Genomic DNA, 57,671 nt, shown 5'->3' with positions numbered 1-57,671 from the left:
TCGCCTCGATATCGGGCGTGATGCGGTCGACCACCGGAATGAATTTGGCCTGAGGGTCACGCGCCGGCGGCGCCGTATAGAGGCCATCGATGTCGGAGAGCAGCACCAAAAGATCAGCACCCATCATGGTGGCGACGCGAGCCGCCAGCCGGTCATTGTCGCCATAGCGGATTTCGGACGTCGCCACCGTGTCGTTTTCGTTGATGACCGGCACCGCCTTCATCTTGAGCAGCGTCGAGATCGTTGCCCGCGCATTGAGATAGCGGCGGCGCTCCTCGGTGTCGCCGAGCGTCAGCAGGACCTGGCCCGATTTCAGGCTGCCCTTGCCGAGCGCATCCGACCACGCGCCGGCCAATGCGATCTGCCCGACGGCTGCCGCGGCCTGGCTCTCTTCGAGCTTCAAGGCGCGCTTGCCGAGACCAAGGATCGTGCGGCCAAGCGCGATGGCGCCGGACGAGACGACAAGGATTTCAGCGCCGCCCTTGGCCAGCGCCGCAATGTCGTCGGCGAGCGAGGCCAGCCAGTCGCGCTTCAGGCCTGTCGCGCGGTCGACGAGCAGCGCCGAGCCGATCTTGACGGTGATGCGCCGATATTTTCCCAGCGACTGCATCGTCCTACTTTTCCCAGCGCGTCTCGACTGGCGCAGCGATCTGCGCACGCGCCTCGGCCACCACCGACATCAGCGCCCGCAGCACCGCCTCGACACCTTCGCCGGTGACGGCCGACAACAGCATCGGTGCGCGGCCGGCGGCACGCTTCAGCGAGGCGACTTTCTTCTTGCGCGCATCGGCGTCGAGCGTGTCGACCTGGGAAAGTGCCACAATCTCGACCTTGTCGGTCAGGCCGTTGCCATAGGCCTCGAGCTCCGCGCGGACGGTCTTGTAGGCTTTGCCCGGATTTTCCTCCTGCGCCGAAACCAGATGCAACAGCACACGCGTGCGCTCGACATGGCCAAGGAAGCGGTCCCCGATGCCGACGCCCTCATGCGCGCCTTCGATGAGGCCCGGAATATCGGCGATGACGAATTCGCGCGCGTCGATGCGGGCAACGCCGAGGCCGGGATGCAGCGTCGTGAACGGATAGTCGGCGATCTTCGGCTTGGCTGCGGTGACCGCCGCCAGGAATGTCGACTTGCCGGCATTGGGCAGCCCGACCAGCCCGGCATCGGCGATCAGCTTCAGCCGCAGCCAGATGTTGAGCTCCTGCCCCGGCAGGCCGGGATTGGCGCGGCGCGGCGCCTGGTTGGTCGATGTCTTGAAATGCTGGTTGCCGAAACCGCCATTTCCGCCCTTGGCCAGCAGAAAGCGCTGGCCGACCACGGTCAGATCGCAGATCAGCGTCTCGTTGTCCTCTTCGAACACCTGCGTTCCTGCCGGCACCTTCAGCGTGACATCGGCGCCCTTGGCACCGGTCATGTTGCGGCCCATGCCGTGGACGCCGGTCTTGGCCTTGAAATGCTGCTGGTAGCGGTAGTCTATCAGCGTGTTCAGCCCGTCGACGGCCTCCAGCCAGACATCGCCGCCACGGCCGCCATCACCGCCGTCCGGCCCGCCGAACTCGATGAACTTTTCGCGCCGGAACGACACCGAACCAGCGCCACCGTCACCGGAGCGGATGTAGACCTTGGCTTGATCGAGAAATTTCATGGGATTGTACAGTTTCTACTAGTGGCCTTGCGGCATTGCTCTAAACCTTGGCCCTTGCTCTAAACCAAGGCGCGGCGAAGGGCGAGGCCGTTTTGTGACAATGGCCGCGCGGGATCGGCCGGAGAGATGCCGGAATGAAGCTTGTAACCTACAACATCCAGTACGGCATCGGCCTCGACGGGCAGTACGATGTCGGACGCATCGCTGATGCCGTGCGCGGCGCCGATGTGATCGCTCTGCAGGAGGTGACCCGCAACAATCCCCGGAATGGCGGCCGCGACATGGTCGCCGAGATCGGCGAGGCGCTGCCCGACTATTTCGCCGTCTATGGCAGCAATTTCGAGGCCAATATCGGTTCGCACATCGACAACGGCCGTGCCGTCACGAAAACCTTCCAGCTCGGCAACATGGTGCTGTCGAAAACACCTATTCATCTGTCGCGCAACCTGCTTTTGCCGCGCAGCCGCAGCTTCGAGATGATGAACTTCCAGCGTGGCGCGCTGGAAGCGCTGATCGAGACGCCGCTTGGTTTCATCCGCTTCTATTCCATCCATCTCGATCACCGCAGCCCCGTCGAACGCGCCAGCCAGATCCAGTTCCTGCGCCAACGCATGCTGAACTACGCGCTCGAAGGTGGCGCGCTGTCCGGCGTCGCCGAGATCGGCCTGCCGGAATTGCCGCATCCCGAAGCCTTTGTCGGTATGGGCGATTTCAACATGTTGGCCGGCTCACCCGAATATGTCGAACTCGCCGGCCGGCCGGATCATGAATTCGGCATGCCGCTGACCGCCGACTTCGCCGTTGATGCCGCCTTGCGCCTGAACGCCACCGGCGACGATCTCATCAGCTGGGTCGATCCCAAGCAACCCACCGATCCCAGCCGCCACAAGCGCATCGACTACATCTTCACCAGCGCGTCGCTCGCCAAATCCCTGCAGCGCCTGTGGGTTGACCGGAAAGCGGACGGTTCGGACCATCTGCCGGTCTGGGTCGAACTGGGCTGATCCAGGTTTGCCTCCCATTGGTTTCGCGCCGTACCCGATGTGAGTCGAGATTCAGGTCAGGCCGAGCCGAGAATAGTGGCTTCCGAGAACCGGAGCGGAGCGTACTTTTCGTACGCGAGCACCGGAAGCGCAGGAAACCGCCATTCGCAGGCCGGCCTCACCTGAATACGGCACACATCAAAAGTGGACCCAGTTCCGCAGGCTCGTCCAGGTCTTGCGATCGAGCCGGTAGCGCTCGACCGGAACCTGGCCGGCGACAATCGAATTCAGCATGCCCTGGCCGGCATATTGGAACCCGCATTTGTGGATGACGCGGCGCGAGGCCGGATTGATGACCCGGGTCGAGGCATGCAGAACCTGGATCGACGTCCTCTGGAAGGCGAGATCGACCAGCGCATGTGCCGCCTCGGTCGCATAGCCCTTCTTCCAGTGCGGCTCGCCGATCCAGTAACCGAGCTCCAGCCCGCGATCGGTGGTGTTGAGACCGGCGCAGCCGACGAAAGTGTCGGTGCCGGCCAGCGTCAGGGCATAAGCGATACCGGCCCGGCGCGACTTGGTCATGGCCAGGAAAGAGCGCGCCTCGGGCTCGCCATAGGGGTGCGGCATGCGGGCCAGCATTTCGGCGACATGGCGGTTGTCGGCAAGTTCGACCAGTTGCGCGACATCGCCCTCGTGTGGCGCCCGCATCACCAGCCGCTCGGTGACCAGCACCGGACAATCTATCGCGTAACTTTCGTCTTCTGAGTCTTCCGCTTCGGCAACCATTTGAAAGTCCTCCAGGCACAAGAAAAAGGGGAGATGGAAACCCATCTCCCCTGATCCTTTTCCTGGCTTTGCCAGACACCGGTCCCGAGATGGGCGCCGGTGTTCTAGTGCGGAACCGGCTACTCCGCGGCTTTGGCAATCGGGTTGACCGATACGTAGGTTCGGCCGTTGGCTTTTTTGTTGAACGTCACGGCGCCGGTCTCGAGCGCAAAAAGCGTATGGTCCGTGCCCATGCCGACATTGACGCCGGGATGCCACGTGGTGCCGCGTTGACGAATGATGATGTTGCCCGGGATGACGGCTTCGCCGCCGAACTTCTTCACGCCCAGACGCTTGGAATGCGAGTCGCGACCGTTGCGCGACGAGCCGCCAGCTTTCTTGTGTGCCATCTAACTAACTCCGTTGCGCCGCAAGGCGCCTAAAAGGCCTTATGAACGCGTTCGCGTTCCGTTTCAAGTCCGATCCGGCGACCAGGTCGCCAGAAAATTACTTCGCAGCCAATTCCTTGGCCTGCTCGCGCCAGTCCTTGATCTGGTCGGCGCTGAAGGACATGTGCTCGTCGATCTTGGCAACATCCTTGTCGGTCAGCTTGGCGAGCTGCGCGAAGGTGATGATGCCCTGCTCGTTGAGATCCTTGGCTGCGACCGGGCCGATGCCCTTGATCACGGTCAGATCGTCCGGCTCACCCTTCGGCGCCTTGAACAGCGGCCCTGCCGCGGTCTCGGCTGCCTTTGTCTCGGCTGCCTTCGCCTTGGGCTCCTTCTTCGGCGCAGCTTCCGCCTGCATCTCGGTGGCGGCCTCGGCCTTCACCTTCTTCGGCGCCTTGACCGATGCCGTCTTCGTCGGCTTGGCGCCACCCAGCAGGATCTCGGAGATCCGCACGGTGGTCAAAAGCTGGCGATGGCCGATCTTGCGGCGCGAATTCTGCCGGCGGCGCTTCTTGAAGGCGATGACGGTGCGGTTCTTGCCCTGTTCGACGACTTCGGCGGTGACCACCGCGCCGTCGACGAACGGCGCGCCGAACGTGACATTCTCGCCTTCGCCATGTGCAAGGACGTGGCCGATCTCGACCATATCGCCGACAGCGGCTTCGACTTTTTCGATCTTCAGGAGATCGTTGGCGGCAACGCGATACTGCTTGCCACCCGTTTTAATGACTGCGAACATTTTTTGCCTTTCGCTGTTCGGTCGGCCTTGATGAACCGCCTGAGGCAGTTCAGCCGTCTTTTTGTCAGTCTGCGGGTTCAAAAAACAAGCGGCGCGGAAAAACCCTCCACGCCGATTGCGCGCTGTCCCTAACCGAAGGTTGGGGGCGAGTCAAGGCAAACCAGCCGCGCCGTTTCCGAGACCGTCATTGGCGGGCACGGACCGGCTGTGCCGACATGCCCACGGCGTTGCCCCGCCTGGGCTGAGGATGGGTGACTGGTCGGCAATCTGCCTCGGGTCTCGCTGTACCCCAGCAGCCCGTGAATCCGCCGCTTGCCAAGCAAGCCAAATAACTGACGGATTGGCCTTGTAACCTGCCCGTTCAGCCGTTATCTAGTGCGCCGCGCCGGCAACGGCCGACCATGACCGCGGAGAGGTGGCAGAGTGGTCGAATGCACCGCACTCGAAATGCGGCATGGGTGCAAGCCCATCGGGGGTTCGAATCCCTCCCTCTCCGCCATTTAGCTTCCATAATAATCGTTTCCTTTCAAAAGCTTCCTTGTTGCGCTTGACCAGCGCGAAGCGAAACTTATCTTAGACTGTGTAACAAACTGTGTAACATTAGAGAAAGATAATGCGACGTTCCGCAGCGCCAAAGCCGCATAAACGTGAAGGCATCTGGTATCTCGTCCGCAGGGTGCCGAAGGAATTCGCGGCGTTTGATCGCCGCTGCCTAGTACGCATTTCCACGGGCGTCGCCGTGGCTGACGATCCCCGCGGTGTACGGGCGCGAGATGCAGTGCAAAGCCTCGGCGCGGGGCTGGAGGCGTATTGGCGTAGACTGCGGGAAGGCCAATCCGCCGAGGCGGGGCTGCGTTTCGAAGCCGCGAGGAAGCGCGCGCGGTCATTTGGATTGGCCTATCGCTCTAACGAGGAACTAGCAGCGGGGCCGCTCGACGAACTCATGGCCCGTATCAAGCTGCTCCTCGACAAAAAATCGATCGAGGACGCGCAGGACGTCTCGGCCGTCATGGGTGGGGAGAAGCGGCCAGCGGTCCGCCTGAGCGGTCTTATCAAGGAATTCGAGACGATCGAGCAACAGAACTTGCTGACCATGTCGCCTAACCAAATCAAGAAATGGCGTAACCCCAAAAAGCGCGCAGTTGCCAATCTGGTTGGAGTCATTGGCGACAAGGAGATCGCAAGCCTCACTCGGGACGACGCAATCGCGTTCCGCGAGTGGTGGCAAAAGCGGATCGTTGAGGATGGACTTGATATCGGTACGGCCAACAAGGACATCGGCCATGTTTCGAAAATGCTGCGCGTCGTCGATCTGACTCACCAGCTCAAGCTGGAGCCGGTTTTTCGAAACCTGCGTCTTTCCGGCGCCGTCCCCGGGCAACGCGCTGCGTTCACAGCGGAGTTCATTCAGGAGAAGATACTCGCTGAAGGCGCGCTCGACGGACTCAATGACGAAGCCCGCCATCTAATCTATGTGATTGCCGATACCGGACTCAGGCTTTCTGAAGCGGCAAACCTCACCACCGAAACAATCCACCTCGATCAAGAAATCCCGCATGTGCGGGTGCGCCCCAATGGCCGTCGCTTGAAGACCGGTCATTCAGCCCGTGACATTCCCTTGGTTGGCGGCGCACTTGCAGCCATCAAGCTCCATCCGGACGGCTTTCCTCGTTATCGCGACAAGGCCGCGTCACTTTCAGCGCTCGTCAACAAGGTGCTCGCCAGCAAGGAACTTCTGCCGACTTCCGAGCATAGTCTTTATAGCCTGCGACACACTTTCGAGGACCGGCTGACGGCAGTTGAGGCGCCGGAGAAGGTAATTGCTTCTCTGATGGGCCACAAATGGATCCGGCCCAAATACGGCGCGGGACCTTCGTTAGCGCAAAAGCGCGAGTGGCTTCAAAAAATCGCTTTTACCCCGCCCGGGCGAATGTGATTGCGGCGCCATCCAGGCCTTGAGAACCAACCTCACGGCTCCAGCTGTCCGAGCCATTTAGGTTGAGCGTGGCCAGCACGCGCTGCGCTCGCTCGCGATTTCCGAGCTTCCGCCGCATTTGTTCGACCTCGTATTCCAGCCTTTCGAAGGTCGGTATATAGGCATCTCCATGCCGGATGACCAAGTAGGCGGCAACAGCTAGACAGCATTCTAGCTCCGTGGCCGATGGATCGGAAAAAGGGGCGACGCCATACCAAGACGAGCAACGCCTCTCGAGGGCTTCCGAACTAGGCAAACGGCCAGCATGTGGCATGGGATAGAAACCTATGCCTGATCGACGAACCTAAAGTGCTCACGAAGCTTGACCGGTACGCGGGCCATCGGAGGGTTCTGCCTAAAACCGCCAAAAATTTTGAAACACCCATTCATCCGGCTCGAATTCAAAGGGATCGGCGATTTTTGGGTTATGGCTTGCAAGCATAGTTCAGCCCAGACAAGAACGCCTGATATCTTGTCGTTCACTGTCACCCTGCCAAATATGGTGCCGGTGACAACGGCAGTTTGGCGAGCAGAAGAATTCCCGAGACTGAGACGTTCTACGGCTTGGCCCATGTTCGCGCTCCTCCTCGATTGGAGACAGGATGGGCCATATGGAAGCGAATAAAAGGAGGTTGGTGACGAGTCTCGGTAGTGGAGTAGAAACGGGTGGAAAAGCTTGCGCTATTCGCCGTCGGCGCCGCTAAGCGCATTTGAGAGAAGGGGCAACGATCGCCAAGAGATGACGTCCGATCGCAAGCCGGCTAGAAATGCGACAGTGACGCGCCTTTTTTGGCACGACCTTAGCACCCGATCGGGCCTCAGCTGGTCGTCGTTGCGCAGCCGATCGGGTGCGATTTTTATAAAGCTCTCTTGGCTTTAGCTTTGAGAGCCCGTCATCGAGACAAATGCAAGGGAACGGTCCCGCCCCCTGGGGACATTCGACATGCCGTGGCAGCTTCCTATGGTGAGCCAGCGCATTCCGATACACGTTTTCCGCGCTCTACCGTTGCTCCAGCACCTGTGCTGAGGCTGAGCGCTTGATCAGGACCCGACCGCTGCTGTTGCGGGATGGTGACTGGGTTGAGGTCGCGAAAACCTTGACCGCGGGTACGTTGTTCATCCGGATGAGCGCTGAGCCGAGAAGCAGCCAAGAACGCTTCCCGTAATCGAATCCTACGGGAACCGCGAAACCAGCGTCCAAGGGACGCAATTCTCCGACGTCGTTCACTCAAGCTCATCTCGCAACTTGAACGCTTGCATGAAGCCGCTGCATGTGCGCCGGTGGACCGGATTGCTGCTATCCAAACCACGTGCTCAGTTTCGCCCCCGTAATAACTCTACCGTCCGAAACGGCTTTCGCGCGTCAGGTCCACCCCACATGAAAGTTCCGCGAGCAGCACGGACGGAGAGGCCGGTCACAACTCCTTCGCGTGCTCTTTTACTACCGAATCAAGTGCCAAATGGAGAGGCACTGCCTTAGAGAACAGGAAGCCCTGCGCGGTTCTGCAGCCAAGCTTGTACAGAGTTTGCCGATCTGCCTCTGTTTCAACGCCCTCGGCCATGACCTCGATCCCGAGCGTCCTACCAAGATCAATCACCGCTTTGACAAGCAGCCGATTCTCCCGGGACTTGGCTAAGCCGCGAATGAAGCCCTGATCTATTTTCACTTTCCTGATCCGACTGTCCTTGAGCGATGCCAACGTCGAAAAACCGGTGCCGAAGTCCTCGAGCGCGATAGAAATGCCAGCATGTGAAAGCTGGCCGAGCTTTTCATCCACTCTGTCCGGATCCACTGGGGCTTCTTCGGTAATCTCGATGTCGAACATCGTTGCAGGGAGGTCTTTTGCCGCCAGACCATTAAGAATCATCTCGTCAATATCGCCAGCTTCCAACTCGCGCGGTGAAACATTCATCGCCACACGAACATCACGACGGTCAGCTTTGACCAAGCCCTCGATAAGAGCGCAACAGTCGGCGAATACCGTTTGAGTTAGCAGCTGAAGCATTCCAGTTTCGCGTGCCGCTGTCATGATCTCGGGCGGAGAAATGGGACCGTGAAGCGGGTGAGACCATCTTAGCAAGGCTTCAAAACCGACGACGGCTTCAGTTTCGAGTCTTACGATTGGCTGAAACCAAGCGACCAAGCTTCTCATCGTTATCGCCGAATGAAGATCGCGTTCGATTGACTGGCGGCGTTGCAGTTCCCGGGCTAGCTCGGCACCGAACAGACAAAATTCATTCCTGCCGCGGCGCTTAGCTGTGTAAAGGGCGATGTCGGCCCGCAACAACATTTCCGTCAGTCCGGGGTTTTCAGCCAAGTAGATTCCTATAGACGCTCCAATGCGGACGGATGCGATCCCAGGATAGGGGCGAGCAAGCTTGGCTATGAGATTGGACGCGAGATTGGTGGGAGAAGGAGAATTCTTTCGCGAAGAAAAAACCAGCACGAATTCATCCCCACCGATGCGGGCGAGCGTTGAGCCCTCCGGTGCTTCTTCCTCTATTCGGCGGGCGATCCTGGCAAGCAGCTCGTCACCCGTTCTGTGACCGTAGGTACCGTTGACAGATTTGAACCCGTCCAGATCAATCAGCATGGCCACAAAGGGTCCATCGGTGTTCTCAAACTGATCGATTGCATGTTCGAGGCCCCGCCTGTTGAGGAGCGCGGTAAGATGGTCCTCCCTGGAATTGCGCTCCATTTCCGCGGCAAGCCGCTCGGCTTGATGTCTCAGGCGGCTCGCGTCACGGAAGCGCGCTTGTCCAACGAACGAGGATCGAACCAGGCCGCCCTCGAAAAGCAGGACGGCAAAAGCCCGAATGTAGTTTTCCGGGGCTCCCTTCGTCAGCAAACATGCGGCGGCAATGAGGAGTGGCGGTGTGATGAAGCATATCGCTGCCGCAGCATATGAGCTGCCGTACGTGACCGCGCCAGCTGAAATGCCCGCCAGAATTATTAGATGCAGCGATGCTTGAGACGTCGTGTATCCAGCCGTTAGGATGGCAAGGAATGACCAGGTGAATCCCGCCAGAAGAGCAAGCCTGCCAAACCAGCGAAGCCGCAGCCAAACCCGTGTCAGATCATCCTGGACTCCGGGTTCCTTCAGCTGATGACGGGCGAGTGCAAGGCGGGCGGCATTTATCGCATTAACGACCGAAAACCAGGCCGCGCCAGCAAGACCGTTCCCGGAAAGGGCCTGCACGGTCAAAATCAGCCCGGACAGCACAATGCTTATCGGCATTGAGACGAAAAGGCCTGCCCTCAGATCAGCGAGCTGGTCCTGAAGGATTCTCGCCTCCAGCGGATCTTCTTTTCCAAGGCTGGACGGGTCAGCTTGCTTACTCCTGCTTGTCCGCAGCCTATGCAGCCCCCCTGAAGGACGGGTTAATTCTTCAATCGGAGATCAGCGTCGGGGAGCAGGATTACTCCGGTGCATCATGCACTCTCTCCCATCGCTCGCCCAGCACGCGCAAAAATGCGACTGCTGGTGCAGTATCACCGCTGGAGCTCCGCCGATATCCCATGCCGGACAAGGGGAACATGTTGGGCAAAGCGAAGCCCCAGATGCCTTGCAAGCCGTGCCGCCAGGTGGTCTCTGGAGTAGAGTCCAATCAATATGTTCGTTGCATGGTAGAGCGGCGCCGCCGACAGGCGCAGCCGCCTTTCGTATATATGCAGCATGTCGGGGTCGCCAACATTGCGGCCGTCGCGGCACGCAGTCATGATTCCACGGGCGAGTTGCTTCTGGCTGCTGAGACCGATGTTGAATCCGTGAGCGGTCACCGGGTGCATGCCGATGGCAGCGTCGCCGATGAGTGCGGCGCTCGGCGCCCGGAATTTGTGCGCCCAGGTCGTGACCAGCGGATAGGTGTGGCGCTTGCTTGCCAAGGTCATTTTTCCAAGGCGCCCTCGACACCGTTTCGTCAACTCCGACAGGAACAAATCATCATCGAAGGCAAGCAGTCTATAGGCCTCGTTTGAGCGCAATGTGAGCAGCAGCGACGACATGCCCTCCGCGAGGGGCAACATCGCTATCGTCTGATGGTGATCGAACCATTCGATGGCGATCTGGTGGTGGGCGCGCTCGTGCCTCACTCGGCAAATCAGCATCGAGTGGCCAAGCCGGTTGATATCGGCGCCGATGCCTAGCAGATCACGCGTGGCGGACAAACGCGAATCCGCGGCAACAACCAGCCGAGCAGTTAAACGCGCGCCATTAGAGAGCGTTACGACTGCTCCTTCTTGGCTGTTTGTTGCATCGACGACCGAGTGGCCGCACAACAGCCGGGCGCGATCCTGCAAGCGGACGATTTTGAACAGCGCCTCGCGGATCCGGCAATTTGGAACCAAAACCCCCAGCGGTTCTCCAGAGTTGCTGGGAGGATCGAAACGAAGAGCGAATGCGCTCGAGCCGTTGAGCACGCGCGCGCCTTGAAGTGCTGATTTGTCCGAAGCCGGGATGACATCCCAGGCGCCGAGCTCGCGAAGGGTTCTGATCGAAGCGTTGGTCAGCGCGATTTCGCGACCATCGAAAGCCGGATTCGCCAGACTATCGAATGTGTTCTGTTCAACAACTGCCACCTTGAGTTCGCTTTGGGCAAGCGACGCAGCGAACGAAAGGCCGACCGGGCCGGCTCCAACGACAACGATGTCAAAATTATCGTCAGAGCCCATCAGCGTGCCGCCATCCGGTCGCCTATCCTCGTGTAACGGTGGAACTGAGCCGAGTGACATGAGCTCCGTGGCCGCCGCATTGCCTAAAGGCGCTGGGCCGGGAGATTCGCATCGATCGGCAACGAAGCACTCAAAGCGCTCAGAGGTGGATGCGGCTAACCGATCCCGCCCTTTGGCCGCGCAGCCGCGCAGATCGCCGCCAGCAAGCGAGACACTCGCGACGCTGGTCAGCCACGGCCGCGCCGCATCGATCGCCACATTCCACCTGGAACCCTTGCGCATACTACTCACGCTCCACGACGTCGAAGCGGGCTCTCTTGCGAGGGTATCGAACGTAGCGCTCTCTCTCGTCATCCCAGCCAAGGTAGCGGAAACTTTTATCCACGACCGCGCATATCTCATCAAGAACCTGCTGCATGGCTTCGATGTCGATGTCCTTGCAATTTAGTCGCCGATAGAGCAAAGCCCACGCGGCGACATAGTCGTCGAAATAGCGCGCGTCACTCGAACCAATGATCAACTTCGGACGGTTGATCGATCTCGAAAACGCACGTCCCAACCCCGATGATGCTCCGCAGCACGTTGACATCACGAGGATCTTCGGCGCTGGATGCGAGCCCTGGAACATTTCTACGAAGTCAGCCCAAAGAAGGCCACTTCGCCCACTGGACGAAGCGATCCCGTCACCATTGCCGTGCCCGGCGATGTGAAGCACGTCGCACTCCGCCTCCATCGCTCGTACTACAGCCTCACCAAATTTCGTTCGGTTCAACGCCATGTGGAGCTCCGCGCGGATGTTGACAGCCTTTAACAAGTGCTGCACGATCGGTCCCTCTTGCCTGTCGGCGAAGTAGTCATTTGCATTGTGGCAGTCGATGATGTGTACGGTGTTCATGGTACTCCAGCCGCTTGTTCGTTCATCGTCGTGACGAGCGGACACCACGCGCGCGGAACCGCGTGACGTGCGCTGGGTTCCGGTACCGTCGCATAGCCTCAAGGCGCGGGCCGGGAATCGGGATGGATCGGCAACGACGCACACAACCCATCAAAGGCGAAAGCTGTTGATCGGCCCCCGTGTCCGCGCAGCCACGCGGATGGTCAGCCAGCAAGCGAGATACACACGACGCCGGTCAGCTAATGGCTGCGCCGTAAGCACAAGGCATGGCCGACCACACGACAGAAAACCCAGAACCGTGAAGGTGCTGATAATGACGACCAATCTTTCCGTAAGTCATGCATTTCTCCGTCGAAGACTGGTCAATAGAACACACCGATGAGTATGACCCTGATCTGGATCAGCCAGACATGACCAATCGGCACTGGCGGTTCACGGTCAGGTGATCGACCGTGACGTTCCACTTTGGAACCCGTGCGCACATGGCCAAGCTCTCGTCCGGCCACGCGAGGTACTCTCGTGGCATCAGCCGCCTCATACTGGGTGCAATGGGAGGCAGTCCTTCGCACGACAGAGGCTTTTCACAAATGTAGTGTGCAGCTTAGGTCAAGATGGTCATGGAGCATGGAGCATGGACAGCTTGTTCCCGACCGAGCCGGCTCGACTGACGAGCGCGATCCGCGCATCTTATGCACAGCGGATTGAAATCAGCGTTCCGGTTTGTCGTCCCGATCAATTAGTATCCGCTCGGCGGCTCCGTCGAGATCTTCGTATTGACCGCTTCGCAATGCCCAGACGAAGCCGGACACACCCAGTGCACCCAGAAAAAGGGCCACTGGTATGAGATAGAGCAACGTCGTCACGAGGATTATGCCGAATAGCTGACTGCGGAGCGTCCGACTTTTTGAATAACTTGCAGCGTCGCATTCGCCCCGAAGCCGTGCAAGCGCAATGCGTTTCCAATAACAAGCACCGATGAGGCAGACATGGCAATCGCCGCTAACAAAGGCGTGGCGTGCCCGAGGATGGCGATTGGTACTGCCACCGCATTGTAGACGATCGCAATCGCGATGTTCTGGCGGATCAGGTGTCCCGCCTTGCGCGAGACGTCCAGCGCGAGAGGCACTGCCAGAAGGCTTTCGCGCAGGAATACGAAGTCGGCGGCATTGCGGCCAATGTCGGCGGCGGTAGCTGGAGCGATCGAGACATGCGCCGCGCTGAGCGCCGGCGTGTCGTTGAGGCCGTCGCCAACCATCAGAACCTTGTGTCCGTCTTTCGCCAGGGTCTCGATGCGCTCGACCTTGCCGGATGGCAGCAGGCACGGAACGAAGTCCTTGACACCCAGCATTTCTGCGACTTCACCGCAGGCACCCGCAGTATCGCCCGACAGCATTTCCACTGACACCCCGGCATGGCTCAATTGCCCGATCGCCGCCTTGGCGTCTGCGCGCAGCGCGTCCTCAAAATCGAAGGTCGCGACAATGAACCCGTCTTTTGTCAGCACGGTTCCGCCATGTTTGCCTTCACCACCGGTCCGGGCTCTCCATCCAGCCCATCCGCGTCGGCCTAGCCGCCAGGTGCTTCCGGCTCCAGTGGCTTCGATTCCAAACCCTGGATGCTCGGTGACGGCATCAAATTTGTACTGCCCGCCGGGATGGGCAAAACCGGCTATGGCCTTTGAAAAAGGATGGCGGGAATGCGTAGCCATGTCTCCCGCGACTGCCAGCATGGCCGGATCGATCGACGATGCATTGACCAGCCGGGGCTGGCCGAGCGTGAGCGTTCCGGTCTTGTCGAACACCGCTGTATCAATCGTCGCCAGGCGCTCCATGGCAGAACCGTCCTTTACCATGATGCCGTTCTCAAACAGGCGCCGCGCGGCGACCACCTGAACGATCGGTACGGCGAGGCCGAGCGCGCACGGGCAGGTGATGATCAGAACGGCAATGGCGATGGTTATCGCCCGGTGCCAGTCGCCGGTCACCGCCATCCAGCCAAGGAACGTCGCGAAGGCTGTGAGATGAACCACCGGGGCATAGAGCGCTGAAACGCGATCGGCGATCCGGCGATAATGCGCGCGGCCGCCCTCTGCGGCTTCCATAAGACGAACCATTTCCGCCAGAAACGAATCCTTCGCGGCGGCTGTCGCCTCAATCGTCAGCGGGCCGGTAAGATTGAGCACGCCGGCCTGAACTGCTTCGCCCGGCGCCACGTTTTTCGGCGTGCTTTCGCCTGAGGCCAGCGAGCAGTCGAGATCCGACGTTCCCTGGATGATCTTGCCGTCGACGGGGATCCTCTCACCGGCTGCGATCAACAACCGCATGCCTGGTTCGATCTCGCCGACCGGCAAATAGTCGCGCGCGCCGTCGCTGCGCAGCACCATGGCGCCATGTGCGGCCAACTGGGACAGGCCTTTCACAGCGGTCCGGGCACGTTCGCGCATCACGTGATCCAACGTGCGGCCGATCAACAGGAAGAACAGCAGCGATACCGACGCGTCAAAATAGGCGTGATCGCCATGGTTGATCGTCTCGTAGAGGCTCATGGCGTAGGCGAGCGAAACACCGACCGCGATCGGCACGTCCATATTCATGCGGCCATGGCGCAAAGCATTCCAGGCCGAACGGAAGAAGATGCCGCCGGCGAAGGCGAGGGCAGGAATGGCGATCAGCGCCGAGACCCAGTGAAACAGGTCGCGGGTAGCACCTTCGGCGCCGGACCAGACCGAGACCGAAAGCAGCATGATGTTGCCCGCCGCAAAGCCGGCAACCGCGACCGCGCGGATCAAATCCGATAACGTCCTGTCCTTGTCGCCGACCTCGGAAGGGAAGAGATGCGCCTGGTAGCCTAGCCGCCCAAGCGCGACGACGAACGGTGGGACCTCGTCACCACGCCACCGGACAGAGACCCGTTTCGTCGACAGGTTGACGCGGGCGCTCTCGACGCGATCGAGCTTTCCCAGCGCCGTCTCGATCGTCTGGATGCAGCCTGCGCAATGAACCGTCGGTACTGAAAGATCGGTCTGGTGAAGATCATCGCCAAGCGATCGGCTCGCCAGCCTGATCTCCTGGCTGGACGGCAGGACCGATCCGGTGTTGACCAGATCAAGCGCCATTTCGGCGCCCGGTGCACAACAACTCATTGCAGCGCTCCATTGGAAATCATGATCCGGCGGACGTCGCGATACGGTTTGTCCAGACCGGCGTCGGCGTCGACTTCGACAATCCAGACGCCGTCCTTCGGCATGTGCTGGGCTGCGAATTCCTGGCCCGAGGCGGGTGCGAGGGTGACCGACTTGTCCTCCTTCTCGTACGCGGGATGGCGAAACAGCACCTTGACGCCGTGCAAGGGAACCGGCTTGCCGGCGACGTCGGCGAGGCCATAGCGAACTTCGCCCCATGCGATGGTCAGCTTGCCGGTCCAGCCAAGTGCTGCCTGCGCCCGTCCTTCCTCGGCCTTCTTGTTGAATTGCTGGCTCGCCACATAGGTGTTTTCGACGACGAGGCCAGTCCAGCTTGTGCTGGCGAGCGTTGCCATGGTCAGATTGACTGCGATGACCACGCCGAAAAAGGCCAGGATGATGACCAGCATGTGCCTGCCGGTGAATTCACGAGGCTTTTGTACATTGGCAGTCATCTGAGGGGCTCCGGCGCGTTGAAGGTGGCGGTGTACTCGTTCGACTCAAAGCTGGCTCTGTCCTCGACGCGGAACTTGAAGGTCTGTGCCGGAGCGCGGATCTGGTCCGCCGGCTGGCGAACGAAGACCCTCAGCATTTTCAGGCGGTCGGGTTCGACCGGAATGGCGAAGGAACGGCCTGCGGGGATGTCGTCGCCGACGACGACCATGTCAGCGCCTTCAAGGCCCTGCATGGTTACGACGATCGTCCTCGGCTCGGGGATCATGTTGAGCAGCTTGACGGTATAGCCATTGCGGATGGATCCGTCGGTCAGCGTGACGAACTGGGGATTGCGATCATGCAATACGTTCAGTTCGAGCCGATCGCGCGTCAGCAGCGAATAGAGCAGGCCGAGGCCGATCAGCGACCACAAGCCCATGTAGACGTAGGTGCGCGGCCGAAAGATCTTGCGGATGTGAAAATGCGCCACCTTGTCGGAGAACAGGCCATCAGCGGTCCTGATCAGCGATGGATTGACTGAGCTGGACCCGCCTGCAGTCGCCAGCATCATGTTGGCGTTGTAGTCGGAGAGCGTCGCATAGGCGATCAGCCCACGCTCCTTGCCGAGCTTGTCCATGACGCCGTCACAGGCGTCGATGCAGAGCGCGCAAGTGATGCATTCGAGCTGCTGGCCGTCGCGAATGTCTATCCCCATCGGGCAGACCGCGACACAGGCATTGCAGTCGACGCAGTCGCCCACGGGCTGGCCTGCGGCCAGCACCTTCTTGGCGTGGCGCGAACGCGGTTCGCCGCGCCAGTCATTGTAGGTGACAGTGAGGGAATTTTCATCGAGCATGGCCGCCTGGATGCGGGGCCACGGGCACATATAGGTGCAGACCTGTTCGCGCATCAGACCGCCGAACGTGTAGGTGGTAGCCGTCAGGACGGCGACAGTGATGTAGGCGACGGGCGCCGCAGTGCCGATGAAGAGCTCGCCGAGCAGCGTCGGTGCATCGGCAAAGTAGAAGATCCAGGCGCCGCCAGTCGCCGCCCCTATGACCAGCCAGATGGTGTGCTTGGACACACGCAGCATGAGCTTGCGCGCGGTCCAGGGACCTGCGTCAAGTTTCATGCGGGCGTTGCGGTCCCCCTCGATCGCACGTTCGACGACGAGGAACAGATCGACCCACACCGTCTGAGGGCATGCATAGCCGCACCAGGCACGGCCGACAGTCGAGGTGATCAGGAAAAGACCGACGCCCGCCATGACCAGGAGGCCGGCCACATAGAAGAATTCCTGGGGCCATATCTCGATGAAGAAGAAGTAGAAGCGCCGGTTCGCGAGATCGAGCAGGACTGCCTGGTCCGGGGCAAATGGACCGCGAGCCCAAGGCAGCCACGCAGCCAGGTAGTAGATGCCAAGTGTGATCGTCATCACCAGCCATTTGAAGCGACGAAAGTTGCCCGAGGCGCGCTTCGGAAAGATCTTTTGACGCGCGGCATAAAGCGGCTTGCGGGTTTTGGCGGAATTGACAGTTTCTGTTTCGAGCCGTGTCAACTGCGTCTTATCACGCATGTGCAACTCCACTTTCCCAGCCAATGTCAGGGGCACCTGTCGTAAAGCCTCGCGGTAGGATAGCCTTGCCGGGTTGTGCAGATCGCATTAGGGATGGTGTCGAGGCCCGGCTCACGCCGGGCCTCGTCCGCTTGGCAGGGGGGACCGAAGAATAGGACTTCCATTCCTATTCTCCGCCGCCAAGCGAATGGACATAAACTGCAAGTTCCTTGACCTTGATCTCGCCGAGACGGCCAACCCAGGCCGGCATGACGCCCTGTTTTGGCGCACGGACCTGTGCGGCGATGGCTGTCTCACCGGATCCATAGAGCCAGATCGCATCGGTCAGGTCGGGGGCGCCGAATTCCCTGTTGCCTTTTGCATTGTCGCCGTGACAGGCGACGCAGTTCTCGGCAAAGACCTTGGCGCCGGGTTGGATCAGACTTGCATCGCGGACCTTGCCGGAAAGGCTGGCCACGTAGGCGCTGACTTGTGCGATCTGGTCGGCGGTAATGATGTCGCCGAAGGCCGGCATTTCCGACAGGCGCGTGTCCGGATCGGATGCGAAGCGGATGCCGTGCGTAATCGTCTGCTGGATCTGCTCGGCCTTGCCGCCCCATAGCCAGTCGTCGTCGTTGAGATTGGGAAAGCCCTTGGAACCTTGGGCGCCGGAGCCGTGACATTGTACGCAATTGACCTTGAAAGCGGCGCCACCGGCGGCGATTGCGAATTCGCGCAGGCCGTCGTCCGCGGAGATCTCCGAGACGCTCTTGGACTCCACCGCCGAGATATATTTGCCCTTGGCGGCCTCAGCCGCAGTCAGCTCGTTCCTGACCTCGTTGCGGCTGGAATAGCCGAGCACACCCTTCGTCGCCGAGTGCAACAGAGGCCATGCTGGATAGGCGATGGTGTAGCCTATCGCCCAGACAATGGTGACGTAAAAGGTGATAACCCACCATCTGGGAAGCGGGTTGTTCAGCTCCCGGATGCCATCCCATTCGTGGCCGGTGGTCGAGACGCCAGAGATTTCATCGATATGCTCGTCGCTCATGATCACTCGTCCTCGAGCGGAATGCGGGCCGCTTCGTCGGCCAGCCTTCGGCTGCCGGGGCGTAGGGCAAAGGCGATGCACCCCACGAAGAACAGCGCCATCGCAACCAGGCCCCAGCTGTCGGCAAACGCCCGCATCAAATTGTAGGTCATCAGCGTTCTCCTCAGCGGTAGCCGGCGGCTTCGTCGTAATTTTTGAAGTCGACCAGTGTGCCAAGCATCTGCAGGTAGGCGAGCAGGGCATCCATTTCGGTGACCTGTTGCGGGTTGCCGTCGAAGTCGCCGATCTTGGCTTTTGGGTAACGCGCCTCAAGGCCTGATGTGTCGGCATTGGGATCGGCCTGCGCCGCCAGATCCGCATTGGCGTGGACGATCATGTCATCGGTGTAAGGGACGGCTACAAGCCTGTTGGCGACCAGATGCGTTGAGAAATCCTTCACGTCGATCGGCGTGTCTTTCAGGAACCCATAGCTCGGCATGATCGATTCCGGCACCACCGAGCGCGGGTCGGTAAGATGCGCGACATGCCATGCATTCGAGTAGCGGTCGCCAACTCTGGCGAGATCCGGCCCGGTGCGCTTCGATCCCCACTGGAAGGGGTGATCGTACATGGACTCGGCAGCTAGGCTGTAGTGGCCATAGCGCTCAACTTCGTCGCGGAACGGCCTGATCATCTGGCTATGACAGAGGTAGCAGCCCTCGCGCATATAGATGTTGCGCCCGACAAGTTCGAGCGGCGAATAGGGGCGCATGCCTTCCACCTTCTCGATCGTATTGTCGAGATAGAAGAGAGGCGCGATCTCGACGATGCCGCCGACCGTCACCACGAGCAGCGAGCCAACGAGAAGAAGCGTGGCGTTCTTCTCGATGATTGCGTGTTTGTCCATCAAGCCCATTACCTGGCTCCTGATCGCGCAGGTCGGATGGCGACGGGGCTCGGCATCGGCTCCTCCTCGCGCTGGTGGCCGAGGATGGTCCTGGTGATGTTCCAGGCCATGATCAGCGCGCCGGAGAGGTACATGGCCCCACCGATGGCGCGCATGACATAGTAGGGGTGCATGGCGGCGACGGTCTCGGCGAAGGAGTAGACCAGGAAGCCCTGCTCGTCGTATTCGCGCCACATCAGGCCCTGCATGACGCCGGATACCCACATCACCGCGGCGTAGACAACGATACCAAGTGTCGCCAGCCAGAAATGCCAGGTGACCAGCCGCAACGAGTAGAGCCGTTGCCGGTTCCAGAGCTTCGGCACCATGTAGTAGATTGCGCCGAACGAGATCATGCCAACCCAGCCGAGCGCGCCCGAATGGACGTGGCCGATGGTCCAGTCGGTATAATGCGACAGCGAATTGACCGCCCGGATCGCCATGATGGGGCCTTCGAAGGTCGACATGCCATAGAAGGCGACGGCCATCACCATCATGCGTATGATCGGATCGGTGCGCAGCTTGTCCCAGGCGCCGGAGAGCGTCATCAGGCCGTTGATCATGCCGCCCCAGGACGGCATCCACAGCATGATCGAGAACACCATGCCGAGCGTCTGCGCCCAATCGGGCAAGGCGGTGTAGTGCAGGTGATGCGGCCCGGCCCAGATGTAGAGAAAGATGATCGCCCAGAAATGGACGATCGACAGCCGGTACGAATAGACTGGCCGGTTCGCCTGCTTGGGCACGAAATAATACATCATGCCGAGGAAGCCGGCGGTGAGAAAGAAGCCGACCGCGTTGTGGCCGTACCACCATTGCGTCAAGGCGTCCTGGACCCCTGAAAAGGCGGAGTAGCTCTTGGAGCCCAGGAACGAGACTGGTATGGACAGGTTGTTGACCACATGCAGCATCGCGATGGTGACGATGAACGACAGGTAGAACCAGTTGGCCACGTAGATATGCGGTTCCTTGCGCTTCAGGATCGTGCCAAGGAACAGAATGAGGTAGGCGACCCAGACGATGGTCAGCCAGACATCCACATACCATTCGGGTTCGGCGTACTCGCGGCCCTCGGTGATGCCGAGCAGGTAGCCGGTCGCGGCCATGACGATGAACAGCTGGTAGCCCCAGAAGACGAACCAGGCCAGATCACGGCCGAAGAGGCGGGCGCGGCAGGTGCGCTGCACGACATACAGAGACGTGCAAAGCAGCGCGTTGCCGCCGAAGGCGAAGACGACACCGGATGTGTGCAACGGCCGCAAACGACCGAAATTGAACCAGGGCTGGATGTTGAGATCGGGGTAGGCGAGCTGCAGCGCGATCACCACGCCGACCAGCATGCCGACGACACCCCAGAACACGGTGGCGATCGCGCCGTAGCGGATCGGACCATCCATGTAAGCGGATGGGTCAATCGGAGCTGCTGGCTTGAACTCCGTGTTGCGCAACAGGATCGCAGTGAAACCAGCCACTGCGAAGAACAACACCCACATGTGTCGGCGGAAAGGTTCATCCACGCCGAAGCCGGCGGCCACCAGGGCCGCAAAAGCGAACACGCTTAGAAGGACGATCTCTGTGCCGAATTTCATTGCAGATCCCGATCTCGAATCTGGTGGATGCCAAATCCGCAGCGCACTAATCGCGCAGCCGCCGCCCCCTCGCCCTGATCTATGTCAGGCCGCAAGATTTTGTGTCGGCGGCGCAATCAGCAGGTGGCGAATGAACGAGGAACGCAGCGCGGGCTCACCCCCCTCATGGAAGGCGTTCCCTGGGTTGGGCGGGCGCAGACGCGATCGCTGAGGCGAAAGCTGAGGCCCTGCGCGCGTTGGATGCTATTGCCGATGCCCTGCCAAACGTTGTTCGGATCCCATTGGAAACGAACGCGATCGTTCCGCCGAGCCGTGGCAGATTAAGGACCATGCTTCGCCGGTATGTGCCGAAACACACCTGGCGATTGGTCACGTTCCTATCAAAGCCCGAAAGCTGTTTGTCTCGACCGTGACGCCGCTTCGTCGAAGGCGCGGCAACATCGCATTAAAAGGCAAACACGGCCCGCCCCGGAGTCATGCGACATGGCCTCGCCGCTTAGGGCCGCTCGCGTCCGCCGCCACAGCGCTTCTCCAGACGGCTTATGCTGTCCACCGTCACATGGCGTGCGTTCTCAATCCGAATCACCCCGTCAGCCCGCAATCGCGTCAGTTGGCGGCTCACGGTCTCGTTGGTGATTCCAAGGAAATCAGACATTTCGACACGCGTCAGCGGCAGATCGAAGGACGCCGACCCGGAAGCCGCATCGAGACTGGAATCGATATTCCGGGCCATCATGAGGAGAAAAGTCGCCACCTTTTCCGGAGCTGTCTTGCGCCCCAGCGTCACCATCCACTCGCGCGCCTCATCGAGTTCATTCAGCGTCTGTTTGAGCAGGCGATGCTCGAATTCCCGTGACGCCTTCATCATCCGTTCGACGGCCGCTCGCGGAAACGAACACAGCGTGACTGCTGTTGCCGCTTCCGCATTGATCGAGCTTTCCACCTTGAAAGGACGTCCCAGAAAATCCGGTGCAAACTGGAGACCGACGATCTGCTGGCGCCCATCCGACAGGCTCTTTGATAGCTTTACAACGCCTGAAAGCACGTTGGAGTAGCTGTCGACGTTCTGTGCCTCGCCGGTCAACTCCATTCCTGACTCGATCCGGCGACGCGAGCAAGTCTTGGCGAGCCCAACCAAATTGTCTGGATCGAGCGCACCGCAGACACCGCGACGCCGTGCCTCGCAAGGGAAGCAAAGAACAGGAATGCCGGAACTATGAATGTCTTGCCGAAAGGTCATGCGTTCGCCTTACCCGATCCTAACTGCCGGCAGGATACCCATCCAGGGTAGAGAAATCCTGCGGCGGTTTGTCCATGAGCGCGGCTGATCGAGATCAGGGTCTGCTTCAGCGATGCGTGCAGTGTTCCGGCGGGCAACACGGTGAACGCGAGATGCAATCGGAAATAGCTGTCAAACTCAGCGAGAACGTCCCACGCTACACCAGCTATCCGACGGCGCCGCATTTCCATTCGGGGATCGATGCTGCCATTTACCGTGGCTGGTTGGAGACGCTGGAAAGCGGCGACGAAATCTCGCTGTACCTGCACATTCCTTACTGCGACAAGCTCTGCTGGTTCTGCGCCTGCCACACCAAGCAGACGCACCAATATGAGCCGGTGGCCGCTTATCTGCGCTCGCTGAATGCCGAAATCGTCACGATTGCCGGTCTGCTGAGCGGCAAGGCACATGTCCGTGCAATCCACTTCGGTGGCGGTTCGCCAACTATTCTGAGGCCCGATGATATGGTTGCTCTTGGAGCGGCCTTGCGGGACAGCTTCGACTTTCTCCCGGATGCTACGGTCAGCATCGAAATCGAAACCAACGACATGGACAAGGCGCGCCTTGATGCACTTGCTCAAATCGGCGTAACCCGGGCGAGCCTCGGCGTGCAGGATTTCGATCCGCAAGTGCAAAAAGCAATTAATCGTGAGCAGAGTTTTTTGCAGACCAAGGCAGTCGTCGACGGGGTTCGTTCGCGGGGCGTCGAATCGGTCAATCTGGACCTGCTCTACGGGCTCCCGAATCAGACACGCGAGACGATCTGTTCCACGGTGGCGCAGGCACTGACCTTGGAGCCAGACCGGATGGCCCTGTTCGGCTACGCACATGTGCCCTGGTTCAAGAAGCATCAGACGATGATCGACGAGGCATGGCTGCCGAGTCCCACTGAGCGTTTCGCCCAATCTCAACTCGCGGCGCGGGCAATTGTCGCCAAGGGATATGAGGCAATAGGACTCGATCATTTCGCGAAGCCCGACGATGCGCTGGCCATAGCGGCCCGCGCAGGAGTTTTGCATCGCAATTTTCAGGGCTACACTGAGGATCGCTGCCCGACACTGATCGGACTTGGCCCTTCGTCCATCGGTCGTTTTCGCCAAGGCTACGTGCAAAACATGGCTTCGACTGCCGGGTACGGGCGCATGGTTGCGGATGGCGGGTTGGCTGCCGTCCGCGGCGTTGCCCTTTCCGACGACGATCGCGTCCGTGGCTGGATCATCGAGCGGCTGATGTGTGATTTTGCCTTCTCGGCAGTCGATCTGGTGGAGCGGTTCGGCAAAGCCGGCGAGCAGCTCCTTCATCGCTCGAGGTCCATCGCACTCCACGATCCTGCCCGAGCGCTTGAATTCGATGGTGACAGTTTCCTCGTACGGACTGAAAGTCGCCCCTTCATTCGAACCATCGCGGCCAAGTTCGATACATATTTCAAAGGGGGAACGGCGAGGCACTCGGTGGCGGTCTGAGCAAAGCACAGTGCGCTCGCCGTTTGGTCGATCGGCGAACCAGCTGCGTTCGTTTTGACCGCTCATAGGCGACTACCGCATCAAATCGAAAATGCAAACTTAGGCTGTTGCGCGGTATCTCCTTCCACATCCTCTCTTGCGCATACCTACATTCCAAGGGGTTTGATCCTATGCTTCGCGAGGAGCAGGTAGGTCGCGACAGCTAGGCAATGTTCCAGCTGCCCTAGCGGAGGAGTCACGATTTTCCGGCAAGCTCCGTCGGCAGACGTTCTTTTCTGGCCCTGGCAAAGGCTCGGTCGCCTTCCAGAAACGCCGCCAGCATGAAAGGGATGAGTTCTGCCACGGTTTCAGACTGACCATAGGTCTGACGGTAAAGTGCAGCATACTCCTTGAGTGTTTGGCTCAGCTCCGCGCTGACGGTAATGGTGATCTTCGAAGCTGTTCGGTCCGGAAGTTTTCCAAGTTTCAGGTCAGCCATGATAACTCCTGCTCAACTGGCGTATGGCCGCAGCACGATGTCCTTGTGCACGATGACGCGCAGTGGCCAACCTGGGCGGACGACGATGGTGGGCTGGATATTGAGGTTTTTTTCGGTGATGCGCTGGCCGGCTCGACTGGCGTTCTGCTGGGCTGATTCCCGGATCGCCTTGACCAGATCGCTCTCGTTTTCGCCGAGGCTGAATTCTGTGCCGACACCGAGCAATGTGGCAAGCGCCACTCCCTTGATCATCTGCCAAGTGTGGAAATCGACTTTGTCTTCCAGCCCTGCGTAGCCGGCGGTGTCGCTCGCGGGCAGATTGTCGATTTCGGCCGACGAGCCGTCGGGCAGCAGAATGCGCTGCCAGACCAGCAGCGCTCGCTTTTGCCCGAACGCGACGACGCTGTCGTAGACGCCGATAAGACGTGAGCCCTGCGGAATCAGCAATATGTTGCCCGTGACCGTGTCGTGCACATTTTCGGTGACTTGCGCGACGACAAGGCCCGGCAAATCGGAATTGATGCCGGTGATCAGGCTGGCGGCAATCACGCTGCCAGCCATCAGTTGATATGGCGAGATCGGCGTCTGAAGCGCATGCGGATTGTAGATCCCGCCAGTGCTCCGCTGGCTGAGAAAATCAAGCTTTCGCTGCTGATTGTTCTGGTCGCCTTCCGCCGCCGCCACCGAGGCTGACGCGCGTCCTGCTTCGGATTGGGGAAGCGCCTCAAATGGATGCTGAGCAGTTTGCACGCTCTCTCCGACATCTGTCTGTTGAGCTCGATTTTCGACGCGGAAAAGCACCCGCGATTCACGCGCTTCGATCGCCTGCTGCGCTAGACGCTGCTCCTCGGCCGAGATGTCTTGGCCCGGCACGATGCCGAGCTGGCGCTGCCGCTCGAGGATGGGGCGGCCGAGGTCGCCCGGCAAAGGTAGCCCAAGGACGGGAGGCTTTGGCTTCATGCCGGAATAGTCATGGGGAAGCGTATCGAGTCCCTCGGCGGTTGGTTTGCGCTCAGTGTTGTAGAGATCTTCCGCCTGATCCCTGATGCGAAGGGCCGGCCCCTGGAGGGCGATCATGGTAACGCCGAAGACAGCGCCGGATCCGAGCGCTGCGATAGCGATGATCACACCGCGCCTGAACCGCACCACGCGGCGGGGAGAGGCCCGAAGCTGCAGTTCCTCGGGATCCAGTTTCGGCGGGATGCCAGAGCGGGAATTTTCGATCATGAGCCCTCACCTCGCCGGCTGCCGCGAAAGAGCGAGATCCGCCGTTGCGGTTGCCTGCCGTCAATCCTGCTGATGCGGATCACCTGCTGCCGCTTGGTGCCGAGGCGAAGTTCGGCCGCGGCGAAGAGCCGATCGACGATGTAATAGTTGCCGCGCACGCGATAGTTGACGAGCTCGCTGCTCCCATCTGCGCCGACGATGAAGAGTGGTGGCGCCTCGCCCTGATCTATGCGACGAGGGAACTCAATATAGACCTTGCTGCCGTCGTCGAAGGCTCGCGTCGGTCTCCAGGGCGGTGTGTCGCCACTGATTGAGTAGCGAAAGCGAAGGTTTTCGAGCGCGATGTTCGACGCGACCGGTGTAACTGCCTCGGCTTGAGCATTGCGCTGGCGAAGCGCGATGATCTGGTCTTGGCTGTAGGTCCAGGAGATTGCCGCCATTGCGGTCTTCTCGGTGCTTTGAAGCTGCAAATGATAGGTCCGCCGGTCCGTCGTAATGACGACATTGGTGGCAAGACCCGGCGCGAAGGGTTTTACCAGAACATGGGTGCGCTGATTGTCACCGGTGCCGCTTGCGGTATCGCCAATGACCCAGCGCACGGTGTCGCCAGCCGACACGGCGGTTAGTTTCTCGCCCGGCTGCAGAGCGATGTCGGTCACGCGCTCCGGCGCGGCATAGAGTTGATAAAGCGCGCCATCGGTGAAGGGGTAGACTTGCACTGCATTAACATACCCGTACTTGGTGGGTTGCTGGGTCGCGGCTTTGTTGGCATCAGCGACGCGTTCTTCAGGAGGGCGCTTGTCCTCGGCCTTGCCGGGCTCGGGCTGCATTTGGCCAGGCAGCGGCAGTGGTTTTGGCACCTCGACAATTCTAATCGGCCTCTCCGGCGCTTTTTCGATCGCGGCCGGTTTGAAGTCGGCAGCGTCATAGGAAATCTCAGGCGGCGGCACCTTCTTCGATGCACAAGCGGAAACGACCGCTGCCGACACCGATAGGATCAGCACGGCACGAATCGGTGACATTTTACCTTTCATTGGTGGACTCCGTCGGAGAAAGGGGGGCTGGGACGGCGCTGTCGAGCTCGCGTGACCAGTCAATGGCATTGATGAAGACGCCGAGCGGATTCTTGCGCAGCTGATCCGTATTGCTTGGCGAGCGGATCACGATCGTGAGGATCGCAGTCCAGCGCATCGTGCTGGCAAGGCTTCCGCGCTCAAACACCTGCTCGGTCCATTTGACCTGGAATGAACTTTCGGAGGCTCTGACCACGCTGGTGACCTGTACCGAAACACTGCGCGTTCCGATCTGACCGAAGGGGTCGTTCGCCTTGGCGTATTCGTTGAGGAAGAGCGCTGCGCGATCGCTAGCAAAGTCGTACGCTGCCAACCAGTTCTGCCGAACCAAAACCGGATCGGTGGAAACGGAACGGACATTCTGGATGAAGCGGCCGAGATGCCAGGCGATCTGAGCATCCGAGGGCTCATAATTCCGGACCGCCGGCGCGACGGCGCGCGTCTCGCCGAAGCCATCGACCTCGACGACATAAGGCACGACACGGCTTTGCATCGACTGCCATACGAGTCCGCCGGAAAGCCCGGTCGCCAAGGCCAGGCAGCCAAGGGCCATGATCCGCCAGTTCCTGGCCTGCAGTCGAGATGAGCCGATGCGCTCGTCCCACAGTTGGGCGGCTTTTTGATACGGCGTGACCGGTTCGGGTGTTTTGCCGTAACGGTGCACGGGTCGCTTGAAGAGCATCTAGTCATCCTTGTCGTTGAGAGAGGGGTTGGCGCTGCCTCCCGGCCGGTCTCCGTCTCGGACAGCTTGCATGGCAGCGTGGCGATTTGCCCGGGCGGTCTGTTCAGAACGTAGGCGCCTTGCCCACGTCGGCGCCGAAACAGTGGCCGAACCGGCAGAGCGTTCGGTCATTGACGCTGTCGGCGCGCCGCCGGTCGCGGTCCACGCGGCATCGCGCCCGGCATCGGCGTTGCGCCCAACACTTGCAGTGGCGGATCGCGCTATGCGTATAGCGGCGCCGCCAGCTGCACTGGTTACACCATGCATTCCAGCAGCCACACCGGAGAGGCCAGCGTCGGGCGAGGTTGCGCGCCCGATCTGCCATGACGTGGAAGCAGCCGATCCCATTGTTGTGCCGGCTCGGATGGCGGCGAGACCGCCGCTGGTTGCCATACGCGCGCCAGCAAATGCTGTGCCTCCAGCAACGAGTGATACACCCGCTGCCGCCGCGGTCGTGCCGAGGGCGGCGCCCGCCCCAAGCTGCGGTGCGCCTGAGACGAGACCCGACGCGATCCCCGGCCCAAAAATGCCAAGGCCAAGCAGTGCCAGTGCGCCCAGTACCTGGGACATGGCACCGGCAAGATCCGGCTCCTTGCCTTGCAATGCGGAAGCGAACTCCCCGAAGAGCGTGGAGCCGATACCGACAATGACGGCGAGCACCATCACCTTGATGCCTGACGAGATAACATGGCCGAGCACGCGTTCGGCCAGGAACGCTGAACGGTTCCAAAGTGCGAATGGAACCAAAACAAAACCTGCCAGCGTGGCGAGCTTGAACTCTAGGATGGTGATGAAAAGCTGGATGGAAAGGATGAAGAAGGCGATGATAACCAGGAACCAGGCCATCAGCAGCACGAAGATGGTCAGTGCGTTGCCGAAGATTTCCGGGAAGCCCAGGAGCTGACTGGCTTGGTCAAGCATTGGCCAAGCACCTTCGAAACCGGTCGCGGCAATGCGGCCCGGGCGCAAGAGATTGTCTGCCGACAGATTGCCGGCCGACGCCTTAATCCCGAGACCGGCAAAAGAACGATAAACGATATCGGCGAGGTTCTTGAAATTGTTCAGAATGAAGGCGAAGACGCCAACATAGAGCACCTTGCGGACAAGCCGGCCGAGAACGCTGGTTTCGTCGCCGAGCGCCCACGCCAGGCCGGCAAGTGTGATGTCAATGCCGATCAGAATGGTAGTGAGGAAGGCGAGGTCGCCCGATAGCAGACCGAACCCGCTGTCGATGTAGCGGATGAAGGTCTCCATGAAGCGATCGATGACGCCAAGGTCGTTCATGCCGCTGCCTTTCTCGTCGTGATGAACTCGTGATTAATTGCCGGGATAAGCCGAGCCGGTACCCAAGAACCGCTTCGTCATCTCGCGGGCGGCTTCGTCTGACTGGGCCTTGCGGGCGGCATCCTCGGCCTCAGCTCGAAACTGCGTTGCGAGCAGCGTCTGGATCTGCATCTGCTGTTTTGTCGAAAGCGCCATCAGCTGGTTGGTGGCCTGGCTTGCCTGAAGCGCACCGGCCGCCCCTTGGCTGCGGTTGACGAGATCGGCGAGCAGATCGCCGTCGGCGCGGACGTTCTCGACGATTTGCGACTGGACACCCATGGTCTGGCGGAACGCCTGCATGGCGGTTTGCCAACGCTCCCGCGCAGCACTCGCCACATCGCTGACTTTGATCGTGGCGTCGTAGCTTTCCGGATATTGGCTGCGCCACTGGTCTTGAAGCTTGCCCAGATCAAAGCTGAGGCCACTCGCCTGGTCCATCAAGCCGTCGATGCGATGGAGTGAACCGGTGAGTTGGCCAACGGAAGAGAAATCCAGACGCTGAAGATTGCGCGCCATGTTCTGCAGCATGGTCGCCTGATTCTGCAGCGACTGGATCTGGTTGTTGATCTGCTCCAATGCGCGCGCGGCCGTCAGCACGTTCTGCGCATAATTGGACGGATCGAACACGATAAGGGCGTAGGCGGGCTGCACATAGTCGGCCATAGGCTTGGCGATCAGGGAAACGGTGATCAGGCCGGAGAGAAGGCGTCGCCGCATCATGAGAATTGCTCCTTGTCTGGTTGAGGGAATTGCTTGAGAAGTTCGCCGGCCCAATCGAGGCCGCGCGCGATCAGGAACTGCGAGGCAAAGCTGCCTTGCCCGTCTTCGGACATGATCCTGTCGATCAGAGTCTGCGTGGCCGGATCGGAAGCACCGCAAAGCGCAAGAGCGATGGGGCCAAGCTCGAGCTCGAACAGACGGTTGCCGCGGCGCGATTGCAGATAATACTGACGCTTCGGCGTGGCGCGGGCGATCAATTCGATCTGCCGCTCGCTTAAACCGAAGCGCTCGTAGGCTGTGCGCGCCTGGGGTTCCACGGCACGATCATTGGGAAGGAAAATGCGCTGCGGGCAGCTTTCGATGATTGCCGGCGCTATGCCAGAGCCCGCGATATCAGCCAGCGACTGCGTAGCGAAGACAACCGACACGTTCTTCTTTCGCAGCACCTTCAGCCATTCGCGGATGCGGGCGGCGAACAGCGGATTGTCGAGATAGACCCACGCCTCGTCGAGCATGATCAGCGTGGGCCGTCCGTCGAACCGTTCCTCAAGTCGCTGGAACAGATAGGTAAGCACCGGCAGCAAAGCGCCTTGGCTGTGCATTAACTCCTCGGTCTCGAAACACTGCACATCCGACAAGGCCAGCCCATCATGATCGGCATCGAGCAGGCGGCCGAAGGGACCGTCGAGCGTGTAGGGCATCAATGCGGTCTTCAGCGCATTGGATTGAAGCAGGACCGAAAGACCGGTCAGTGTGCGTTCCTGCGCCGGCGCGGTGGCAAGGCTGGCCAGCGCTGACCAAATAGCCTCCTTCACCTCCGGCGTGACGGTGACGTTCTCGTGGGCAACAAGGCTGGCGATCCATTCGGCCGCCCAGCTTCGGCTAGCCTGGTCGTTGATGCTGCGCAGTGGCTGAAAGGCAAGGGAACCGTCCGCTCCTAGCGCGTGGTGTTCTCCACCCATGGCAAGTGTTGCAGCACGGGCCGAATTGCCTTTGTCGAAGACATAAACCTGGGCGCCGGCATAGCGCCTGAACTGCAGAGCAATCAGAGCAAGCAGAACCGACTTGCCGGCGCCGGTCGGACCAACAACCAGCATGTGGCCGACATCTTCGACGTGGGTGGAAAGCCGAAACGGTGTCGACCCACTGGTCTCGGCAACGAAAAGCGGTGGCGCTTCGGTTTGGGTGACTTTCGCGAGATGCTCGTTTGTCGCAGGACCGGCCCAAACCGACGACAGCGGCATGAGATGGGCAAGGTTCAATGTATGAACGAGCGGTTGGCGAACGTTAGCGTAGACATGGCCAGGCAATGAGCCGAGCCAAGCCTCGACCGCATTGACGCCTTCTCGGATCGTGGTGAAGCCGAGCCCATTGATGATGCGCTCGACCGCGCGAAGCTTCTCTGCAGCGGCTTGGCGATCCTCGCCCCACACGGTCACGGTGGTGGTGAGATAGCCGAAACTCACATGATCACCGCCCAATGCCTGAAGGGCTTCGTCGGCATCGAGCGCCTTGTTGTCGGCATCGTTATCGACAAGCGGGACCGGCTCGTTGGTAATGACCTCGCGTAGGATTGCCACGATCGATTTGCGCTTGGCAAACCACTGCCGGCGCAATCGCGTCAGCGTCTTCGTGGCTTCCGTTTTCTCGAGCGGAATGAAGCGCGTCATCCAGCGATAGGCGAAATCCTGATGATTGAGGGTATCGAGGATTCCGGGCCGGGTGAGGTTCGGAAAGCCGAGGATGGTCAGTGTGCGAAGATGCTGCTCACCCAGCATCGGCTCCAGGCCACCGGTAAGCGGCGCATCGACCAGGATTGCATCCAGATATATCGGCGTTTCCGGGGCCATGATAGGATGGCGACGAGGCGAAATCGTGCCGTGGAGGTAGGTCAACGTCTGAGCATCATCGAGGACGCGTACTTCGGACATGAAACCCGAGAAGAGATCGAGCACGCGGTTGGTCTCGTCACGGAACCTCGCCAGATCCTGGCGCCAGTCTCTTTCTCCTCGGGAATAATGAGAGTCGACGAGCGCGCTTTCTGCGCGCGCCTGGGCGTCCGGCGGTGGCATAAACACCAAGGTCAGATGATAGCGGCTCTCGTAGTGCGCTACCTTCCCCTCGAAAGCAGCGCGGCGTTCTTCGTCGACCAGCCACGACGCGGCGTCAGGAAAATGCGAGTTCGGATAGCCCAGCGCTTCTGTGCGCTCGGCCTCAAAGAACAATGCCCAGCCAGAGCCAAGGCGTCTGAGAGCATTGTTCGCCCGGGCGCAAATGCCGACGAGTTCAGCCTCCGTCGCACTTTCGAGATCCGGGCCGCGGAACCGCAACGTCCGCTGAAAGCTGCCGTCCTTGTTGAGCACGATGCCGGGCGCCACCAAGGCAGCCCAGGGTAGATGGTCGGCAAGCCGGTCGGCTTTGCTTCGATATTCCGAAAGGTTCAGCATGCAAGCCACCCCTTCAGACGTAGGTGGCGCACAAGCACGCTGGCGAAGTCCGGATCGCGTCTTGCGGCAAACACCGCTAACGAGTGGCCTGCGATCCAAAGCACCAGACCAGCAATCCATTGCTGCAAGCCGAAGCCAATGGCCGCGGCCACTGTACCGTTGAGGATCGCCACCGCGCGCGGAGCCCCGCCGAGCAGGATCGGCTCGGTCAGCGCCCGGTGGACCGGTACTGCGAAGCCCTCGATATGCTGCTCCCCGGCGGCCATCAGACGAGCGCCCCACCACCGAAGGAGAAGAAGGAGAGGAAGAAGCTCGATGCCGCGAAGGCGATTGACAGACCGAAGACGATCTGAATCAGGCGCCGAAAACCACCGGCGGTGTCGCCGAAGGCAAGCGTCAGGCCGGTGGTGATAATGATGATCACCGCAACGATCTTGGCGACCGGTCCCTGCACGGACTCCAGGATCTGCTGCAGCGGCTGCTCCCACGGCATGCCGGAGCCGGCGGCATAAACCGGGGCCGTGTTAAGAAACGCGAGCGCTGTGGACGAAAGAAAGCGAAGCTTCTTGCGCATGAGGAAGGCCTTTCAAAGCTGCTGGAGTTGCGAAAGCGTGAGCGGGGCAACGGCGTAATCGCCGCTGCCGTCGAGACCGGTGACCTCGGCGATTGCGTCGATGTGGCGCGACGAGCCGCGTCCCGCTATGAAGACGATCAGATCTATCGCCTCAGCGATGAGCCGGCGGGGAACGGTGACCACCGCTTCCTGGGCGAGTTGCTCAATGCGATAGAGAGCCGAGCGCGCGGAATTGGCGTGTACGGTAGCGATGCCGCCTGGGTGCCCGGTGTTCCATGCCTTCAGCATGTCGAGCGCTTCCGCGCCCCTCACCTCGCCCACGATGATGCGGTCCGGCCTGAGCCTCAGCGTCGAGCGCACGAGATCGGCAAGGGTGACCGAGCCCCGCCTTGTTCTCAGGGCAACGCAGTCCCTGGCCGCGCACTGCAGTTCGCGTGTGTCCTCGATCAGGATCACCCGATCGTCGCATTCGGCGACTTCAGCAAGCAGAGCGTTGGCGAGTGTTGTCTTCCCCGAGGAAGTGCCGCCGGCGATCAGCATGTTGCGCCGCTCGCGGACGGCCTTTTTCAGCGCATCGGCCTGCAGCGGCAGCATGATGCGTTCGGCAACATAGTCGGCCAGGGTGTAGACTTTCGCGGCGGGCTTGCGGATGGCAAAACATGGCGCCAACACCACAGGTGGCAGCAGGCCTTCGAAGCGTTCGCCAGACGGCAATTCGGCACTGACGATCGGGTTGTCGGCGTGCGCCTCGGCGCGCACGTGCGAAGCAACCAGGCGGATGATACGTTCTGCCTCGGACGGGTGCATGTGAACGTCGGTATCGACCCGACCTTCGCCTAACCGGTCGAGTCGCAGCGCGCCGTCGGGATTGACCATCACCTCGATGACGGACGGATCGGCCAGGGCTTCGGTGATTGCCGGACCCATGGCGGTGCGCAGCATGACACGCCGCCGGTGGTCGGCCTCGGGATGAGAGCTCATCCTTCCCCTCCCCCACCATTGTCTTTGCTAAGCGACTTTTTGCCGGAAGCGATCTGGCGGCCGACCTTCTCAACGAATTTCTCGAAACGCTCTTGGGCAATAGCCTGCGTTGCCCGATCCGGGACCGGCGTGTGGGCGTGAAGGGTGATCGAAAAGCGGATGAAGAGCGCCAGGCTCTCCAGGATCACCTCGGAATCGCGCCTGACGTGGGCAAGATCGCGGGAGAGCCGGTCAAGCCTTACGCCGTAGCGCCGATCGAACTCGCTCTCGCCACGCCGCTCGATGAACGCCTCGATCGCCTTCGCCACGATCGCTGATTTGGTCGTTGACGGATCGCGACTGAGGTTGTCCAGTTTCTCGCTGAGCTCCGGCTCAAGCAGAAACTGATGGCGAATGCGGTGCGGCTTCATGCGGCTCGTTCCGACGGCCCGGCGTTGCGCCGGCGACGGGAGAAGCATCGGCCAGACGCTCAAAATTGCTTATGGCCGTTATCTACGCTGAGGTGCGCTCTGCAACTCAGCGGACTTCAGAAGCCGGGAATGACATCGTCGCCCCTGCCCTCGTTGATACCGTAGGCGCGGGCCGCAGTGGAAATCCGATCCATGACACGCTTGTCCGCGAGCGCTTCGCTGTCATCGTCTGCGGGCTTGTACAGATCGGCCTGATCGGGCTCTTGAGAGACAACAACGTCTTCTTCGGGCAGGCTTGGATGGCGTTGCTGCTGAACGCCTCCCTCGTCTTCAACTGGCGCGTCGGCGCTTTCCTCGTCCGCAGCAAGTCGGCTATCGACGCTGCACACTTGTCCAGTCCAGCCGTCCGGGCGTGATGCAGGGCAGTCCGCATAGGGTCCGTCGTGCAGCACCGGCGCAGGCAGCACCCGATCTGTGAAATTCTGATCCTGATAATAGCGCAGCTTCTTGGCGCGGATCGGCGGCAACCCAGAAACCAGGACCAATTCGTCTGACGGCGGCAATTGCATCACCTCGCCTGGCGTCAGGAGCGGGCGCGCGGTTTCCTGGCGGCTCACCATGACATGTGAAAGCCAGGGCGCAAGCCGATGGCCCGCATAGTTGCGCATCGACCTAAGTTCGGTTGCGGTGCCGAGGGCATCCGAGATGCGCTTGGCCGTGCGTTCGTCATTGGAGGAAAAGGCAATTCGCACGTGGCAATTGTCGAGAATAGCATTGTTCTCGCCATAGGCCTTTGAAACCTGGTTCAAAGATTGTGCGATCAGATAGGAGCGAATGCCATAACCTGCCATGAAGGCGAGCGCCGTTTCGAAGAAGTCGAGGCGACCGAGCGCCGGAAACTCGTCCAGCATCATGAGCAGCTGATGCTTACGGCTCTTCTTCGGGTCCCCCTCCAGACGCTCCGTCAACCGCCTGCCGATCTGGTTCAAGATCAGTCGCACCAAAGGCTTGGTGCGCGAGATATCCGAAGGCGGCACGACCAGATAGAGCGACAGCGGTCGCTCTCCATCCACTAGGTCAGCGATGCGCCAGTCGCAGGACGAAGTGGCCGCCGCGACCGTTGGATCACGATAAAGCCCAAGAAAGGACATGGCGGTCGAGAGGACGCCTGAGCGCTCGTTTTCCGACTTGTTCAGGAGTTCGCGAGCCGCCGAGGCCACTACGGGATGGACCTGAGGGTTATGCCCCGTCCCGAGATGGTTTGTCGTCATCATCCGCCGTAGCGTTGCGGCAAACGAGCGTTGCGGGTCCGACAGGAAGGTGGCGACGCGGGCTAGCGTCTTGTCCTCTTCAGCGTAGAGCACGTGCAAAATGGCGCCAACTAGGAGTGAATGGCTGGTCTTCTCCCAGTGGTTCCGTCGCTCCAGCGCGCCCTCGGGATCGACGAGGATGTCGGCGATGTTTTGAACGTCCCGGATCTCATCTGGGCCTTTGCGCACCTCCAGCAGCGGGTTGTAGCGTGCCGATCTCGGGTCGGTCGGATTGAACAGAAGGCAGTACGAGAATTTCGACCGCCAGCCGGAGGTCAACTGCCAATTTTCGCCTTTTATATCATGAATGATGGCAGACCCGGTCCAGGAAAGTAGCGTTGGAACAACCAGCCCCACGCCCTTGCCCGAACGCGTCGGCGCAAATGCCATGACGTGCTCCGGGCCGTCATGGCGCAGATAGCGATCGTTCAGCCTACCGAGGAAAACGCCCGCCGGCCGTAACAACCCTGCCGTCTCGACCTCATGAGTCGTGGCCCACCGTGAAGACCCATAGGTCGTAACCGACCCGCGCTGTCGCGCGCGCAAAAGCGAGCCTGCGATTGCGGCGGCACAGCCCAGGAATCCGCTGGCGCCTGCAAGCGTACCGGCTTTGTCGAAGACCTCCGGCGCATAAGCATCGAAGTGGAACCACCATTCAAACAGCTTCCACGGCTTGTAGATTGGCCAGCCGGCGAAGAGAAACCATGGTGCGCCGAGAGGCGTCTGGTAGGTCAGCATTTGAGCGCACCATTGGGTTGCCGTCCATACGCCGATAATGACAATTGCGCACACAACGGCGATCTGCCCGATCAGTAGCTTCGTAGGTGTCATCGGCTTGGCCCGCTGAACAACGCGACCTAGCATCGCGCGGTGCAGCCGGGACAGGAATGTTCCTCACATACGATTTGGGAGCAATGAACGACTTCCTACTATGCAGGTCGGTCAGCACGCGTGTTGCGCCTTCACGCGACACCATCCTCTCCATTCACCCTGAGGCCCGGCGCCGCCGACAGTTGCGTGACCGCTCCTCCGCAAAGTTATCTTCTGCGTTCAGGGAGCCAGGGCGCCTGGGCTGGCTGATGAACACCGTCCGCTCGCGCATGTGGGGTCGAATTGATTTGTGCCCAAGTGGAGGCAGGCTCATCATTCAACAGTTGCCGCAGTTCCCCTGGCTCGAACGCCATCATTGGTGGGGAGGCAGGCTCGTCTTCCAACAGTTGCCGCAGTTCCCCTGGCTCGAACGCCATCATTGGTGGGGAGTCAGGCTCGTCTTCCAACAGTTGCCGCAGTTCCCCTGGCTCGAATGCCATCATCGGTGGGGAGGCGGGTTCATCCTCCAGCAGCTGCCGCGGCTCTTCCTCGTGCGGCAAGGGCCTCCTTAGCCGGTCTTGCAGCGCCTGCCGATCGGCAACGAGGTTGTCGAGGGGCAGCGGCTCGTGGTCTGGCCGCTGCCCTTTCACCAATCGTTCAACCAGCGCCCACGTGCCCTCCAGGACAAATACGCCGCAATCATAATGGTTCGTCTGTCTGGCCATGGGGGCTGGCGCCAAGGTAGCATTCAGCAGTCCTGCGAGCTGTTTTGCAGGCACGTCGTTATATCCCTCTCGCTGGAGGGAGTCGTAGTGATAGGCGAACCGCCTTTCGGGGTCGCGGCGATCAACGAGCAGCAGCGACCAATGGGTGCCGGGGCTAGTAGCCGTGCCATTATTCACTGGCAAGAACAGGAAGTCGGCTGTGGCGTTGTTTTGATTATAGATGGACTGCAATATGCCTCGAGCGTCTTGCGGCGACGTGTGTCGCAGTAGATGGGATACGGAAGGATCCACCAGCCGAGTCCGGGCAGCGAGCGCCGGATTGATCCCCTGCAGTTGCCGCTCCAGCAAATTGTAATCTCTCTGGACATGGGCGTCGCTCAGCCATTCGGCGGCGCCGAGCACCCGCCCCGTTGCAACGTTGGACGGGGCTGTCGGATCGAGCGCCCCGATCTGAGCCCCAGAGGAACTGGTCGTCAGTGTGGTCACATCAACCAGTGGAAGGCCGCGGTAGGTGCCTGGCAGCTTAGCGGTTGCTGGCGAGGCGGGTTGGGGAGCTCTTGCCGGTGCCGCTGGCCCAGCTTCAGCAGCGGCCCCAACGCGCCTGGTGACTGCGTCTGCCGGATGAGCAGCAAGGACAGTTTCGCGCCCGAGCACAATGCGCGGCAGGATATCCCGGAGGTGAGCCAATGCAGAACCGATACTTAGTCTATTACCATAGGAGACAGCCTTGAAGCTCTCAACATCTTTATCCAGCGATTTGTCGTGAATCCGAGCGGCAATCCCAGGCTTGTTATTTTGACGCAGATACTGGCTAAAATGTCTAAGAAAATTTGTATAGCCGCCCACGGTATCTGGATTCCGTCCGGTCGCAGGCGCTGCCAGGTACTCCTTGGTCGAAGCGGCTCTGTAATCTCTAATGAGCTCGGCATCGTCAGGATAGGGGATCACGAGAGGGCGACCCATAATCGGGGCTCCGCTTGTCGACTTCTTGAGGTAACGCAGTGCGCCAGCCACGGTGGAGGAACCACCCGTACTCTCATACTCTTTGAGATCCTGATCCAGCGACGAATGGTAAAGCCGAGCAGCAAACCCTGGCTTGTTGTTTTGAAGGAGCCACCGACTAAAGCCGAAAAGAGAATTTACATTGAAAGTGACCGTGTTCGCGCTGGCCTTACCCGCGTGGAATGCTGCCCTCAGCCCTTCGATAGCGGTCGCATCGTTGGAATAGACAGGACGCTTGTCGGAACCGTTGGGGACTACAATTGGACGATCCGGCTGCACTGTCGAGGGCATCGAACCACCAGCTCCGGGATGCGGTGCTGGGGTGGATTCGTGTTCATCCCTCTGCCTGACGAGCTGCGCCTCAGATTCCGGTGTAGCCACCTTATGAGGATCCTGCATCGGTTCGATCCCCTCCATCTCCTGCTGCAACCAAGCCAAAGCTTGGCGAGCGGCGGCTTCATCAACCGCGGAGGATGTCTCCACACCTCTGGCGGACGCCGGCAGAGCCTGCTCCGCCCGCCGTCGAAAGAGCTCTGGCGAGGCGGATTTCTCCGCCCACAATCTGGGCTGCGTAGCGAGTCCCCGTCCAGATTTATGTGGCACCGCCTCGCTTGGCAGCGGGCTGCTCCTGTCCCGTGCAGCTACCAGCCCCTCCGGGGCGCCCTGGTCGCCGTGGCGCCAGTTCAAGTGAGGGACGGCCTCTCCAAAGTCGGGTGCTTGGTGTTGGTGCGCGGTTGGGGCGAGAGACAATGGTAGATCGGTGCCCTCCTTATAACCTACCGGCAGGAGCTCCTCTGGCCAATCGAATCCCTGCTGTGGTGCGGTATGCTGAGCAGCGTCGCCACGGGGACGAGCCTCCATGCTGACCGCGTTTTCCAGATGACTCCCGAGTATAACGCGCGGCGGGTGCTTGCGGATATAAACCAGTGCAGATTCGATCGGAGCTCCACGAGTAGAGGAGGCGGCCTTGTAGCTCTCAACATCTTTATCCAGCGATTCATCGTAAATCCGGCCCGCAATCCCGAGCTTGTCATTTTGACGTAGGTAATGACTGAAATGGTTAAGAGCAGTTGCGTAGCCGCTCGCGGATCTGAAATGTCTAGTGAGCGCGGCGTCGTCAGGATGGGGGTTCAGGACAGCGCGACCCACAATCGGGGCGGCTCCGCCTATCGGCTTCATCAGTTGACGCAGTGCGCCAGCCACTGTGGAGGAACCACCCCTACTCTCGTACTCCTCGAGATCCTGGCTCAGCGACGGATGGTAAAGCCGAGCAGCAAACCCTGGCTTTTTGTTTTGAAAGAGCCAACGACTAAAGCCGAAAAGAGAATTTGCGCTGCGAGTGACCGTGTCCGGCCTGGCTTTACCCGCAAGGAGTGCAGACTTCAGCCCTTCGATGGCGGTGGCATCGTTGGAATAAACAGGACGCTTGTCGGCACCGTCGGGGGCCACAATTGGACGATCCGGCTGCACTGTCGAGGGCATCGACCCATCGAGATGCGGCGCTGGGGTGTATTCGTGCTCATCCCCCTGCATCGCGAGCTGCGCCTCCCGTTCCGATGTACCCACCTGATGGGCAGGGAGTTGCATCATCGCGCGAGCGCCTGAGTCACCAACCTGACCTGGTTGCCGCTCAGTCACAGCATGCTGCAGATTGCTTTGGATCCTCTGCCTCTTCGTTGGTCTCAACTCACCTTTGCCATGCGAGCCATTGACGAGGACATCCTCGCCTGGTGCACTCATCAACTCATCCGCCGCCTGCAATTCGCCCAAGTGCTGCTCAAAACCGGCTTGGCCGGCTTGTCCGCTTGCTCGTGCGGTACGGCGTGCTGCACCTGCAGCCAAGCTGCTACGATGAATGTCCAGTTTGTACGGGTGCACGCTAGCCTCACTTCCACAGATCACATGAGCAACCTACTCAGGCAAGCTTTCGAAAGGCTGACGAGGTCCGCCGCCGCGGAAGGCGAAGGCTGGTTTTCTGCTCAGCGGTTGACGGCCTAGCGTGTTGCGGCCGCGCCGGGTATCACGCCAATCAATCTGAATAGTCGATGCGTCAAACGAACCAGGATAGGATTTTCGTAGCGGGGCTGCTCTACTCACTCTTGTCCTGAGGTAGAATTCAACCATATCGCCGAGCAACTGGATGCCGATTGGATACCCGATCCGGAAAGCTTCAGCTCATATGTGACGCGAGGATGAGAATCGTGGCAGCTCCAGACCGACGGGCTGCCACCCACAGCGGCGATGACCGACGAGGGTCTTCTATTGCCAAGGTAATCGTCCGTTCGGGGACCTATGTGTTCCTATGCTCGTCGAGCGGATCGGGTGGGCCGCACCGCCGTAGCGTTACGGCGAGCGGAAGCGGCGTTGGGTGCGGCTTTTCCCCTGAACGCTTCACACCAGGCTGATAGGGGATCTTGCAATCGCACACACGCGGTCTGCAGGCGTGCCTATCAAGCAGTTTGCTCAGACCAACGTCGCGGCGAGCCTATCCTCAATACGCAGCGCAAGTCCTAGACTCCACGATCGTCCTTCGGTGCAGATTTGCTCGCGCCTCGCCCTGATTACAGCCGATAAGGCGAGCTAACAATTGCAAGAGCCACAAGCTACTCCAGCTCGATCGGTTTGCTGTTCCAGTCGGGCGGGGTCTGACCGAGAATGTTGCGAACGAAGAAGTCTAGGAGTTTGCGCTCGGTGTAGGTGCCTAGAGTATGGTGATTGGCACCAGGAACGTAGACCATGTCAAAATCTTTTCCTGCCTTGATGAGTCGATCGGCAAGCTGGAACGAGCAAAACGGATCGACATTATCATCCATTTCGCCGACCGCGATCATCAGCTTGCCCTGCAGCCTGTGAGCATTGTCAACGGCGGAGGATTGCGAATATTCAATGCCGACCGGCCACCCCATCCACAGTTCATTCCACCAGGTCTTGTCTATCCTGTTGTCGAAGCAGCCGTTTTTGGCGACGGCGACCTTGTAGAAATCGGGGTGAAAGAGCAGCGCGCTGACTGCACTCTGGCCGCCGGCGGATGCGCCAAAAATGCCGACGTTGGATATGTCGTACCATGGATATTGCGCGGCCGCCGCCTTGTGCCACAGAATGCGATCGGGAAATCCTGCGTCCTTCAGATTCTTCCAAGCAACATCATGGAAGGCGCGGGAGCGGTTGTTGGTGCCCATGCCGTCGATCTGAGCAACGACGAAGCCCAGCTGCGTGAGCGGCTCTGTCCACCGCGAGAAGGATTTTGGGACGAAGGAGCCGTGGGGTCCAGCATAGATATTCTCCACAACCGGGTATTTCTTCGTCGGGTCGAAGTTGGAGGTGGAGCACGCCCCAGATGTCAGTTTTGCCGTCGCGCCCCTTGGAATGGAAACTGAGCGGCGGCTGCCAGCCTGCGGCGACGAGCTCGGAAATGTCGGCCGTCTCGATCTGCTGGAGCTTGGCATTGTCGCTGGCGCGGTAGAGTGCCATGCGCGGGGGCAGATCGATGCGTGACCAGAGATCGACATAATAGCGCCTGTCAGGCGAGAACTCGATATGGTGGTTGGCCGGTTCGGGCGTCAGTGCAGTCAGTCCCTTGCCGTCAAAGCCGATGCGGTAAGCATGGACCCAATAGGGGTCCTCCTGCGAGTTCATCCCGCTCGCCTCGAACCAGATCTGACGCTTCACCGGATCGACATGGTTGACCCTCCGGACGACCCACTCACCTCGGGTGATCTGGTTTTCGAGCGCGCCTGTCCGGCCGTTGAAAAGATACAAATGCTCATACCCGTCGCGCTCTGATGCCCAGATGATCTCCTTCCCGTCATCGACATCGTAACGGAAGATTTTTCCGGCATCCTCCTGGCCATGCCCCAGCGGCAAATAATCCACGAATGTCTCGCTGGTCTCATCGATCAGGGAGCGCCCGCGGCCCGAGGCGGCGTCTACCTCGACCAAGCGATAGAGCTGATGCCCGCGCTGGTTATATTCGAAAGTGAAGCCGCGGCTGTCCGCCCACCACCGGAGAGGGGAAAGTTCGAAGACGTTCGAGAAGAGGGCACCGTCAATCACGATCTGGCGCCGGCCGGCAATGTCGAACAGGACTGGCTGGGGCAGCGGAAGGACATCGCCCGGCCTGGGATAGAATATTGTTGAATATTCCCGCTCCAACTGGTCCGTCGATGAATTGAGGTAGCGGACCTCTCGCCTATAGCCGGGGCGAACAAGGTAAGCGGCGAGGTGGCGCGAGTCCGGCGACCAGCTCAGCGTCGAAAAGACGTAGCAATTGCCTTCGGCTCCGTCCCGGCTCAGAGGAACATCCTGCAATCCGTCCTCGCTGCGCAGGAAAACGTTGCAGTTCTTGATATAGGCGATCCATTTGCCGTCGGGCGACGCGTTGCTCTTGTCGGGGTTGTTCTCCGCTGGCGGCGTGTAGCGGTGGCTGAGCTCCCTACGGTCCCCTTTCCTTGCATCGAATGTGGTGCTGGTACAGTCATAGCTTGCAAGGTCGCAGCTCCACCGGGTGTCTTCAATCTGGAAGTCGAGCCTGCGACCATCCTCACTCAGTTCGAAACGGTCGAACGGAAGATTGCCGGCTTGATAGCTCTCATGGCTCACCTTGTTTAGCGCTGCCGCCAGACGCGCCTGATCGAAAGCGGGCCGCTTGAAACCCGTGGCAGCATCGACCTGCATGAACTGCTGCTCGCCGTGGCTAGTCCGGCGGTAGACGAAGGCTTCACCCCCGGTCAGCCAGAAAGGCATTTTGGGGACATTGACAGTGAGCCCGCCATATCGATCGTTGATCGTAAGTGCGCGCTTGAAATCGGCCGGCGCTAGCGTCGGGTGTAAACTTTTCGAACCCTTGGCCAGCGTCTGAGTTGCCGATCGCCATGCCGCGCGCGTCAAAGCGCCGATCCTGGACATACCTGTTCACTTCTTTCGGTTTTCGGAATGCTAATTTTGAAGTTGGGTTCTCGTCGCCGGTCTGCAGCAGCGCCGAGCGTCGCCTTGGAGGAGAGCCAGCACGCGGGTGCAGCCAGGCACGCGCAACAGGGGCGCTCCTTGGACATCCAGGCACTGGTTCGGGTGCCGATTGAAGAGTTGGCGTCCGTCGCCGAAACAACCAGGAAAGAGCGTCCATGCAGCCCTGACGCGACTATTTCCCCGCGAGTATGGCCGCTTGCTTTTCTGCATCATCTGAAAGGTCCTGCTCTAGTCGGGCCGGATGTCACCCCGGCAGATTGTGCTATTTCGACAATCTCCGAGCGATTGCCGCCGGCCCATGACGAGGTTTACCGATAGGGCGCAATATGCGTGCCAAAGGAAAAGCGGTTTAATACACGGCAATCCGCCTATGTCGCATCCCCAACATCGTCGCACACCGGACAATGCCGGACGATATTGTCCCGGGGCGTCAAATTGGTTTGATGGTGACCCAACAACTGGCGGATGACGATCTCGAAATGCGCGACAACGGCCTCGGTGGACACTGTCGCCGCGCCCAGCACGCTGGCCGCCTGCCCGGCGATGTCCGCGCCCAGGCGGATGGCCTTGGCCACGTCGACGCCATCGCGGATCCCGCCCGACGCGATCAGCTTCACCGTTGGCAGCGCCCGACGCACCGCCTGCACGCTGGTCAGGGTGGGAATCCCCCAATTGGCGAATGACATCGCCACTGCACGGTCGGCGGCATTGCGGGCGCGCTCGCCCTCCACTGCGGCCCAACTGGTGCCGCCGGCGCCGGCGACATCGATTACCGCCACGCCCGCCTCGACGAGCGCACAGGCCACCGAGGCGGACAGGCCGCCCCCACTTCCTTGGCCACGATCGGCACGCCCACGATGCGCGCGGCGCCAGCGATCAGCGCCAGGACGCCGCGCCAGTCGCGGTCGCCCTCCCGGCTGTACCGCTTCCTGCAGCGGATTGAGATGGACGATGAGCCCATCGGCCTCCAGCGCGTCCACCGCGCGACGCGCCAGGTCCAGGCCGTCGGCCTCCCGCAGTTGCGCGGCGCCGATATTGGCCAGCAAGGGAATGTCTGGCGCCAGGCGGCGCAGCGCGCGCGTTAGCCCCTGGGAGTTACGGGATTGCAGGCTCACACGCTGCGAACCGCACATGGCGATCTGCAAGGCTTGCGCTGCCTCGCTCAAATGCCGGTTGATGGCCTCGGCCCGTGGCATGCCGCCGGCCATAGAGCTGATCAGCAGCGGCGCGCGCATAGCCTTGCCCAGCAGCGAGGCGCGCAGGTCGATCTGCGTCAGGTCCAACTCGGGCAGTGCGCAGTGTTCGAAATGGATGTACTCCCAGCCAGCGGCCACCGTGGCCGGCGCCGTTCGCCGATCCAGCACCAGCGAAGCGCGCAGCTGAGCGCAGCCCTCGAATCCGGAGAGAACGCACGGTACGCCGTGCCCCAGCGCCTGCTCCACGGCGGCGAGCTGCTCCGGCGCGATCAGGCCAACGTCGTTGCAATCGTCTAGCCAGAACAGCAGCGCCAGTTCGCGATAGAACGCCACGATCAGCGTTTTTTCGGGCGCTGGTGTCGCGCAGGCTCGGGTGAATGCGTTGCAGGATTGGGGGACGCGTGACGCAGTCAAAGCTCCCCTTGCCAAGCACGGAGCAGGCGAGTGAGAGAGCAGATGAATAGGCGTGTCGCCAATATTTTCGCATTGCTCTAATCGATTATAGTTGTGAGGAGCAATTTGAGACCATTTACTTGCGGCTCAAGTCACCCATAAAAGAAGGCAAGCACCGATTCGGTAGCTTATCCCCTGTCTTTCGCGTACTCGCGGCCGTGGCGCCGGGTGAACGATTGAAGACCGCCGGTCTCACTCGCAGGTGGGCGCCAGGGCGTGGGACGGTTGGCAAGCCACAGGAGTAGGACAATGTCGAAGGATTCGGGTAAGGGCGATAATCACGGCGGCGGGCCGGGCAAGATCGAGATCACGATGGTGGTGAACGGCCAGCCCACGCAGGTCGAAGCCAATCCCAACCAGCCGCTTCACGTCATTCGTACCAAAGCCCTTGAGAACACGCAGAATGTCGCCCAACCAGCCGAGAATTGGGAATTGAAGGATGAGGCCGGCAACTTGCTCGACGTCGACAAGAAGCTTGGCGATTTCGGTTTCCCGAATACTGTGACCCTGTTCCTCAGCCTGAAGGCGGGCGTCGCAGGTGCCTAAACCCCAAAGTGTGGATCCGGAGGTCTCCCGAGCGAAGTTTGATCGGGAGATCGGCCGGTTCCGGCCATATGCTGATGTCTATCGGGCTCAGGGCTGCTTCTTGATCGAGGCGACCTTTCCGCGCGCTTTCTTCATTTTCGCAAGCCTCAAGTTAAAACCACGGGTGATCAGCGCAGCGAGCGAGGTCGACTTCACCGACTACGACTTAAGACCACCGTCCGTGGTCTTCGTCGATCCGTTTACGCGTCATCCGATTGCCCGGAAAGATCTATACCTGAAAATGCTTAGACGTCCGCCGCTGCCCGGAACGCCGCCGGAGATGATAGGAGCTCTCATCCAGCAGAACGCCGTGCCGCTGACGGACTTCATCCAGGCCAACAGTCCCGAGGACGAACCATTCCTGTGCATGGCGGGCGTCCGGGAATACCACGACAATCCAGCCCATTCAGGTGATCCATGGCTACTTCATCGGGGTTCTGGCGAAGGCTGTTTGGCCTTCATCCTGGACAAGATCATCAAGTACGGAATCATTCCTATAGAGCAGTTGCAGATTCAACTCCCACCGGCAATCGTAGGAATGGTGGTATCCCCTCAGGCGATACAAGAATGACTGGTTTGAGAGATGTAACGATCGTGACTCTCCCGCGCGGCTGCATCTCGACCACGCATGGGCATCTGCGCTCAGTTGGTCGCGAAGGCAATGAGGGGATGGCGCTCTGGGTCGGCGTTCAGCAAGACCGGCACTTTGCCGTAACAGAGACGGTTATCCCGGCGCAGCGTCACATTCGGACAAACGATGGCGTTTGCGTGATCGTTGCGGCCGAAGAACTGCACCGGCTCAATGTCTGGCTCTACAAAAGCGGCCTGAAACTCTTGGCCCAGATTCACAGCCATCCGGGCCGCGCCTACCATTCGACGACGGACGACGCTTATGCGGTTGCTACCACGGTTGGGTGTCTGTCGCTGGTAGTGCCGAATTTCGCCCGCGAGCCTTTCGATTTTGCTCGGGTCGCCGCCTATCGGCTTGACGAAAAGGCCAAATGGAATGCGCTCCCTCCCGCGGCACTGTCGCGAATGATCATGATATCGAGTTGAACAATGGCATTCGCTAACTTCATCGATCGTGCCGCCACGGCGGCATCTCAGGTCCTGGCCGATTTTCATCTGGGAGACTTCAAAGCAGCTCTTGAAAAGCAGGTCGTGGCAGTCGCCTTCGACCATCAGGCCGCTTCCTGCGCCGAAGGCCAGGCGACACTAGATCTTGCGGTGAGATTGCTCGCTAGGCTCTACCCGGTTCTGGCGATACTCCCGCTGGACAGCGCGGCGAGCTCTCAAGCCCAAGCGCTGGAGCGCTTGGCAAAGTCGATCAATCCAAAAGTCGGCATCCGGCGTTCCGGCAAGTCTGCCACCGTCTGCGTCGTTGCAGGGGTAACGCGCCCATCACTCCGGTGCCCGATCTTTTTCGTGGGATCGGACGGTTGGGCGGCAAAGCTGTCGCGTACGGACCCGGTGGGCTCTGGCCCAAGTCTGCTGCCTTTTGGAGCTGGCGCCGCCAGTTGCTTCGGCGCCGCCAACGTCTTTCGAACTATCTTCGCCGCCCAGTTGACCGGCGCCGAGTTGGACGAAACCATCGACCTCTCGCTATGCAGCTACGACAAGACCAAAGCCGGGGAGGCTGGCCCGATCGACTTCCCAGTCGACCTTGGCGAAACCCACCTCGTTGGGCTCGGTGCGATAGGCCATGGCTCGCTTTGGGCGCTAGCGAGACAACCCGATCTCAAGGGTCGTCTGCATGTAATCGATCACGAAGCGATCGAACTCTCAAACCTGCAGCGCTACGCATTGGCCGGCCAGGCGGAGATTGGTATGTCCAAGGCGGTTCTTGCAGCCACCGCCCTTAGATCGACTGGCCTTGAGGTCGAGGCGCACCCTCTGACGTGGGCAGAATATGTTGCGCGCCGGGGCAATTGGGTCTTAGACCAAGTGGGTGTGGCGCTTGACACCGCCGCCGACCGTCTGGCTGTCCAAGGTGCACTGCCGCGATGGATCGCAAACGCTTGGACGCAGGAGCACGATCTCGGTATCTCCCGGCATGGTTTCGATGACGGCCAGGCTTGCCTTTGTTGCATGTACCTGCCATCCGGAAAATCCAAGGACGAGCACCAGCTGATTGCCGAGGAACTCGGAATACCGGAAGCACACGAGCAGGTGAAAACGCTCCTGCAGACAAATGCCGGAGTTCCCAACGACTTTGTAGTTCGCGTGGCTACAGCGATGGCTGTGCCGTTTGAACCGCTAGCCCCGTTTGTCGGCCAGCCCCTGCGCTCCTTTTATCAGCAGGCTATCTGCGGCGGTCTGGTGTTCCAGCTTAGCGAAGGAAGTCGCCGCGTTCGAACTGTGGTTCCGATGGCCTTTCAGTCGGTGCTTGCCGGGATTATGCTTGCCGCGGATTTGGTCAAGCATAGTGCGGGGTTTCCCATGAGCCCGACGACGAGCACTCGGGTGAATCTTCTGCGCCCCCTTGGCTCTCACTTGCACGATCCGAAGGCCAAGGACTCCAGCGGCCGCTGCATCTGTAGCGACGACGATTTCATTGCCGCTTACAGGCGCAAATACGGAGCGCGTTGATCAGGTAAGCGATGTCTCGGCCGCCTAAGCAGACGCGCACCTCTCCGTAGACGCAGGGGGCGCGGCTTGTGGGCGTGACCATGGGCGCCATTATGACACGCTTGGCCCGCTCCTTTGCCGGCCTATCGTCCTCCGCGCATGATCCCGTGCCGACGTGATGATCCAGCACCAGCCGCCATGGCACCAGAGGCTGGTCAAACCTCCGTTGTTGGCCGGTTTGGACAGTGCTGCATCAGGTCTCGACCGACGTCTCGACAGTCAGGGCTGCTTCGACGGGTGTGAAGATGTCAACATCGACCCCAGGCGCCCGAATCGTCACAATCAGGGCGTACCGAGCCAGAGCGTCGACGCGTTCCAGGTAAGGCTTCTCCTTCCACCAGCCCCCGACCGGGAACACGCCGATCGCGTCACGCTCGGCGAGATCGGCGGCGCTGCCCGACCAGAAATCGGCGTGCAACGAGCCGCGATCGCGGAAGGTGCCGAGCAGCCACTCTTCTCCGCCTCCAGCAGGCGCCCCTTCCTCCTCGTCCCGAGCGGCCTGATTGATGCGGGCTCGGAATTCGTCGACTGTCTCGGTCGCTGACTTTACTCTGAACCGAAGACCATGGGACGCGTAACGATGCCGGCGGGTCCATCCGCGTTCACCGGGGTTGGGTTCGATGAAATAGGACAGCGTGACGCGGAGCTCGACCTGGGCAGCGCCGAGCGCCGCGAGCTGCTCCTTCGGCCAAGGCAGGCGATGCAGCTTCATGTCACGCGTTTTGGCAGCCGCGCCGCCCTCGCGCTGGAAAGGCTGAAGCTCATCTTCAACGATAAGCGTGAGGTCGTTCACCGTTGACAGAAGCGCGCGCCCAAGATCTGGCACGCCGTAACCATAGCGCCGCACGAGCGCCTGGATCTCGCCCTTCGCTCCGTTGCACGCATCGATGCGTGCGCGCATCGCCGGAGTCCATTCGGCCGAGTGGACGATCAGGGCGCGAACCGATTCAGGCCACAGCTCGGGGCGCGCTGATAGAATTAGTCCCGCCATCCGTGCGGCATGGGCCGTTGCCGCGCTCGTATCTCCGAGGGTGGTGGAGTGGCGCAGTTCGGGTCGACAGAAAGTGGTCAATATCTGCAGATCGTCGATCGGCTCGCCGGGCAACACACCGTCATGGGCGAGATTGCCGCCTTCGAAGACGACCTCGGGCTTCACCGGCCACTGCCTGTCCCAAACGACCGAAGTGCGACTGCGCGGCGAGAGCTCGCCGACCGGCGCGATCGGAGCGTAGCCCGAAAAGTCGGTGTCAATGATATCGACCTTTTCTGTGAAAGCGCCGACCGTCAGCGCATTCCAGGCCTGAGAAGGATCATCGACTGCTTCCAGATCGTTGCGCGTCAAATGCTCGGCCGGCATGAGGTCATCGCCGATGTTGCCGGCAGAGAGAACGATCAAGCGTCGCTGTTCCTCTTCGAAACAGAGTTGGTCGATAGCGGCAGACCACGATGTGGGCCTTCCACGCGCCGGACTGGCGCTTGTCACAGCCATTGCGATCGCGCGGCGGCGCTCCGGCGCCTGCACCTCGGCGCGGGCGATCGCTTCCGCGGTGATCGCGCCATAGAGTTCTGGATCGTTTGCCTCGTCTTCTGGCGGAAGGATACGAACACTCTCCAGCCGAAAGGGCAATGGAACTGGATCGCCTCCGACCAGGAGCGGGACCAGATCACCGTACAGGCCGACACCTGCCATTCGCGTCCCGTGGCCGCTCCACGCAGGTGTGTCGTCGCTGCCCCATGCCGGTTTGACGGTGTGCCAGTCTTCAACGGCAAGTGCGGGTTCGATCAACGGGTGGGTGCGACGCACGCCGCTGTCGAGAATGCAGACCGCAATATCGGATTGAGGCGGTCTGACGCGCCCGAGAAGCTCGTCGCTCCAGTCCCTTTGCTCCGCGCCGCCAAGGCCCAGGAAGAAGGACGGCGTATCCTTCGCGCGCCGCAGCTCGGCGACGACATCGCTGTGCGCAATCATGCGGTCGAGCATTGCCGTGCTGGCGAGGGCCAGCATGACCACCCGCTCCGGAAACCTGACCGCATGCGTGCGCAAAGTGATGTTCAGGGCTTCGGCAATGTGCTCGAAGTTCTCGCGGCGACCGTCGCGCAGCCAGACTTCCCACCACACCTGCTCGTCAGCGGCCTGGGGGAAGAGGTCGTCGTGGTCGGTAAACAACGATCGTGCAGTCGCCAGCCTGACTGTCTCCATGCGGGAGACGAGCGGCTCGTTGCGCGGTCTGCCGCGGTCAGTATCAACGTCTCGATACGCCTCGACTTTCCGCAAATAATAGGCTTGCGCGCTTTGCGGCAGGAACACCGACGCTGTGATGGCGAAGGTGGATATGGGCGCGGTCGCGCGGAAAATCGTCTGCCATTATGATCTGTGCTGTCGCTACTCAAACAGCGACGCCTGCCGGCGTTCCTTCAGAGCGTCGATGAGCGCTTCCGAGGTGATCCGCTTCCCCCCCCGCAATATGATGGTTTTTGCAGCGTCGTCGGCCGCGCGCGTGATCTCGGCCTGCGACAGTCTCTCTGCCTGAGAGATCGCCTCGTTCCAGGCAAGCCCTCTGGTGTCGAAGCGGTCGAGTCGAGCCCGAAGCAGCGCCTCTATAATCGGCCGATCGGGCACGGCGTATTCGATGACATCGTCGAAACGGCGGAACAAAGCTCTGTCGAGCAGCTCGGGATGATTTGTTGCCGCAATAATCAGGCTGTGGCTGTCGTCTTGCTCGAGAAACTGCAGAAACGAATTCAGCACGCGCCGAATCTCGCCAACATCCTGGCGTTCGCCTCGACGCGCGCCGATGGCATCGAATTCGTCAAAGAAGTAGACGCCCCGCGTCGCCTGCATTGCATCAAAAACAAGCCGCAGCTTTCCGGCAGTCTCTCCCATGAACTTGGTGATCAAACCATCGAGGACGATCGTGAAAAGGGGCAGATGAAGCTCCCCGGCCAATGCCGATGCGGTCATCGTCTTGCCTGATCCTGGCGGGCCGACCAGAAGCAGTTTGCGACGGGGAACAAGCCCGTGCTCGCGCAAGCTTGCTTGTTGGCGCTGCTCTCCCAGCACGCGGTGCAGGCGCGAGCGCAGACTGTCCGGCAAAATCATGTCGGTCAGTCGCAGGTCCGGATAGCGCACATGCAGGAGCCCTGCGAGCTCGCCCTTTGGCTGAAAAAGGGGAACCGGCCGACTGCTCTTGACAATCCGGGCGTCCCTGCTCTTGGCTGCGTCGACCAGATCCTTGAGCTCCTGAGCAAGCTTACCATGGCCTTGACGTGCCTCATGCGCAGCAAGCTGCATCGCGATAGAGAGGAAACGATCCTCGTCGCCGGCAATGTGGCTTTTAAGCAGCGTCACGATATGGCGGGCCGTGGTCATGGCTCTCTTCTGGGGTATCCGTTTACTTGGCGAAGCGCATGCAACCTAAACGCTTTCAACGGCGATTTGTATCGCGCAATGGTGTTTTTTCTCTTGTCGATGTTCGCCCGTGGCAACTTCAGCGGTGAACTGTTGCGCCGCGGTCATAGGCCAGCCGGAATAACGCCGGCCAGCAGACAACAGTCCGCCATCTTCGAGCGCTCGAAGTCTGGCCACTCACGCAGCGTGTCGGGTCCGAACGCTCCAAAGCCGCCCCGCCTGGCAGGTCCATGCGACCGATTGCGGGCTGCGGCCATAAGGTCTACGCGGGGTCGCATGGCTGCCCGCGCCGCTGGCTAAAAAGCTGTACACCATCTCACGAAACACCAGGTCCGCTCCTTTGCCGGCCGACGGTCCATGAAATCCCCTCCCCACTCACGACACCGGAGACCTCCTTGCCCACATGGCGCTCAAGCACCGGCCGCCATGGCACCAGCGTGAATTCGCGCGACTTCTCAACGACGGCACATTTTCCGCTGGCAAGCTCGACGGAGCGGCGGAGCGTACCCTCTACTCGTCCTCCGGATCGCGCTTCGGCATAGGGCAGGCCAAGTTCCTCCGACAGTTGGCCAGCAACACGGTTCAGTTCTCGCTGGCGCAGGATCGAAAGCATGTTGGCTCGATAGACGATCCCATCCTGTTCTTCATGCGCGAGGCCTTGCGCGATCAGCCACTGCCGCCGGCGAGCTTGCGCCTCTCTCACGTCGCGGCCGAAGCCGGATCCGTGCAAAGGCTCGGGTCTATCGGCAACCAGCTCCCGGTCGAGCCAGGTGGCGCCGTTGAAGCTGACCTGTCGCTCCAGCGCCATTGAGGAGAGCTTGTCGGCAACGACAGGCTCGGCCCTGGCCCGCTGGCCCTCATAATTCGCGACGCGATCGAGATGGTCCGGCGCGATGAGCCAGGTGCCGTTCGGCTCTCGCTCGACGCCGCCGGTCGCGCGGCGGATCGCCTCCAGCCGCCGCACATGCGTTCGCGCAAAGCTCTCGGTGGCGGATGGGTCATGCTTCAGGTGCATATCGACGTCGTAGCGGCCGCCATGCGCGGCGGCGATTTCGGCGATGGTACGATCGACCTGCCTCGGCTCGGTGTTCCTTGGCGCGACACGCACGATGCAGCCATTAGGCATCGTTTCCATCGCCTCGCCTCTACCGATGTCGATCCAATGGCTCTTACCGTCGACGGCGTCCACGATCATGTAATGGCGGTCATTGATCTCGTCGGCCAGTCCACGCGCGACAACCCGACCGACGAGAGACTGGACGGGCTCGCCGGCTCGATCGTGGATCACCCAGTCGGCGGCACTGCGGGCAAGCCCCTTGCCGGCCAGTTCGCGGTGCATGGTCTTGATGATGTCGCCGCGTTCGCCGGTGCGGCGCAGCGTGGCTTCGAGCTCATCGTCGAGGCGCCAGGAACCAGCGCCGACCTCCGCGGCCAGACCCATCCGCTCGAGCTTGCGCAGCCGTCCCTGGTGCAGCGTCTGACGAATGGCGTCGGGACCGTCCGGCGAGACCAGGCCGTCATCATCACGCATGCTGAGCAGCCGACGGTCGATGCTGGTGAAGCGTTCCTGCTCCATTTCCCGGCGCAGGCGAAGCTCAATCTCGCGGTCGGTTCGCGGACCGAGATCGAGGCTGACCAGCTCGGCCGCCCGCTCGCGGATGCCAGATGAGATATATTCGCGCGCGATGACCAGGTTCTCGCCACGGTCGTCCCTGCCTCGGACGATGATGTGGCTATGGGGATGGCCGGTATTGAAGTGATCAACCGCGACCCAGTCGAGCTTCGTGCCGAGGTCTTCCTGCATCTGCGCCATGAGCCGCCGCGTCAGCGGCTTCAGGTCTTCATACTCGATGCCGTCTTCGGCAGCGACGATGAAGCGGAATTGGTGGCGGTCGCCGTCCGCGCGATCGATGAACGCCTTGCCGTCGACGCGGTCGCTGTCGGCGCCGTAGAGCTCGCCAGGCGCACCTTCTCGGGTGACGCCGTCGCGCTGAAGATAGCGTAGATGGGCACGCGCCCCGTCCGCGCCCTTGCCGGCGAGCTTGACGATCCGCGCCTTGACGATCACCCGGCGCTGGCGGAAGGCGGCATACCGGTCGCGCGATTTCAGCAGCTCCGCAGCCGCCCCGCCACGCCCTGTCCGGCTGCCCGTGAAGCGACCGCCGGGCTGGGGCTGGCCGCCGGCTCGGTTGACGGCTGCCCGGACTTGACCGGCATAGCGTTTGCCTGCCTTCGAGCCGCGCGACCCGATTTTGCCGAGCTTCGGCCTGAACTCGTCATCTGCCATGCGACCTCCCAGACATATCAAGCAAAATCAGACACTTACACGTCAAACCCTCTTGGCACCGGCGGCAGCCTCCTGGAAAAACGATGTGCAGACAAAGACTTAGCCGCCTCCTGGAGGCGGTGCCTTTATCTTGCCTTACGCGCCCAGCCCCCCAGCCCCGGTAAGCGTCCGGTCCCTGCACATATCTGAGGTAGTGCAATCTCGCGTCATGTCGGGTTCCTTCTTGTCGAGGAGGATGATCTGCGATGGCGCCCCGCCGCTCCTGGGACAAGGCTGACAACCCCTACTGGCGCACGCATGTCGGCAGCTGGTTTCGCAGCTCTCTGGAGGCGGAGGAATATTGCCGCCGGCACAAGCTTTCGACGGTGACCTTCGAGCGTTGGGCGCGCCACCTGCTGACGCCGAAAGACCTGCGTAAACGTGCGGAATATCTGCGGGAATTGTACGCGGAGAAGCAGAAGAAGCGCGCCAGGAATGCGCCTCGGCGGAAGCAAAACGCGCCACCTCGCCGCCGCTACGGCGCGCGCACGGACCGCGGTCCGCTTGCGCTGCATGCGTTCTGGGGAATGCATGTGGAGGCGATGAATTGGAGCGGCATGGGGCTCGCCGAGTATGCGGCGGCGCTCGATCTTTCGCCGCACGCGCTGCGCAGATGGCGCGATCGGTTCGAGGAATCCGGCACTGAAATGGACTGGCGGTCGCTTCTTCATCCGAGTACCCGGGCCCAATTAAGCAGCGCTGCTAATTGCGTACGGCGCAAATACCGCTTGACGCCTGGGGCTGCGGACGGTCGCTCGAACCGGCGCACCTTCACCAACGAGCAGAAGCGGGCGATCGTCGCGGAGACCGAGAGGCTGGCGTCGCCGTGGCGCAGGTCTGTCGCCGCCACGGCATTGCCACCAGCATGGCCTTCCGCTGGCGCGAAGAGTTCGGCCTGACTGCCCGCAAGGCGCCGCAACTGGCGATGGTCGCGCTCGCCGACGGCGCGGCGAACGAGTTGCCGGCACTCGCGGCGTTGCGCGATCTCGTGCAGCCGCCGGACGGAATGGTGGCAATGGAACTGGATATGGACGGCGCGTGTTCGCGCCGGCGGGCGCGACCACGGCCGCCGTGAAGCGGCAGCTCACTGGTAAGGAGAAGGCGTCATGATTGTCGTTCCGGCCGGCGTGAAAGTGCATCTGGCCTTGGGTCACACCGACATGCGAAAGGGCCTCGATGGCCTCGCGACGCTGATCCAGGAACACCTGAAGAAGGATCCGTTCTCGGGACATCTGTTCGTCTTCCGCGGCAAGAATGCCTCGCTTTTGAAAATCCTTTTTTGGGATGAAACGGGGCTGTGCCTGTTCACCAAGCGCATGGACCGCGGACAGTTCATGTGGCCGCGCCTGGCTGAGCCAGGCGGCTCGGTGACACTGTCGCCAGCGCAACTGGCGATGCTCATCGAGGGGATCGACTGGCGCACGCCGGAACGCTTCTGGCGACCGATGCTGGCGGGCTGAAATCGCCTCGTCGATTGTCGCGGAAAAGCCCGGAAAGCTTGGGTTTTTAGGCTGTTTATGATAGATTCGATCATGTTGATCGATCTCGAAAATCTGCCTTCCGACCCGCAGCTTTTGCAGCGTCTCGTGCGCGACATGGCGGCTGCGGTCGAGAGCCGCGACGGGGAGATTGAGCGACTTCAGTCGATCATCAAAAAGCTCCAGCGAGCGCAGTTCGGCCGCAGTTCCGAGCAGCTTGCCCCCGACCAGCTTGTGCTCGCGCTGGAAGACCTCGACGCCGATGTTGCTCGCATCCAGGAGAGCCGTCCGTTCGAAGTCAAACCGTCGGCGGAGCGGTCGTCCCATCGCAGATCGCTGCCTGATCATCTGCCGCGCGAGGACGTCCTGCTTGATGTCGGCGGCACAGTCTGCACGTGTTGCGGCGGCACCCTGCATGCCATTGGCAAAAACGTGAGTGAGATGCTGGATTGGGTGCCAGCGCAGCTTCGCGTGATCCGCACCACGCGTCCGAAATATGCTTGCCGGACCTGCGAGACGGTGGTGCAAGCGCCGGCACCGGAGCGGCTGATCGGCGGCGGCCTGGCCACGCCAGCGCTGCTCGCGCAGGTGCTGGTGAGCAAGTACTGCGATCATACGCCGCTCTATCGGCAGTCGCAGATCTTCGCCCGCAATGGTGTCGATCTTCCGCGCTCGACGCTCGCTGGATGGGTTGGCGGCGCCTGCTGGTGGCTCGAAGCCCTGCACGAACGCCTCGCCAAGAGCGTGTTCGCTTCCAACCATCTCTTTGCCGACGATACGCCGGTGCCGGTGCTCGATCCCGGTCGTGGGCGCACCAAGACGGGGCGGCTGTGGGTCTACGCCCGCGAGCAACGCGCCTGGGCTGGACCGGAGCCGCCGGCGGCGATCTATATGTTTGCGCCGGACCGCAAGGCAGAACGCCCGGCCTCGCATCTCGAGCACTTCAAGGGCGTGCTGCATGTCGATGGCTATGCCGGTTTCGAGCAACTCACCGGCAAGGGAGACATCGTTCTTGCTGCCTGTTGGGCGCATACCCGGCGCAAATTCTATGACGTGGCTCAGGCGACCAACGGACCGATCGCGGTGGAGGCCTTGCGCCGGATCGGCCAACTCTATGCCGTCGAAGCCGACGTTCGCGGTCAGTCGCCCCCGCATCGGTTGGCATCTCGGCGCATCCGTTCGAAACCAATCGTCGATGCCATGCGGGTCTGGCTCGAAGCGCAGCTTCCGCTCTTGCCAGGGCGCAGCACGCTCGCCGAAGCGATCCGTTACGCGCTGTCGCGCTGGGAGGGGCTGACGCGCTTCCTGCACGACGGTCGCACCGAGCTCGACACCAATCCGGTCGAGCGCGCGATCCGGCCGGTCAGTCTTGGCCGCAAGAACCACCTCTTCGCGGGTAGCGACGGCGGCGGTCATCGATGGGCGGTGCTGTGCTCGCTGGTCGAAACCTGCAAGCTCAATGGCGTCGAACCCTACGCCTATCTTCATGATGTGCTCTCGCGCATGGTTGACGGACCCCCATCAACCGCCTCGACGAATTGCTGCCGTGGAACTGGAAAGCGGCAAATCCTGTCAAGAGCTGAGCGACGTGCAAGAACCGGACGCTTACCAGCCCCGCCAGACGCGCCCCGTCCGCCCATGGCTAACGCACCGGCTCCCTCGGCTGCGCGCCGTCCTTGCCGAGCGGCACGAAGAGATCGCCGTTTACGCCGGCGTGAACACCGTCATGGATGAAGAACAGCGACCGTCCGAGAGGAGCGATTTGCGCCTTTGGAGCGACAGGTTTGCTTTCGAACGTCTCGATGTCGGCCGCCGAAACTCCGGCCGCCTTGAGTTGGTCGAGGTACTCAACGGTCTCTTCTGGCAGCGGTTTGCCACGCTTCAAATGCTCGTCGTAGCGCTCGGGACCGGCATTGTAGGCGCCAAACAGGCCAGGAAATCCGAAGCGGTCATACATGGCGCTGAGATAGGCCGTGCCGGCCAGGATATTGTCGCGCGGATCGTGCGGGTTAGGCCCAAGGCCGTGTTCGACCCGCATCTCCTCATAGGTGCCGGGCATCACCTGCATGAGGCCCATGGCGCCAGCGGGGGAGGTGATGGGGCGGCCGTCGCGCATCGTCTTGCCGCCGCTTTCGGCAGCCATGACGGCATAGATCCAGGCTTGGGGAATATGGAAGCGCCGGCTTGCTTCCGATACCAACGTCTGCCACTTTCGCAGCTGCGGACTTTGGGAAATGGCGACCGTCTCAGCGCCGGTCGAGGCGGAACAGGCGCATGGCGCAATGGCGATCATGCCCAACAAGAGGAGGGTCACTCGGTCCATAGTGGTACGAGCCTCCCGATGACATTTTGAGTGGGAACAGGCCCGAAATAGCGGCTGTCGAAGGAGCGGTTTTTGTCGCTGCCGAGCAGGAAAACCTCGTTGTCGCCGAGCGCTCGGCAGCCGTTCCACCATGGCAAAGGTCGGCCTTCGGCATCGATTTTGAGCCGGCGCGCGACGATGTCGCCGCCGATGATGATGGCGTCATTGAAGGCGCAGACATTATCGTCCGGCAGCGCTGCAAGACGTTTTGCCAGCGGCACATTGCGAGGCAGATAGCTGCGCTCGGCGGCGAGATACGCCGCGTATTCAGGCGGGCGCACGAGCACGAGATCGCCACGCGCCAGCGCTCCCGCAGCGATGCGGTAAAGGCCGATCGGCGCGCTGGCCGAGGCGTTCCAGACCAGCCAAGGGGTGGGTTTTGCCAGCGCCGTGAAGCCCAAAAGACCGAGACCGGCCGCGGCCAAGGCGACCGTCTTACGGGCTCGAACACGCCGCAGGCGGCTGCCGATCAGATGGATGGAAGGGCGCCGGCTCATGAACGGCCTCCCTTGCCGCCCTGGCCGGAACCGGCCTCGCCATCGCCGGCAGTGGAGTGCTGCGGGTGTCCTTTCGACCAATGGTCGAGTTCATCTATGTGATAGCGGACATATCGGCCGTGCTTGCGGAATTTCGGGCCGCCGCCCTTGAGCCGCATCTTTTCGAGCGTGCGCTGGGAGAGCCCGATATAGAAGGCGGCTTGGGCTGTGCTGAGAAACGGGCTGCCCTTTTTCGCGCGGGCCGCGCGTTCGTTTTCGTCTTCCATGATGATCCTCGTTTCGCTTCGGACAAGCGAGGGCGAGGATGGGCGAGGGAGATCGTCTCGGGGACGGGCGAAGAGTCGGGGGAGAGTTTTCGCCGCCCTTTAG

At 61.0% G+C, this 57,671-nt stretch carries 46 protein-coding genes, 1 tRNA gene and 4 pseudogenes (1 of these 51 cut by a window edge); 12 read left to right on the top strand and 39 right to left on the bottom strand.

Annotation, left to right across the window (positions count from 1 at the left end; all coding sequences use genetic code 11):
- On the bottom strand, positions 1-610 hold the 5' portion of the coding sequence (gene proB / locus EOB49_RS13165; protein WP_127266817.1) for a glutamate 5-kinase. It extends 581 nt beyond the left edge of the window; 610 of the gene's 1,191 nt are visible here — the first part of the coding sequence; it begins with the start codon at positions 608-610; its stop codon lies beyond the left edge, outside the window.
- A gap of 4 nt (positions 611-614) precedes the next feature.
- Complete coding sequence (gene obgE, locus EOB49_RS13160; protein ID WP_127266818.1) at positions 615-1,646, bottom strand: GTPase ObgE; 1,032 nt, start codon at positions 1,644-1,646, stop codon at positions 615-617.
- A 134-nt stretch (positions 1,647-1,780) separates the two neighbouring features.
- Between obgE and EOB49_RS13155 the strand changes: the two genes are divergently transcribed.
- Positions 1,781-2,650, top strand: a complete 870-nt coding sequence (locus tag EOB49_RS13155; protein ID WP_127381208.1) for an endonuclease/exonuclease/phosphatase family protein — start codon at positions 1,781-1,783, stop codon at positions 2,648-2,650.
- Between the two features lie 177 nt (positions 2,651-2,827).
- On the opposite strand, the gene EOB49_RS13150 is transcribed toward EOB49_RS13155, so the two are convergent.
- From EOB49_RS13150 to EOB49_RS13140, 3 genes are all read right to left on the bottom strand, one after another.
- Positions 2,828-3,415 (bottom strand): GNAT family protein, encoded by a 588-nt coding sequence (locus EOB49_RS13150; RefSeq protein WP_164781666.1) that lies wholly within the window; start codon positions 3,413-3,415, stop codon positions 2,828-2,830.
- Positions 3,416-3,534: 119 nt separating this feature from the next.
- Positions 3,535-3,804: a 50S ribosomal protein L27 gene (gene rpmA / locus EOB49_RS13145; protein WP_013529063.1), complete on the bottom strand. Its 270-nt coding sequence runs from the start codon at positions 3,802-3,804 to the stop codon at positions 3,535-3,537.
- A 97-nt stretch (positions 3,805-3,901) separates the two neighbouring features.
- On the bottom strand, positions 3,902-4,582 hold the full coding sequence (locus EOB49_RS13140; protein ID WP_127381206.1) for a 50S ribosomal protein L21: 681 nt from the start codon (positions 4,580-4,582) through the stop codon (positions 3,902-3,904).
- Between the two features lie 409 nt (positions 4,583-4,991).
- On the opposite strand from EOB49_RS13140, the gene EOB49_RS13135 reads away from it, so the two are divergent.
- Together EOB49_RS13135 and EOB49_RS13130 are read left to right on the top strand one after the other, a co-directional pair.
- Positions 4,992-5,081 (top strand) — tRNA-Ser (locus EOB49_RS13135).
- Between the two features lie 114 nt (positions 5,082-5,195).
- Positions 5,196-6,518, top strand: a complete 1,323-nt coding sequence (locus tag EOB49_RS13130; protein WP_126057794.1) for an integrase — start codon at positions 5,196-5,198, stop codon at positions 6,516-6,518.
- A gap of 1,454 nt (positions 6,519-7,972) precedes the next feature.
- Here EOB49_RS13130 and EOB49_RS13125 read toward each other — a convergent pair.
- From EOB49_RS13125 to EOB49_RS13070, 12 genes are all read right to left on the bottom strand, one after another.
- Positions 7,973-9,796 carry an EAL domain-containing protein gene (locus EOB49_RS13125; RefSeq protein WP_245463523.1) on the bottom strand — a complete coding sequence of 608 codons (1,824 nt, stop codon included), beginning with the start codon at positions 9,794-9,796 and terminating at the stop codon, positions 7,973-7,975.
- A gap of 254 nt (positions 9,797-10,050) precedes the next feature.
- The gene (ubiM, locus tag EOB49_RS13120; RefSeq protein WP_185928959.1) at positions 10,051-11,232 is read right to left on the bottom strand and encodes a 5-demethoxyubiquinol-8 5-hydroxylase UbiM; all 1,182 of its coding nucleotides are present in this window, start codon (positions 11,230-11,232) and stop codon (positions 10,051-10,053) included.
- Positions 11,233-11,512: 280 nt separating this feature from the next.
- Positions 11,513-12,124, bottom strand: a complete 612-nt coding sequence (locus tag EOB49_RS13115; protein ID WP_127317709.1) for a hypothetical protein — start codon at positions 12,122-12,124, stop codon at positions 11,513-11,515.
- 707 nt (positions 12,125-12,831) lie between these two features.
- A complete protein-coding gene (gene ccoS / locus EOB49_RS13110) occupies positions 12,832-12,987 on the bottom strand; it encodes a cbb3-type cytochrome oxidase assembly protein CcoS (protein ID WP_081714250.1) in 156 nt (51 codons plus the stop codon).
- A gap of 5 nt (positions 12,988-12,992) precedes the next feature.
- Positions 12,993-15,266, bottom strand: a complete 2,274-nt coding sequence (locus EOB49_RS13105) for a cation-translocating P-type ATPase (protein ID WP_126059322.1) — start codon at positions 15,264-15,266, stop codon at positions 12,993-12,995.
- On the bottom strand, positions 15,263-15,760 hold the full coding sequence (locus EOB49_RS13100; RefSeq protein ID WP_126057792.1) for a FixH family protein: 498 nt from the start codon (positions 15,758-15,760) through the stop codon (positions 15,263-15,265). The genes EOB49_RS13105 and EOB49_RS13100 overlap by 4 nt, the downstream gene beginning before the upstream one ends.
- The gene (gene ccoG / locus EOB49_RS13095) at positions 15,757-17,316 is read right to left on the bottom strand and encodes a cytochrome c oxidase accessory protein CcoG (RefSeq protein WP_127317707.1); all 1,560 of its coding nucleotides are present in this window, start codon (positions 17,314-17,316) and stop codon (positions 15,757-15,759) included. The genes EOB49_RS13100 and ccoG overlap by 4 nt, the downstream gene beginning before the upstream one ends.
- A gap of 166 nt (positions 17,317-17,482) precedes the next feature.
- A complete protein-coding gene (gene ccoP, locus EOB49_RS13090) occupies positions 17,483-18,346 on the bottom strand; it encodes a cytochrome-c oxidase, cbb3-type subunit III (protein ID WP_126057790.1) in 864 nt (287 codons plus the stop codon).
- A 2-nt stretch (positions 18,347-18,348) separates the two neighbouring features.
- Positions 18,349-18,498 (bottom strand): cbb3-type cytochrome c oxidase subunit 3, encoded by a 150-nt coding sequence (locus EOB49_RS13085; RefSeq protein ID WP_024502864.1) that lies wholly within the window; start codon positions 18,496-18,498, stop codon positions 18,349-18,351.
- An 11-nt stretch (positions 18,499-18,509) separates the two neighbouring features.
- Positions 18,510-19,241, bottom strand: a complete 732-nt coding sequence (ccoO, locus tag EOB49_RS13080) for a cytochrome-c oxidase, cbb3-type subunit II (protein ID WP_126057789.1) — start codon at positions 19,239-19,241, stop codon at positions 18,510-18,512.
- On the bottom strand, positions 19,241-20,860 hold the full coding sequence (ccoN, locus tag EOB49_RS13075; protein WP_126057788.1) for a cytochrome-c oxidase, cbb3-type subunit I: 1,620 nt from the start codon (positions 20,858-20,860) through the stop codon (positions 19,241-19,243). Before ccoN ends, ccoO begins: the two co-directional genes overlap by 1 nt.
- Positions 20,861-21,356: 496 nt before the next feature.
- The gene (locus tag EOB49_RS13070; protein WP_126057787.1) at positions 21,357-22,100 is read right to left on the bottom strand and encodes a Crp/Fnr family transcriptional regulator; all 744 of its coding nucleotides are present in this window, start codon (positions 22,098-22,100) and stop codon (positions 21,357-21,359) included.
- Positions 22,101-22,252: 152 nt separating this feature from the next.
- On the opposite strand from EOB49_RS13070, the gene hemN reads away from it, so the two are divergent.
- Entirely contained in the window at positions 22,253-23,602 is a 1,350-nt protein-coding gene (gene hemN, locus EOB49_RS13065) for an oxygen-independent coproporphyrinogen III oxidase (protein WP_126059321.1), read from the top strand.
- Positions 23,603-23,837: 235 nt separating this feature from the next.
- On the opposite strand, the gene EOB49_RS13060 is transcribed toward hemN, so the two are convergent.
- The 16 genes and pseudogenes from EOB49_RS13060 to EOB49_RS36940 form a co-directional block, all read right to left on the bottom strand.
- A complete protein-coding gene (locus EOB49_RS13060; RefSeq protein WP_126057786.1) occupies positions 23,838-24,080 on the bottom strand; it encodes a DUF2274 domain-containing protein in 243 nt (80 codons plus the stop codon).
- Between the two features lie 12 nt (positions 24,081-24,092).
- Positions 24,093-25,307, bottom strand: coding sequence for a TrbI/VirB10 family protein (locus EOB49_RS13055; protein WP_126057785.1), 1,215 nt, complete (start codon positions 25,305-25,307; stop codon positions 24,093-24,095).
- Positions 25,304-26,329 (bottom strand): P-type conjugative transfer protein TrbG, encoded by a 1,026-nt coding sequence (gene trbG, locus EOB49_RS13050; RefSeq protein ID WP_127232321.1) that lies wholly within the window; start codon positions 26,327-26,329, stop codon positions 25,304-25,306. The genes EOB49_RS13055 and trbG overlap by 4 nt, the downstream gene beginning before the upstream one ends.
- 1 nt (position 26,330) lies before the next feature.
- Complete coding sequence (gene trbF / locus EOB49_RS13045; protein ID WP_126063930.1) at positions 26,331-27,062, bottom strand: conjugal transfer protein TrbF; 732 nt, start codon at positions 27,060-27,062, stop codon at positions 26,331-26,333.
- On the bottom strand, positions 27,063-28,385 hold the full coding sequence (gene trbL / locus EOB49_RS13040) for a P-type conjugative transfer protein TrbL (protein ID WP_127317705.1): 1,323 nt from the start codon (positions 28,383-28,385) through the stop codon (positions 27,063-27,065).
- A gap of 33 nt (positions 28,386-28,418) precedes the next feature.
- Positions 28,419-29,144: a P-type conjugative transfer protein TrbJ gene (gene trbJ, locus EOB49_RS13035; RefSeq protein ID WP_024502854.1), complete on the bottom strand. Its 726-nt coding sequence runs from the start codon at positions 29,142-29,144 to the stop codon at positions 28,419-28,421.
- The gene (gene trbE, locus EOB49_RS13030; RefSeq protein WP_126057782.1) at positions 29,141-31,591 is read right to left on the bottom strand and encodes a conjugal transfer protein TrbE; all 2,451 of its coding nucleotides are present in this window, start codon (positions 31,589-31,591) and stop codon (positions 29,141-29,143) included. The genes trbJ and trbE overlap by 4 nt, the downstream gene beginning before the upstream one ends.
- Positions 31,585-31,857 carry a VirB3 family type IV secretion system protein gene (locus EOB49_RS13025; protein WP_024502852.1) on the bottom strand — a complete coding sequence of 91 codons (273 nt, stop codon included), beginning with the start codon at positions 31,855-31,857 and terminating at the stop codon, positions 31,585-31,587. Before EOB49_RS13025 ends, trbE begins: the two co-directional genes overlap by 7 nt.
- Entirely contained in the window at positions 31,857-32,165 is a 309-nt protein-coding gene (locus tag EOB49_RS13020; protein WP_126057781.1) for a TrbC/VirB2 family protein, read from the bottom strand. The genes EOB49_RS13025 and EOB49_RS13020 overlap by 1 nt, the downstream gene beginning before the upstream one ends.
- Before the next feature lie 12 nt (positions 32,166-32,177).
- Positions 32,178-33,146, bottom strand: a complete 969-nt coding sequence (gene trbB, locus EOB49_RS13015) for a P-type conjugative transfer ATPase TrbB (RefSeq protein ID WP_024502850.1) — start codon at positions 33,144-33,146, stop codon at positions 32,178-32,180.
- Positions 33,143-33,556, bottom strand: coding sequence for a CopG family transcriptional regulator (locus tag EOB49_RS13010; protein ID WP_095488561.1), 414 nt, complete (start codon positions 33,554-33,556; stop codon positions 33,143-33,145). Before EOB49_RS13010 ends, trbB begins: the two co-directional genes overlap by 4 nt.
- A 116-nt stretch (positions 33,557-33,672) precedes the next feature.
- Positions 33,673-35,697, bottom strand: a complete 2,025-nt coding sequence (locus tag EOB49_RS13005) for a conjugal transfer protein TraG (RefSeq protein ID WP_024502848.1) — start codon at positions 35,695-35,697, stop codon at positions 33,673-33,675.
- Between the two features lie 206 nt (positions 35,698-35,903).
- A complete protein-coding gene (locus EOB49_RS13000) occupies positions 35,904-39,173 on the bottom strand; it encodes a Ulp1 family isopeptidase (protein ID WP_245472678.1) in 3,270 nt (1,089 codons plus the stop codon).
- An 833-nt stretch (positions 39,174-40,006) separates the two neighbouring features.
- Positions 40,007-42,308: pseudogene (locus EOB49_RS12995) on the bottom strand (prolyl oligopeptidase family serine peptidase).
- Between the two features lie 515 nt (positions 42,309-42,823).
- Positions 42,824-43,747: pseudogene (fni, locus tag EOB49_RS12990) on the bottom strand (type 2 isopentenyl-diphosphate Delta-isomerase); the annotation flags it as partial.
- Positions 43,736-43,955, bottom strand: a pseudogene (locus EOB49_RS36940) (hypothetical protein); the annotation flags it as partial. The pseudogenes EOB49_RS36940 and fni, both read right to left, overlap by 12 nt.
- 311 nt (positions 43,956-44,266) lie before the next feature.
- Between EOB49_RS36940 and EOB49_RS12985 the strand changes: the two are divergent.
- The 4 genes from EOB49_RS12985 to EOB49_RS12970 are packed head-to-tail and all read left to right on the top strand — an operon-like array spanning position 44,267 to position 47,191.
- Positions 44,267-44,563, top strand: coding sequence for a DUF2604 domain-containing protein (locus EOB49_RS12985; protein ID WP_126057779.1), 297 nt, complete (start codon positions 44,267-44,269; stop codon positions 44,561-44,563).
- Positions 44,556-45,173, top strand: a complete 618-nt coding sequence (locus tag EOB49_RS12980) for a putative metal-binding protein (RefSeq protein ID WP_126057778.1) — start codon at positions 44,556-44,558, stop codon at positions 45,171-45,173. The genes EOB49_RS12985 and EOB49_RS12980 overlap by 8 nt, the downstream gene beginning before the upstream one ends.
- Positions 45,170-45,658 (top strand): Mov34/MPN/PAD-1 family protein, encoded by a 489-nt coding sequence (locus EOB49_RS12975; RefSeq protein ID WP_126057777.1) that lies wholly within the window; start codon positions 45,170-45,172, stop codon positions 45,656-45,658. The genes EOB49_RS12980 and EOB49_RS12975 overlap by 4 nt, the downstream gene beginning before the upstream one ends.
- Before the next feature lie 3 nt (positions 45,659-45,661).
- Positions 45,662-47,191, top strand: coding sequence for an E2 ligase fold family C protein (locus tag EOB49_RS12970; protein WP_127320520.1), 1,530 nt, complete (start codon positions 45,662-45,664; stop codon positions 47,189-47,191).
- 232 nt (positions 47,192-47,423) lie between these two features.
- On the opposite strand, the gene EOB49_RS12965 is transcribed toward EOB49_RS12970, so the two are convergent.
- The 3 genes from EOB49_RS12965 to rlxS form a co-directional block, all read right to left on the bottom strand.
- Complete coding sequence (locus EOB49_RS12965) at positions 47,424-49,538, bottom strand: S8 family peptidase (protein WP_245463521.1); 2,115 nt, start codon at positions 49,536-49,538, stop codon at positions 47,424-47,426.
- Between the two features lie 75 nt (positions 49,539-49,613).
- Entirely contained in the window at positions 49,614-50,600 is a 987-nt protein-coding gene (locus tag EOB49_RS12960) for an ATP-binding protein (RefSeq protein ID WP_126057775.1), read from the bottom strand.
- A 355-nt stretch (positions 50,601-50,955) separates the two neighbouring features.
- Positions 50,956-52,926 (bottom strand): relaxase/mobilization nuclease RlxS, encoded by a 1,971-nt coding sequence (gene rlxS / locus EOB49_RS12955; RefSeq protein WP_127327579.1) that lies wholly within the window; start codon positions 52,924-52,926, stop codon positions 50,956-50,958.
- Between the two features lie 245 nt (positions 52,927-53,171).
- Here rlxS and EOB49_RS12950 point away from each other — a divergent pair, with 245 nt between their 5' ends.
- The 4 genes and pseudogenes from EOB49_RS12950 (at position 53,172) to EOB49_RS12940 (ending at position 56,026) form a co-directional block, all read left to right on the top strand.
- Positions 53,172-53,864, top strand: a complete 693-nt coding sequence (locus EOB49_RS12950) for a hypothetical protein (protein ID WP_164762578.1) — start codon at positions 53,172-53,174, stop codon at positions 53,862-53,864.
- Complete coding sequence (locus EOB49_RS36935) at positions 53,831-54,040, top strand: hypothetical protein (protein ID WP_346016453.1); 210 nt, start codon at positions 53,831-53,833, stop codon at positions 54,038-54,040. The genes EOB49_RS12950 and EOB49_RS36935 overlap by 34 nt, the downstream gene beginning before the upstream one ends.
- Before the next feature lie 31 nt (positions 54,041-54,071).
- On the top strand, positions 54,072-54,425 hold the full coding sequence (tnpB, locus tag EOB49_RS12945; RefSeq protein WP_127318491.1) for an IS66 family insertion sequence element accessory protein TnpB: 354 nt from the start codon (positions 54,072-54,074) through the stop codon (positions 54,423-54,425).
- Positions 54,426-54,497: 72 nt separating this feature from the next.
- Positions 54,498-56,026, top strand: a pseudogene (locus EOB49_RS12940) (IS66 family transposase).
- A 59-nt stretch (positions 56,027-56,085) separates the two neighbouring features.
- Here the strand turns inward: EOB49_RS12940 and EOB49_RS12935 are convergent.
- Genes EOB49_RS12935 through EOB49_RS12925 form a run of 3 tightly spaced genes read right to left on the bottom strand, consistent with a single transcriptional unit; the run spans position 56,086 to position 57,568 of the window.
- Positions 56,086-56,766 (bottom strand): transglycosylase SLT domain-containing protein, encoded by a 681-nt coding sequence (locus tag EOB49_RS12935; protein WP_127318493.1) that lies wholly within the window; start codon positions 56,764-56,766, stop codon positions 56,086-56,088.
- Positions 56,754-57,302 (bottom strand): S26 family signal peptidase, encoded by a 549-nt coding sequence (locus EOB49_RS12930; protein WP_127318495.1) that lies wholly within the window; start codon positions 57,300-57,302, stop codon positions 56,754-56,756. The genes EOB49_RS12935 and EOB49_RS12930 overlap by 13 nt, the downstream gene beginning before the upstream one ends.
- Positions 57,299-57,568, bottom strand: a complete 270-nt coding sequence (locus EOB49_RS12925) for a helix-turn-helix domain-containing protein (protein ID WP_127318497.1) — start codon at positions 57,566-57,568, stop codon at positions 57,299-57,301. Before EOB49_RS12925 ends, EOB49_RS12930 begins: the two co-directional genes overlap by 4 nt.
- Positions 57,569-57,671: the final 103 nt, after the last annotated feature.

This window comes from Mesorhizobium sp. M7A.F.Ca.MR.148.00.0.0 (assembly GCF_003997735.1).
In the GTDB taxonomy this organism is placed as follows: domain Bacteria; phylum Pseudomonadota; class Alphaproteobacteria; order Rhizobiales; family Rhizobiaceae; genus Mesorhizobium.
Note: the sequence above shows the minus strand (reverse complement) of the source record. Positions and strands in the feature narration are given on the sequence as shown.

Bases quoted from the DNA above. Each gene is read 5' to 3' on its own strand.
- tnpB (WP_127318491.1), top strand. From the start codon at position 54,072: ATGATTGTCGTTCCGGCCGGCGTGAAAGTGCATCTGGCCTTGGGTCAC.
- EOB49_RS13140 (WP_127381206.1), bottom strand. From the start codon at position 4,582: ATGTTCGCAGTCATTAAAACGGGTGGCAAGCAGTATCGCGTTGCCGCC.
- EOB49_RS13085 (WP_024502864.1), bottom strand. From the start codon at position 18,498: ATGACCTACAATTTGATGCGGGCGTTTGCCGACAGCTGGGGCCTGGTT.
- ccoP (WP_126057790.1), bottom strand. From the start codon at position 18,346: ATGAGCGACGAGCATATCGATGAAATCTCTGGCGTCTCGACCACCGGC.
- trbJ (WP_024502854.1), bottom strand. From the start codon at position 29,144: ATGATGCGGCGACGCCTTCTCTCCGGCCTGATCACCGTTTCCCTGATC.
- EOB49_RS13105 (WP_126059322.1), bottom strand. From the start codon at position 15,266: ATGAGTTGTTGTGCACCGGGCGCCGAAATGGCGCTTGATCTGGTCAAC.
- EOB49_RS13130 (WP_126057794.1), top strand. From the start codon at position 5,196: ATGCGACGTTCCGCAGCGCCAAAGCCGCATAAACGTGAAGGCATCTGG.
- EOB49_RS13010 (WP_095488561.1), bottom strand. From the start codon at position 33,556: ATGAAGCCGCACCGCATTCGCCATCAGTTTCTGCTTGAGCCGGAGCTC.
- trbE (WP_126057782.1), bottom strand. From the start codon at position 31,591: ATGCTGAACCTTTCGGAATATCGAAGCAAAGCCGACCGGCTTGCCGAC.
- trbB (WP_024502850.1), bottom strand. From the start codon at position 33,146: ATGAGCTCTCATCCCGAGGCCGACCACCGGCGGCGTGTCATGCTGCGC.
- EOB49_RS13005 (WP_024502848.1), bottom strand. From the start codon at position 35,697: ATGACACCTACGAAGCTACTGATCGGGCAGATCGCCGTTGTGTGCGCA.
- EOB49_RS12925 (WP_127318497.1), bottom strand. From the start codon at position 57,568: ATGGAAGACGAAAACGAACGCGCGGCCCGCGCGAAAAAGGGCAGCCCG.
- obgE (WP_127266818.1), bottom strand. From the start codon at position 1,646: ATGAAATTTCTCGATCAAGCCAAGGTCTACATCCGCTCCGGTGACGGT.
- EOB49_RS12930 (WP_127318495.1), bottom strand. From the start codon at position 57,302: ATGAGCCGGCGCCCTTCCATCCATCTGATCGGCAGCCGCCTGCGGCGT.
- EOB49_RS13150 (WP_164781666.1), bottom strand. From the start codon at position 3,415: ATGGTTGCCGAAGCGGAAGACTCAGAAGACGAAAGTTACGCGATAGAT.
- EOB49_RS13115 (WP_127317709.1), bottom strand. From the start codon at position 12,124: ATGAACACCGTACACATCATCGACTGCCACAATGCAAATGACTACTTC.
- trbF (WP_126063930.1), bottom strand. From the start codon at position 27,062: ATGCTCTTCAAGCGACCCGTGCACCGTTACGGCAAAACACCCGAACCG.
- rpmA (WP_013529063.1), bottom strand. From the start codon at position 3,804: ATGGCACACAAGAAAGCTGGCGGCTCGTCGCGCAACGGTCGCGACTCG.
- EOB49_RS12985 (WP_126057779.1), top strand. From the start codon at position 44,267: ATGTCGAAGGATTCGGGTAAGGGCGATAATCACGGCGGCGGGCCGGGC.
- EOB49_RS12935 (WP_127318493.1), bottom strand. From the start codon at position 56,766: ATGGACCGAGTGACCCTCCTCTTGTTGGGCATGATCGCCATTGCGCCA.
- ccoG (WP_127317707.1), bottom strand. From the start codon at position 17,316: ATGCGTGATAAGACGCAGTTGACACGGCTCGAAACAGAAACTGTCAAT.
- ccoO (WP_126057789.1), bottom strand. From the start codon at position 19,241: ATGGGCTTGATGGACAAACACGCAATCATCGAGAAGAACGCCACGCTT.
- trbG (WP_127232321.1), bottom strand. From the start codon at position 26,329: ATGTCACCGATTCGTGCCGTGCTGATCCTATCGGTGTCGGCAGCGGTC.
- EOB49_RS13025 (WP_024502852.1), bottom strand. From the start codon at position 31,857: ATGGCCGCCGGGGAGCAGCATATCGAGGGCTTCGCAGTACCGGTCCAC.
- EOB49_RS36935 (WP_346016453.1), top strand. From the start codon at position 53,831: ATGGCCTTCCGCTGGCGCGAAGAGTTCGGCCTGACTGCCCGCAAGGCG.
- EOB49_RS13060 (WP_126057786.1), bottom strand. From the start codon at position 24,080: ATGGCTGACCTGAAACTTGGAAAACTTCCGGACCGAACAGCTTCGAAG.
- EOB49_RS13155 (WP_127381208.1), top strand. From the start codon at position 1,781: ATGAAGCTTGTAACCTACAACATCCAGTACGGCATCGGCCTCGACGGG.
- EOB49_RS12970 (WP_127320520.1), top strand. From the start codon at position 45,662: ATGGCATTCGCTAACTTCATCGATCGTGCCGCCACGGCGGCATCTCAG.
- hemN (WP_126059321.1), top strand. From the start codon at position 22,253: ATGCAATCGGAAATAGCTGTCAAACTCAGCGAGAACGTCCCACGCTAC.
- trbL (WP_127317705.1), bottom strand. From the start codon at position 28,385: ATGAACGACCTTGGCGTCATCGATCGCTTCATGGAGACCTTCATCCGC.
- EOB49_RS12950 (WP_164762578.1), top strand. From the start codon at position 53,172: ATGGCGCCCCGCCGCTCCTGGGACAAGGCTGACAACCCCTACTGGCGC.
- EOB49_RS12975 (WP_126057777.1), top strand. From the start codon at position 45,170: ATGACTGGTTTGAGAGATGTAACGATCGTGACTCTCCCGCGCGGCTGC.
- EOB49_RS13055 (WP_126057785.1), bottom strand. From the start codon at position 25,307: ATGATCGAAAATTCCCGCTCTGGCATCCCGCCGAAACTGGATCCCGAG.
- EOB49_RS13100 (WP_126057792.1), bottom strand. From the start codon at position 15,760: ATGACTGCCAATGTACAAAAGCCTCGTGAATTCACCGGCAGGCACATG.
- EOB49_RS13125 (WP_245463523.1), bottom strand. From the start codon at position 9,796: ATGCCGATAAGCATTGTGCTGTCCGGGCTGATTTTGACCGTGCAGGCC.
- EOB49_RS13020 (WP_126057781.1), bottom strand. From the start codon at position 32,165: ATGCGCAAGAAGCTTCGCTTTCTTTCGTCCACAGCGCTCGCGTTTCTT.
- ccoN (WP_126057788.1), bottom strand. From the start codon at position 20,860: ATGAAATTCGGCACAGAGATCGTCCTTCTAAGCGTGTTCGCTTTTGCG.
- rlxS (WP_127327579.1), bottom strand. From the start codon at position 52,926: ATGGCAGATGACGAGTTCAGGCCGAAGCTCGGCAAAATCGGGTCGCGC.
- EOB49_RS12960 (WP_126057775.1), bottom strand. From the start codon at position 50,600: ATGACCACGGCCCGCCATATCGTGACGCTGCTTAAAAGCCACATTGCC.
- EOB49_RS13070 (WP_126057787.1), bottom strand. From the start codon at position 22,100: ATGACCTTTCGGCAAGACATTCATAGTTCCGGCATTCCTGTTCTTTGC.